This window comes from Empedobacter sp. UBA5036 (assembly GCF_002415215.1).
Lineage (GTDB): Bacteria > Bacteroidota > Bacteroidia > Flavobacteriales > Weeksellaceae > Empedobacter > Empedobacter falsenii_B.
The window spans coordinates 1-52209 of the sequence record NZ_DICC01000066.1 but is presented as its reverse complement, the minus strand read 5'-3'; the positions used below and the strand labels follow the sequence as shown (position 1 = coordinate 52209).

Annotated in this window: 43 protein-coding genes; 19 read left to right on the top strand and 24 right to left on the bottom strand. The window is 31.9% G+C overall.

Annotation, left to right across the window (positions count from 1 at the left end):
- The first annotated feature begins 352 nt into the window (after positions 1-352).
- The 3 genes from mef(C) (at position 353) to B4J88_RS12590 (ending at position 3571) form a co-directional block, all read left to right on the top strand.
- Positions 353-1576, top strand: coding sequence for a macrolide efflux MFS transporter Mef(C) (gene mef(C) / locus B4J88_RS12600; protein WP_085286200.1), 1224 nt, complete (start codon positions 353-355; stop codon positions 1574-1576).
- A 4-nt stretch (positions 1577-1580) separates the two neighbouring features.
- Positions 1581-2465 (top strand): Mph(E)/Mph(G) family macrolide 2'-phosphotransferase, encoded by an 885-nt coding sequence (gene mph / locus B4J88_RS12595; RefSeq protein ID WP_291067780.1) that lies wholly within the window; start codon positions 1581-1583, stop codon positions 2463-2465.
- Positions 2466-2731: 266 nt separating this feature from the next.
- Complete coding sequence (locus tag B4J88_RS12590) at positions 2732-3571, top strand: tyrosine-type recombinase/integrase (RefSeq protein ID WP_114999181.1); 840 nt, start codon at positions 2732-2734, stop codon at positions 3569-3571.
- A 21-nt stretch (positions 3572-3592) separates the two neighbouring features.
- Here the strand turns inward: B4J88_RS12590 and B4J88_RS12585 are convergent, their stop codons facing one another.
- Complete coding sequence (locus B4J88_RS12585; RefSeq protein WP_291064999.1) at positions 3593-3940, bottom strand: helix-turn-helix domain-containing protein; 348 nt, start codon at positions 3938-3940, stop codon at positions 3593-3595.
- 1992 nt (positions 3941-5932) lie between these two features.
- Here B4J88_RS12585 and B4J88_RS12580 point away from each other — a divergent pair.
- Together B4J88_RS12580 and B4J88_RS12575 are read left to right on the top strand one after the other, a co-directional pair.
- Positions 5933-6715, top strand: coding sequence for an RNA polymerase sigma factor (locus B4J88_RS12580; protein WP_291067779.1), 783 nt, complete (start codon positions 5933-5935; stop codon positions 6713-6715).
- 2 nt (positions 6716-6717) lie between these two features.
- On the top strand, positions 6718-7815 hold the full coding sequence (locus B4J88_RS12575) for a hypothetical protein (protein WP_125350260.1): 1098 nt from the start codon (positions 6718-6720) through the stop codon (positions 7813-7815).
- 1004 nt (positions 7816-8819) lie between these two features.
- On the opposite strand, the gene B4J88_RS12570 is transcribed toward B4J88_RS12575, so the two are convergent.
- The 7 genes from B4J88_RS12570 to B4J88_RS12540 form a co-directional block, all read right to left on the bottom strand.
- Complete coding sequence (locus tag B4J88_RS12570; protein WP_291067778.1) at positions 8820-9953, bottom strand: M28 family peptidase; 1134 nt, start codon at positions 9951-9953, stop codon at positions 8820-8822.
- Between the two features lie 39 nt (positions 9954-9992).
- Positions 9993-10673, bottom strand: coding sequence for an SIR2 family NAD-dependent protein deacylase (locus B4J88_RS12565; protein ID WP_291067777.1), 681 nt, complete (start codon positions 10671-10673; stop codon positions 9993-9995).
- A 498-nt stretch (positions 10674-11171) separates the two neighbouring features.
- Positions 11172-12974 (bottom strand): acyl-CoA dehydrogenase family protein, encoded by a 1803-nt coding sequence (locus B4J88_RS12560; RefSeq protein ID WP_291067776.1) that lies wholly within the window; start codon positions 12972-12974, stop codon positions 11172-11174.
- Between the two features lie 27 nt (positions 12975-13001).
- Complete coding sequence (locus tag B4J88_RS12555; RefSeq protein ID WP_125350257.1) at positions 13002-14183, bottom strand: acetyl-CoA C-acyltransferase; 1182 nt, start codon at positions 14181-14183, stop codon at positions 13002-13004.
- Between the two features lie 54 nt (positions 14184-14237).
- Positions 14238-14588: a four helix bundle protein gene (locus B4J88_RS12550; protein ID WP_114999168.1), complete on the bottom strand. Its 351-nt coding sequence runs from the start codon at positions 14586-14588 to the stop codon at positions 14238-14240.
- A 39-nt stretch (positions 14589-14627) separates the two neighbouring features.
- Complete coding sequence (locus B4J88_RS12545; RefSeq protein WP_291067775.1) at positions 14628-17027, bottom strand: 3-hydroxyacyl-CoA dehydrogenase/enoyl-CoA hydratase family protein; 2400 nt, start codon at positions 17025-17027, stop codon at positions 14628-14630.
- Positions 17011-17472 carry a MarR family winged helix-turn-helix transcriptional regulator gene (locus B4J88_RS12540; RefSeq protein ID WP_125350256.1) on the bottom strand — a complete coding sequence of 154 codons (462 nt, stop codon included), beginning with the start codon at positions 17470-17472 and terminating at the stop codon, positions 17011-17013. The genes B4J88_RS12545 and B4J88_RS12540 overlap by 17 nt, the downstream gene beginning before the upstream one ends.
- 325 nt (positions 17473-17797) lie before the next feature.
- Here B4J88_RS12540 and B4J88_RS12535 point away from each other — a divergent pair, with 325 nt between their 5' ends.
- Together B4J88_RS12535 and B4J88_RS12530 are read left to right on the top strand one after the other, a co-directional pair.
- Positions 17798-19747 carry a KUP/HAK/KT family potassium transporter gene (locus tag B4J88_RS12535; protein ID WP_114999165.1) on the top strand — a complete coding sequence of 650 codons (1950 nt, stop codon included), beginning with the start codon at positions 17798-17800 and terminating at the stop codon, positions 19745-19747.
- Positions 19748-19875: 128 nt separating this feature from the next.
- On the top strand, positions 19876-20202 hold the full coding sequence (locus B4J88_RS12530; protein ID WP_219035290.1) for a YegP family protein: 327 nt from the start codon (positions 19876-19878) through the stop codon (positions 20200-20202).
- 109 nt (positions 20203-20311) lie between these two features.
- On the opposite strand, the gene B4J88_RS12525 is transcribed toward B4J88_RS12530, so the two are convergent.
- Positions 20312-20776, bottom strand: coding sequence for a Dps family protein (locus tag B4J88_RS12525; RefSeq protein WP_038336951.1), 465 nt, complete (start codon positions 20774-20776; stop codon positions 20312-20314).
- Positions 20777-21028: 252 nt separating this feature from the next.
- Here B4J88_RS12525 and B4J88_RS12520 point away from each other — a divergent pair, with 252 nt between their 5' ends.
- Entirely contained in the window at positions 21029-21565 is a 537-nt protein-coding gene (locus tag B4J88_RS12520; protein WP_280037607.1) for a hypothetical protein, read from the top strand.
- Positions 21566-21613: 48 nt separating this feature from the next.
- Here the strand turns inward: B4J88_RS12520 and uvrA are convergent, their stop codons facing one another.
- Together uvrA and B4J88_RS12510 are read right to left on the bottom strand one after the other, a co-directional pair.
- Positions 21614-24439 carry an excinuclease ABC subunit UvrA gene (uvrA, locus tag B4J88_RS12515; RefSeq protein WP_291067774.1) on the bottom strand — a complete coding sequence of 942 codons (2826 nt, stop codon included), beginning with the start codon at positions 24437-24439 and terminating at the stop codon, positions 21614-21616.
- A gap of 86 nt (positions 24440-24525) precedes the next feature.
- On the bottom strand, positions 24526-25563 hold the full coding sequence (locus B4J88_RS12510) for a GyrI-like domain-containing protein (RefSeq protein WP_219034942.1): 1038 nt from the start codon (positions 25561-25563) through the stop codon (positions 24526-24528).
- A 104-nt stretch (positions 25564-25667) separates the two neighbouring features.
- Here B4J88_RS12510 and B4J88_RS12505 point away from each other — a divergent pair, with 104 nt between their 5' ends.
- Positions 25668-26258, top strand: coding sequence for a DUF937 domain-containing protein (locus B4J88_RS12505; protein WP_180905983.1), 591 nt, complete (start codon positions 25668-25670; stop codon positions 26256-26258).
- Positions 26259-26457: 199 nt separating this feature from the next.
- The gene (gene gdhA / locus B4J88_RS12500; RefSeq protein ID WP_221854634.1) at positions 26458-27807 is read left to right on the top strand and encodes an NADP-specific glutamate dehydrogenase; all 1350 of its coding nucleotides are present in this window, start codon (positions 26458-26460) and stop codon (positions 27805-27807) included.
- 89 nt (positions 27808-27896) lie between these two features.
- Here gdhA and B4J88_RS12495 read toward each other — a convergent pair whose 3' ends face one another.
- Together B4J88_RS12495 and B4J88_RS12490 are read right to left on the bottom strand one after the other, a co-directional pair.
- Positions 27897-28574 carry a response regulator transcription factor gene (locus B4J88_RS12495; protein WP_125350247.1) on the bottom strand — a complete coding sequence of 226 codons (678 nt, stop codon included), beginning with the start codon at positions 28572-28574 and terminating at the stop codon, positions 27897-27899.
- Positions 28564-29886 (bottom strand): sensor histidine kinase, encoded by a 1323-nt coding sequence (locus tag B4J88_RS12490; RefSeq protein ID WP_125350246.1) that lies wholly within the window; start codon positions 29884-29886, stop codon positions 28564-28566. The genes B4J88_RS12495 and B4J88_RS12490 overlap by 11 nt, the downstream gene beginning before the upstream one ends.
- A gap of 122 nt (positions 29887-30008) precedes the next feature.
- On the opposite strand from B4J88_RS12490, the gene B4J88_RS12485 reads away from it, so the two are divergent.
- Together B4J88_RS12485 and B4J88_RS12480 are read left to right on the top strand one after the other, a co-directional pair.
- Positions 30009-32375: an outer membrane beta-barrel family protein gene (locus tag B4J88_RS12485; protein ID WP_280051797.1), complete on the top strand. Its 2367-nt coding sequence runs from the start codon at positions 30009-30011 to the stop codon at positions 32373-32375.
- 49 nt (positions 32376-32424) lie between these two features.
- Positions 32425-32883, top strand: a complete 459-nt coding sequence (locus B4J88_RS12480) for a GNAT family N-acetyltransferase (protein WP_280051796.1) — start codon at positions 32425-32427, stop codon at positions 32881-32883.
- A 28-nt stretch (positions 32884-32911) separates the two neighbouring features.
- Here B4J88_RS12480 and B4J88_RS12475 read toward each other — a convergent pair whose 3' ends face one another.
- The 5 genes from B4J88_RS12475 to B4J88_RS12455 form a co-directional block, all read right to left on the bottom strand.
- Positions 32912-33088 carry a hypothetical protein gene (locus B4J88_RS12475; protein WP_280050146.1) on the bottom strand — a complete coding sequence of 59 codons (177 nt, stop codon included), beginning with the start codon at positions 33086-33088 and terminating at the stop codon, positions 32912-32914.
- 17 nt (positions 33089-33105) lie between these two features.
- Positions 33106-33855, bottom strand: coding sequence for an SDR family NAD(P)-dependent oxidoreductase (locus tag B4J88_RS12470; RefSeq protein WP_219034947.1), 750 nt, complete (start codon positions 33853-33855; stop codon positions 33106-33108).
- A gap of 4 nt (positions 33856-33859) precedes the next feature.
- Complete coding sequence (locus tag B4J88_RS12465) at positions 33860-36685, bottom strand: hypothetical protein (protein WP_291067773.1); 2826 nt, start codon at positions 36683-36685, stop codon at positions 33860-33862.
- 63 nt (positions 36686-36748) lie between these two features.
- Positions 36749-37375, bottom strand: coding sequence for a carbonic anhydrase (locus B4J88_RS12460; RefSeq protein ID WP_114999136.1), 627 nt, complete (start codon positions 37373-37375; stop codon positions 36749-36751).
- Between the two features lie 6 nt (positions 37376-37381).
- A complete protein-coding gene (locus B4J88_RS12455) occupies positions 37382-37660 on the bottom strand; it encodes a GNAT family N-acetyltransferase (protein WP_038337243.1) in 279 nt (92 codons plus the stop codon).
- Between the two features lie 268 nt (positions 37661-37928).
- On the opposite strand from B4J88_RS12455, the gene dnaN reads away from it, so the two are divergent.
- Genes dnaN through B4J88_RS12440 form a run of 3 tightly spaced genes read left to right on the top strand, consistent with a single transcriptional unit; the run spans position 37929 to position 41961 of the window.
- Positions 37929-39047: a DNA polymerase III subunit beta gene (dnaN, locus tag B4J88_RS12450; protein WP_038337242.1), complete on the top strand. Its 1119-nt coding sequence runs from the start codon at positions 37929-37931 to the stop codon at positions 39045-39047.
- 36 nt (positions 39048-39083) lie between these two features.
- Positions 39084-41513: a phenylalanine--tRNA ligase subunit beta gene (gene pheT, locus B4J88_RS12445; protein WP_291067772.1), complete on the top strand. Its 2430-nt coding sequence runs from the start codon at positions 39084-39086 to the stop codon at positions 41511-41513.
- Positions 41514-41526: 13 nt separating this feature from the next.
- The gene (locus B4J88_RS12440) at positions 41527-41961 is read left to right on the top strand and encodes an META domain-containing protein (protein ID WP_291067771.1); all 435 of its coding nucleotides are present in this window, start codon (positions 41527-41529) and stop codon (positions 41959-41961) included.
- Positions 41962-41998: 37 nt separating this feature from the next.
- Here B4J88_RS12440 and B4J88_RS12435 read toward each other — a convergent pair whose 3' ends face one another.
- The 5 genes from B4J88_RS12435 to B4J88_RS12415 all read right to left on the bottom strand — a co-directional run bounded on the left by B4J88_RS12435 (position 41999) and on the right by B4J88_RS12415 (position 47253).
- A complete protein-coding gene (locus B4J88_RS12435; protein WP_219034953.1) occupies positions 41999-43375 on the bottom strand; it encodes an AAA family ATPase in 1377 nt (458 codons plus the stop codon).
- Between the two features lie 139 nt (positions 43376-43514).
- Positions 43515-44813 (bottom strand): cation:proton antiporter, encoded by a 1299-nt coding sequence (locus tag B4J88_RS12430; protein ID WP_291067770.1) that lies wholly within the window; start codon positions 44811-44813, stop codon positions 43515-43517.
- 92 nt (positions 44814-44905) lie between these two features.
- The gene (locus B4J88_RS12425; RefSeq protein WP_181816279.1) at positions 44906-45748 is read right to left on the bottom strand and encodes an OmpA/MotB family protein; all 843 of its coding nucleotides are present in this window, start codon (positions 45746-45748) and stop codon (positions 44906-44908) included.
- A 149-nt stretch (positions 45749-45897) separates the two neighbouring features.
- The gene (gene lysM / locus B4J88_RS12420) at positions 45898-46353 is read right to left on the bottom strand and encodes a peptidoglycan-binding protein LysM (RefSeq protein WP_219034954.1); all 456 of its coding nucleotides are present in this window, start codon (positions 46351-46353) and stop codon (positions 45898-45900) included.
- Positions 46354-46416: 63 nt separating this feature from the next.
- A complete protein-coding gene (locus B4J88_RS12415; protein ID WP_219034955.1) occupies positions 46417-47253 on the bottom strand; it encodes a hypothetical protein in 837 nt (278 codons plus the stop codon).
- Positions 47254-47378: 125 nt separating this feature from the next.
- Here B4J88_RS12415 and B4J88_RS12410 point away from each other — a divergent pair, with 125 nt between their 5' ends.
- Entirely contained in the window at positions 47379-48419 is a 1041-nt protein-coding gene (locus B4J88_RS12410) for an asparaginase (protein WP_291067769.1), read from the top strand.
- Between the two features lie 62 nt (positions 48420-48481).
- Here B4J88_RS12410 and mdtD read toward each other — a convergent pair whose 3' ends face one another.
- Positions 48482-49885 carry a multidrug transporter subunit MdtD gene (mdtD, locus tag B4J88_RS12405; RefSeq protein WP_219034956.1) on the bottom strand — a complete coding sequence of 468 codons (1404 nt, stop codon included), beginning with the start codon at positions 49883-49885 and terminating at the stop codon, positions 48482-48484.
- 73 nt (positions 49886-49958) lie between these two features.
- Between mdtD and B4J88_RS12400 the strand changes: the two genes are divergently transcribed.
- From B4J88_RS12400 to B4J88_RS12390, 3 genes are read left to right on the top strand one after another with little or no spacing between them, the layout of a single operon-like run.
- Positions 49959-50615 (top strand): TatD family hydrolase, encoded by a 657-nt coding sequence (locus B4J88_RS12400; protein WP_221854622.1) that lies wholly within the window; start codon positions 49959-49961, stop codon positions 50613-50615.
- A 15-nt stretch (positions 50616-50630) separates the two neighbouring features.
- Positions 50631-51353: a tRNA threonylcarbamoyladenosine dehydratase gene (locus B4J88_RS12395; protein ID WP_038336843.1), complete on the top strand. Its 723-nt coding sequence runs from the start codon at positions 50631-50633 to the stop codon at positions 51351-51353.
- Positions 51354-51413: 60 nt separating this feature from the next.
- Positions 51414-52121, top strand: a complete 708-nt coding sequence (locus B4J88_RS12390; protein ID WP_038336844.1) for a hypothetical protein — start codon at positions 51414-51416, stop codon at positions 52119-52121.
- The last annotated feature ends 88 nt before the right edge of the window (positions 52122-52209 follow it).

Here is a 52209-nt window from a genome sequence, read left to right as displayed (position 1 = left end):
TGGAAAGGGTTGCAGGTAACGTTTTGGGGCTTTGCGATGGTGGGGCAATCGAAGCACAAATCTTCAATTTTGCACAAAAGTTGAACCGAAGAACAACAGTTGAACTTTGCAGTTTCGCCCCACTATTGCAAAACCCTTGTTAGCTGCTGGGCTTAATTTTGCTAAAATAGCTTATTTTTTGAGATAATAATTTGTACTTTTGTGGCTTCACTTCCAAAAAGTATACAACACGTGGCAAAGCCTTGGATTAAATAATTATTAGGGTAATTCTCTTCAAAACCCACTTTTATGGTATAGTACTCTATTAGTATTATGCTACAATTATTTTGTTGTATAATTTAATCAAGTTTTTATGGAAAACCGTAAATGGTTTAAGACCTATATGTTTATATGGGCTGGACAGTTTGCTTCAATGCTTACAAGTTATGCTGTTCAGTTTGCTATTGTTATATGGCTTAGTCTGGAGTACAAGTCAGCCGAAGTTTTAGCCTACGCAGGAATAGCAGCTATGTTGCCTCAAGCATTGATAGGCTTAATAGCAGGTGTATATGTTGACCGTCTCAATCGTAAATATGTAATGATTTTTTCGGATGCTTTTATAGCTCTCTGTGCCCTTTTGTTACTCGTCATTTTACAAAATGAAAATGTTAATCTTATATGGATATACATTTTATTGGGTTTACGCTCTGTTGGTAATGCTTTTCACGCTCCGGCACTACAGGCAATTGCTCCGCTGATTGTACCCCAAAATGAATTGATAAAGGTAGCAGGAATTAATCAGGTGTTACATTCGGTTTGCAGTATTGGTGGTCCTGCCATTGGCACATTAGCCATTGCTTATCTTCCTATTTCAAAAGTATTGTACTTGGATTTGATTGGAGCATTGCTGGCTATTCTTTCACTCGTGATGGTGAAAATTCCCAATGTGGTTGCGAAGTCAAAATCGTCTGCACATTCTATTGCTACAGAATTTTCGGAAGGGTTTCAGACTGTTTCAAAAAACAAAGGTTTGCGTTATCTTTTTCTTTATGCAATGGCGATAACCTTTGTTATAATGCCAGCTGCCATTATGTTTCCGTTGCTCACAACAGGGCATTTTGCAGGAGGAAAATGGGAGATAGGAATTGTAGAAGTGGTTTGGGGCGGAGGTATGCTTATTGGCGGTGTCATCCTGAGTATTTTCAAATTGAAAGGCTCAAAAGTAGTCGCAGTCAATGTTATGTATGTATTATTGGGACTTACATTTATTTTGAGTGGTGTATTACCTGCAAGTTGGTTTGTAGGATTTGTGATGGTAACAGCCATTGGCGGTATCAGCCTGTCTGTTTTCAATGGCTGTTTTACAGCAATTGTACAAACAGAGGTAAGTCCTGAAAAATTAGGACGTGTATTTTCACTTTATTATAGTTTGGCAGTTTTGCCAAGTGTAATCGGTTTATTATTCACAGGCCTGATTGCAGAAGTTATTGGTGTAAACATTACGTTTATCATAAGCGGTTGTTTGGCAATCCTTGTGGGTATTCTTTCGTTTAGCACTCGCAACTTAATGCAATTAGGTAAAATCAAAAATATTTAAAAAAATGAAAAATAGAGATATTCAAAAATTAGCGGAAAGAAATGGGTTAATTCTTTCGGATGAAATGAGTTTTAATGAAATGGGAATTGATTTTAAGGTTGGTTTCGCTACAGATAGGGATGGCACAAAGTGGTTGTTGCGTATTCCAAGAAGAACAACCTTAGGCGAACAGATTGCGAATGAGAAACGCATTCTTCAATTGGTGTCGAAATACCTTTCGGTTCAAGTTCCTGATTGGCGTATAGCTAATGAAAAACTGGTAGCCTATCCTTTGCTCGATGGAAAACCTGCACTTACTTATGATGCGGAGACTTATGAAGTAACCTGGAATATGTCTAAAGAAAACGACCTTTATATACCATCATTAGCGAAAGCACTTATAGAACTTCATTCAATTCCTACGGAAGAAGTACTTCGTAATAATCTAAAAGTTTTGACACCTGAACAGGTTAGAAATGAGATTTCTGAAAGATTGATTTTGGTGAAATCTGAATTAGGGATAAATGCCGAATTAGAACTTCGGTACCAAAAATGGCTGGATAATGATGCCTTATGGCCGAATTTTACAAAATTCATTCACGGTGATTTGTATGCAGGTCATACACTTACTCATCATAAAGGAGAAGTTTGTGGAATTATTGATTGGTCAACTGCACAAGTCAGCGATATAGCACAAGATTTTTCAGGTCACGTTACTGTTTTCGGTGAAGAAAGTCTGAAAAATTTAATTTCGGCATACGAAAAACAAGGTGGAGAAGTATGGGATAAACTGTTTGAACAAGCAGTTGAACGAGCTGCTGCCGCACCTCTAGCTTATGGATATTTTGCTTTAGAAACACAAGATGAAATTCATCTTAGTTCTGCAAAATTACAGTTAGGTGTTGAGTAGATTTTTTTTAGTAGGGGCTGACACCTTAATCGGGTCAGCTCCCTATTATTTCAAGGGATGTTTGTCTATTAGCGGTGTTGTGTAGCCTTGCAGCTAACATTGTTTTTTCACGAAACTGATCTAGCTTTTGTTTCGTAAAAAATCAACTATATCCGCATTTCGTAAAATTAAAAACAAATATAATTATTTTTTTGTAAATTAGACACTTACTAAAATAATATTCATGTATCACGAAGTAATTTGATGTAAAATGTAATAATGAATGTATGGATAGCGAAACGATTCTAAAAACGTTGCAAAATCGATTAAAATTACAACGATATGCAAACAATACCATAAAATCGTATTGTGGTTACACCCAAGTTTTCTTAGAACAGATGGAAAAATACAATAGATTAGATGAAATTCCTATTTCAGAAATCGAATTGTTTATCAATACAAAAGTAATTCAAGAAAATATCAGTGTTTCCTATCAACGTTCTTTGGTTGGAGCAATTAAAAAAGTATTTGAATTAGTTGAAAATCAGAAAATTGAATTAAATTATCTTTATCCGAAACGAAAAGTTAATAAATTACCAACTTTCTTTTCTCAAGAAGAAGTACGAAATTTATTAAATGCAACAGAAAATTTAAAACATAAAGCTATTCTTACCATAATCTATAGCTGTGGATTGCGACTAAGCGAATTGATAAATTTAAAAATTGCAGATATAAAATCAGAAAGTAATTTACTTCTTATTCGTCAAAGTAAAGGTAACAAAGATCGTATAGTTGCTTTGCCAGATAAACTTTTGCTATTATTGAGAGAATACTATAAGGTTTATCAACCTAAAGACTTTTTGTTTGAAGGCGCAAAAGGCGATCAATACAGCGAAAGAAGTGTCCAATTAATTTTAAAAAACGCTATGAGTAAAGCTGGTGTTTTATCAAAAGGCAGCGTACATACATTAAGACATTCCTATGCTACTCATCTTATAAAAAGTGGAATTGATGTACGTGTAGTTCAAGAATTATTAGGTCATAACGACATTAGAACTACCATGATTTATACGCACATTACAGATATTGATAAAAAATCTACACCAAGTCCTTTAGATTTTTTGTGATAATTTGTAAAATCTAACATATTATTTTATCTCAACAACCTTCACCACTTCACTTTTCAATATTTTATTGCCTGCCTCATTATAAGTCTGTTCTACCGTAACTTTAATTCTGTCGTATTGTGGAATTGGAAAGTTTAATAACTCACCAATATTTTTGTACCCGAATGCTTTTGCTAAAAGAGTGATGTGACGGGTGCTATATTTATGTTTTTCACGATAATTTTCAACATTACCAATGAAACTTTTCGCTAAACCCATTTTAAGACTAAGGGTTTCTTGTGAAAACTTTTCCTTTATTCTTAGTTTCTTAATATGTTGGATTAACTCAAAATCAAATTGAGTAGTTTCAAATTCAAAATATTTTATCATTTTATTAAAATATTTTACACCAATATATTGGTGTGTTAAAAAATATTGTTATATTTGTATTAGCGATTTGATAATTAGACTTTTGATAGTCATAATTAAACGATGTGACTCGATTCCAAAACGACCAATTTTCCATCGAGAACACCGTGAAATTGCTCCATGTCTCAAAAGTTTTGTACTTTCGTATATGGCATGTGAGCGGTTCTCACGTTAGCTTTAGGTGGAAACTTTATTATCCTCGGATTTTAAAGACGGGTTTGGTCGCCCATGGATCTAAGGTGTGAGACTGCTCCTTGCTTTTTTTGCAAGTATATCTTCATACACGAGAAACATCGTTCCATAAAACCCAACACAAAATGAGAACGAAACAATTTCCATTCATCCGTAAAAAACCACCAGACAAAGTCTGTTCGTTTTTTCCATTCTTTTAAAGAACAATTCTCCGTTTTATAACATTTAACGGAACGTAAAGAAAAGGTTCCCCTTTCTTTACTCGCTCTCTATCTGAGCCTCGGTAATGAGACTTTGACAGTTAGGTTATACTCTTTTTTTCGCAAATTAAAAGTAAACCCTTTCATATCATTTTCCAAATTTATTGGGGCTACTACCTGATTTAAGTTGTAAGTAATGAGTTATAAGTAATGAGTTAAATGTATGATGTACAGATTAGATGTTAGATATGAGAATTGAAATTTTAGAGTTGTTAAAAGTGATAACGAATTTGACTATTGAAAAAGGATGAAAAACCGGCATTAAAACTCTCACGTTAAGAAAATGTTTGAGTGCAACGTTAAAAAGATTTTAGCCCATAGTTTTTTTTAAATCTTTAGTGGAGTGAAAACATTTTTAGTAGAGAGGTTTACGGACAAGAGTTTTTTGATTACTTTTTTGCTCATTTCCCCGTAGGGCATATGAATACCGATAATTAAAATAGATATGCTATGAATAAAAAAGTGATAGAAAGTATTTTACATTCGTTTTTTCCTTGATGAAAAAACGAACAAAAAAAATCAAGACCGCGATTTTCGACGTTCAATTACCATTTCACGCACTAAAAAGATTAAATATTTCGCATACGCTCACTAATCTTTTTTACGCTTGTTTCAATGGATTGAAGCTCGTCTGCAAATCGTATGTCGACTCTAAAATCCGTTGTTAAAAGTGATAACGAATTTGAATATTAAAAAAGGATTAAGAAACTGGCATTAAAACTCTCACGTTAAGAAAATGTTTGAGTACAACGTTAAAAAGATTTTAGCCCATAGTTTTTTTTAAATCTTTAGTGGAGTGAAAACATTTTGAGTAGAGAGGTTTACGGCCAAGAGTTTTTTGATTACTTTTTTGCTCTCTTCCCCGAAGGGCATGTGAATACCTATAATTAAAATAGATATGCTATGAATAAAAAAGTGATAGAAAGTACTTTACGTTCATTTTTGTCTTAACACAAAAACGAACCAAAAAAGTCAAGACTGCGATTTTCGACGTTCAATCTTCATTTTACTCTCTAAAAAGATTAAATGACTCGCTATCGCTCACTAATCTTTTTTACGCTTGTTTCAATGGATTGAAACTCGTCTGCAAATCGTATGTCGACTCTAAAATCCGTTATTAAAAAAGGATTTGAGTATTGAAAAAAGAGTTAAAAATCCGACGATTTAGAATCGAAATGCAATTCAACTCTAAATTATTGGAATAAAAAAGTTGAGGTGTTTGAACGAAGTGAGTTATCAACTTTATGGAAATAATTTATTTAGTTGAATCATTGAGAGACTACTGTCGGCATCTTTTTTTGTTTCGTTTTTTGGATGAGCAAAAAAATGAAAGTAAAGAACAAATTTGAAATAAAAAACAAAAAACCCTTTCCCAAAAACAAAGTTGGCGCGATGTACAGGAAAAAGAGTGACTTTTAAAACTAATGTTGAATTTAAAAACTATGTAAAAACGTAGAACGTCATACGTATCACGTAAAACATAAATAAAACCACCTTTATTATGCTAGAAAAAGAATTTGAATTATTAAAAAAAGGTAATTCTACTGCCTTCGAACGTATTTATGTCAGGTACAATAAACGAATCTTTTGGTTTGGTAAACAAATAATTGAGGATGAATTTGTAGTAGAATGCTTGGTACAAGATGCATTTCTAAAATTATGGGAATATCGCGAAAAGATGGAATCTCCTGATCATATCTTTTTCTTTTTAAGGTTTGTAATGAAATACAGTTGCTATTCGCATTATGCTAAACCGAAGAATAAGTTTTTTAGAACTGTAAGTTCACTAGAAAGTTATGAGAATTATCAAAGTTATTTGTCTGGATATGATCCCGCAGATAACATTCAAAACCTAAACGAACAAGAAACACAACAGCACTATTTTGATCAAATTATAAAAGTATTACCCTTATTAAGTGCTGAAAGAAAGCATTTGATTGAACTCTGTTTAAAACATGGATTTCAATACAAAGCGATTGCTAAAGCAATGGGAAGAGGAATCACTGAAACGAGTAACGAAATTAAACATACTATTGATGATCTTAAGAAGATTTTAAGTCACCAAGATAAATTAATTATTAAAACCAAAACAGTCTCTACAGCAGAGAAGGAAAATCAAATATCTGAAACACAATCGTTGATTTTAAAACTTCGATGTAAGCATAAACAATCTTTTTCAACAATAGCTTCAGCATTACAATTGTCTCAAAAAGAGGTACACAATGAATTTATAGTCGCTTATAAATTCACTCAACAAAACAAAGTTCAATCCCTAAACTATTGATCATGGAAAAATCTACTTTAATACTCACTCGAAAAATACAAATACTTATCGATTTACCAACTCAAGAAGAACGCAAAGAGGCATTAGACAAGCTTTATAGATGGCAAAACAGATGTTTTAAAGCCGCTAATTTGATTGTTTCTCATTTGTATTTACAAGAAATGATGAAAGATTTTTTGTACCTCTCTGAAGGTGTTAAATATAAATTAATGGACGAGAAGAAAGATGCAGAGGGTATATTAAAAAATTCGCAAATGAGTACCACTTATCGTGTGCTATCAGACCGTTTTAAAGGTGAAATTCCAACCAATATATTATCTTGTTTAAATAATAGACTCCACAGTTCATACAACAAAGATTCTCAAAGATATTGGAAAGGAGAAGCTTCGTTAAAAAACTTCAAACGAGATATGGCATTTCCTTTTGGAGCAGAAAGTATACGTAGCTTCTCTTACAATCCTGAGAAAAAATGTTTTTGTTTTCGGTTGTTTCAACTTCCATTCAAAACCTATTTGGGAAAAGATTTTACAAGTAATAAAAGGTTATTGGAACAAGTGGTAAGCGGAGAAATTAAACTTTGTACATCACAAATAAAGTTAGAAAAAAGTAAAATATTTTGGTTAGCTGTTGTTGAGATCGAAAAAGAAAATCATCAATTACAACCCGAAATTATTGCAGAAGCTTCTCTCTCTTTAGAATATCCGTTGGTTGTAAAAATAGGAAAATCTCGGCTTACTATAGGAACCAAAGAAGAGTTTCTATACCGAAGGTTAGCGATACAAGCGTCCCGTAAACGAATACAAATTGGGGCAACTTATGCAAAATCGGGCAAAGGAAAAACGAGGAAACTAAAAGCGCTAGATAAAATGAGTCAAGTAGAAAAAAATTATGTGCATCATCGACTACATGTTTACAGCAGAAAGTTAATTGATTTTTGTGTAAATAATAAAGCAGGAACACTTATTTTAATGGATCAAGAAGAAAAGATAGAGCTGGCCAAAGAAGAAGATTTTGTACTGAGAAATTGGAGTTATTATAAACTGATGACCAAAATAAAATATAAGGCAGATAAAGCAGGAATTGAGCTTATAACAGCTTAAAAATATAATTTTTGAGGGTGATTGTACACCCGTAAGGTGAGGTTGATAATAAACACTCACTAAATATAAACAACATATATAACGCAAGGGCCAATTTTTTTTCATCTACAGATACTTGCTAGATACTCCCAACATAAAGGCAGGATAAAGGCAACATAGTGGCAGTAGAATGTATGTAAAAGATTTTTGTAGTTCAGATGTTGTAATAATTGCCAAGTTGTTTTTTATACAAAAAAATGTTTAGTGGAATACAAAAGGATATCATTTTTAAAGTTTCAATGGATTGAAACTCGTCTTTTGAGCAATGATAATCTTTAAATTTCATTTAAAAAAGTAGATTTTAGTGTTGTACTATGTAATATTTATAATGTATTAAGTAAAATCCATTATGTATTTGTGAGAGGCTGGAATTTTCAAGGCTTCGAAATAACACAAAATCACTTTTTGAATACAAATATAAAATGAAGTAGATTACCAAAATAACCTTTAAAAATCATTTAAGTTGTAAGAACACATGACCAAAAACAGTATTTTCACTTGATATTCAGCATAATGACCAAGGCGATTCAAACCTCTAAAATAAGTATCATTGGATGCGATTCTGAAATAAACTCAGAATGACAAAATCCGTAAAACGTTAAGCGTAAAACTTAATAAAACCTATGTTTCTATTGTGATTAGAATATTCATTTTTTATTCGGTATTCTTCTTGAAGGGGCACAACAACAATGTAAAATTACCCCTTAGATAAACAAATTAACTAGAAGTGACGAATGATGAACCTAATTGGTTACCCATTAACCTAAATGGAGGTTATATGTACTAAAATGCACTTTTTCTGTATCGGTTGTGTATCCACGCTATATGTATTCTGTATCCATTGTATATCCATTCCGTATGGTTTGTTCGGTGCTCGTGTATCGAAAGGTTGATTACCATTTAGACAAAAAAAGTAACTATTCAACTAAAAAAGTCAATTTATTACATAAATGAGACGCAACAATTTATTTCTTCAAAATCTTAAAACTATGTTGATTCGAATTTATTTTAACGAAATAAACGCCAGAAGTAAGATGTTCTAAATTTATCTGCGAAACAGCTGTTCGAAACTTCTTTTCATAGACCTGTATTCCTGTTTCGTTATATATAGAAATTGTAGGTTGCTTTAAAATCTGCGAAAAATGAAGGTTTCTCTTTACTGGATTTGGGTACACTTGCAAAGTTGAAATAGTATGATCTGTTGTAGTCAACTTCTCTTGTGCTTGAGAAAAATGTAATATAGTCGCCAAAGCTCCTTTCGCTACTTCTGTCAAATAATTCAAATCTAAATTAGCTATTATATCTTGAGCAGTATGTGCATAAGGCGTTTCATTTTTTTCGAAAAGTCCAGTTATTGGATAACCAACTGCCTGAAAAGGCATATAATCGGAACTATAAGCATTCGAAATTTCAGTTTTTAGAGTTGTATACAAGGGAAAAATATTCGACATTTGATTAGTCAAATCAGAAGAAGCTGCATTATTTGATGTTGGATTACTTTCATCTTGCTCACAAACAATTGTCGAATTTACTTTATTCGCCACTCCTCCTACCTCATCAATATTCAGAACAGCTTTAATGTTTAAATTCTGAGGAACTGCAATTTGATTGACATATGTCTGACTTCCTATTAAACCGCGTTCTTCTCCTGTAAAATGAATAAACTTGATCGAATAATCTGTTTCGATATCTTTGATTAATCGAGCAATTTCTAATAAAGTAACCGTTCCCGATCCATTATCATTCGCTCCAGGTCCATTTAATGTATCATAATGACCATCGATGATAATAAATTTATCAGGATATTTTTTTCCAATTTTAGTTATGATTAAATTATTTCCAACATTTCCAAAAACATTAACTGATTGTTGCTCTATAGTGGCATAACCATATGTTGTATAATAAGATTTCAACCATGTAAATGTATTTTCATGAGCTGACGAACCAACAGTTTTAATTCCGAAATCTTGAAATTTTTGCAATTTCTGATGCACAGAATCGTATTTCACTTGTTCGACAATCGATTGATAAAACGGATTTAACTCTTGTGCAGCCGCATTAATAGAAAAAACAAATAATGGTAGAAATATATACTTCATATTCTCTAAATTAATTAATCAACAGTAAAACGTAAAAGATTAAAAATTATTCAAAATAGTTTTTAATTCTTCGATACTTTCTGTTGCTTTTTTCTTGATATGCGTAATAGATGAATTGGCATAGGTATCTGATGGATCGATATAGATAATTGGGACATTTGTTTTTGCATAATCTTTGAGCGAAGCAGCTGGATACACTTGCATCGATGTTCCAATAATTACCAAAATATCTGCCTTTAAAACCTCATCAATCGCATTTTCTATTTCCGGAACCATTTCGCCAAACCACACAATATGCGGACGAAGTTGATTTCCATCTTCAGCCAAATCTCCAAGTTTGATATCTTTATTCCAATCAATAATTTGATTCTCATCTTTTTCGCTTCGCGCTTTTCTCAATTCGCCATGCAAATGTATTATTTTAGAAGAACCTGCTCTTTCATGCAAATCGTCTACATTTTGAGTGATAATTACAACTTCAAAATCATTTTCTAACTCTTTCAAGAAATGATGCGCAGTATTGGGTTCAACATCGAATAATTGTTTTCGACGTTGATTATAGAATTCTTGAACCAATTTTGGGTTTCTTTGATAACCTTCAATCGAAGCGACTTCCATAATATCATGATTTTCCCACAAACCATTCGCGTCACGAAAAGTAGAAATTCCACTTTCAGCACTAATTCCAGCTCCGGTTAAAACAACTAACTTCTTTTTCATTTCGAATGTATTAATTGAAGTAAATATAACTTTATAAAACAACAAAACTCCATTTATAGAAATGGAGTTTTGTTGTTTTATTTTATTTTTTTTAATTCATCTAATTTGACTAGACACATAATACTAAATGTTGCAAACATGGTCAACGTAAGAATTGCTGCATTAATTATCATAAGCTTTGTTTTTGGGTTATTAATTTGAATTAAAGTTACTTCAAATCATTTCTTTCGAAAAGTATTTCATTAAGAAATATCGACTTAACTCTCTTATTTTTAATGAATAAACTTTAACCTCAAGGCATAAAAAAACCTCAATTGGGAACAACTGAGGCCTTTCTCTACTAAAACTTAAGTACCATGAAAACTCAACTAACTTATATAAAGACTAGTACTTACTCTAGAATCATCAAATGATATACCAAATTATATTTCAACATATTAAAAATAAAAAAGCAGTCAATAAATTGACTGCTTTAAATAATTTGTATTTAAAATATACTTAGAAAGTGTATTTATTTTCTTTGATTAACAATTCTGCAATTTCAGTTTTTAAGTTAACTACGTTTGGATATTCGTTGTAACGTGTAAATCTTCTTAAACCAGATAACATCATGCGTTGCTCATCTCCTTCTGTGAAAGAAACGATACCGCGAGTAGCTTCTGTTTTGATAATTTCTACCGATTTGAATAATTGTAATTGAACTAATTTTTCTGCATTCTTCGCTGCATCAGCACCTTTTACATTTGCAATTTTTTCTGCACGTAACATCGCCGATTCTACCATATAAATTTCTTGCATAATACGAGAAGCCGCAATAATCAATTGTTGGTGTTGCTCTAATTCCGCACCAAATTTTTGCAAAGCAGAACCTGCAACCATAAAGAACGCTTTCTTAAGATTTGCAATAATTTCTTTTTCTTGCGCAAATAATTCTGAATAATCTGGAACATCAAAAGAAGGAATAGACATTAATTCGTTCGCCACATTCATTGCAGGAGACATTAAATCTAATTTTCCTTTGAATGCACGTTTTACTAACATCGAAACACATAATAAGGTATTGATTTCGTTTGTTCCTTCGTAAATTCTAGAAATACGTGCATCTCTCCAAGCTGCTTCCATTGGCATTTCTTTCGAATATCCCATTCCTCCGTAAATCTGAATTCCTTGATCCGCAGAAATTTGAGCAGCATCAGAAATCCAAACTTTTAAAATAGAAGCTTCGATTGCATACTCTTCGATACCTTTTAATTCCGCTTCATTATGAGGCATTCCTTTTGCCATGTTATCTTCGATTGCATCTTGTACATCTTTCGCTGCACGATACGCACCAGCTTCTGAAGTAAACGCAGAAACAGCCATATCAGCTAATTTCTCTTTAATCGCACCAAATGTATTGATTGATGTATTGAATTGTTTACGTTCTGAAGAATATTGTAACGAATAATCTAAAATACGACGTTGCGCATCTAAACATGCTGCTCCTAATTTGATACGACCAACATTCAAGGCATTCATCGCAATTTTGAATCCTCCGTTTCTTTCTCCTAATAGATTTTCTACTGGAACACGAACTTCATTAAAGAAAACTTGACGTGTTGATGAAGAAACAATTCCTAATTTATCTTCTTCTTCTCCTAATGAGAATCCAGCACCAGCTTTATCTTTTTCTACAATGAAACCTGTGATATTTTTATCATCATCAATACGTGCAAAAACAATGAATAAATCAGCAAAACCTGCATTTGTAATCCACATTTTTTGACCTGTGATGATATATTCTTTACCATCTTCTGATAAAACAGCTTTTGTTTTTCCTGAATTTGCATCAGAACCTGCTTCTGGCTCCGTTAAACAGTAAGATGCAAACCATTCTCCTGTTGCTAATTTTGGTAAATATTTTTGTTTTTGTTCTTCTGTTCCGTACAATAAAATTGGCATTGTTCCAATTCCAGTATGTGCTCCAAAAGCTGTTGCTAACGAACCTGTTGCTCCTGAAATATAGTCACACACTAACATTGTTGTAACGAATCCCATTCCCATTCCACCATATTCTTCTGGAACAGAAATTCCTAATAAACCTAATTCACCAATTTTACGCATTAATTCTTCAATCAACGCATAATCTTTTTTCTCAATTTGGTGTTTCTTAGGCACTACTTCTTTATCGATAAACTCTTTTGCAGATTGCAAAATCATTTGTTGTTCTTCTGATAAATCTTCGTAAGTGAAAATATCATTATAAGAGGCATCTTTAATTAAATATTGACCTCCGATTAATCTATTTGGATTTGTAGACATATTTTTTTGTTGTTTAGATATTAGATTTTATTTTAGATATTCGAAAATTGAAGCTGCTCCTTGTCCTGTACCAACACACATGGTTACCATTCCATATTTCGCTTTACGCGCTTCCATTTCATGTAACAATTGCACGGTTAATTTCGTACCCGAACATCCAAGTGGATGCCCTAAAGCAATTGCACCTCCGTTTACATTGACGATATCAGGATTAAGATTCAACTCGCGCATAATTGCAACTGATTGAGAAGCGAAGGCTTCATTCAATTCGATTAACTGAATATCTTCTAATTTCATTCCTGCTTGTTCTAATGCTTTTGGAATTGCAAATAAAGGTCCAATTCCCATAATACGAGGTGCTAAACCTACCGTAGAATATGCAACTAAGCGTGCAACTGGCTCAAGACCTAATTCTTTCACCATATCTTCTGACATTACCATAACGAAAGCTGCTCCGTCCGACATTTGAGAAGAGTTACCTGCTGTAACTGAACCTCCTTGCGCAAAAACAGGACGTAATTTTGCTAAACCTTCGATAGATGTATCCGCACGTGGACCTTCGTCTACTTTGAAATCAATTTTCTTTGTTTGAACTTTTTCTTTATCATCTAAGAAATTAAATTCAACATCAATCGGAACGATTTGAGATGCAAATTTTCCTTCAGCATTTGCTTTTAATGCTTTTTGATGCGAATTGAATGCAAATAAATCTTGATCCTCACGAGACACTTTAAATTCTTTTGCAACTTCTTCCGCTGTTAATCCCATTCCCCAATAATAATCTGGATGATCTTTCGCTAAATCTGTTTCTGGAATTGGTTTGTAACCTCCCATCGGGATATACGACATCGATTCTGCACCACCAGCAATGATACATTCTGCCATTCCTGTTCTAATTTTAGCAGCCGCCAAAGCAATTGCTTCTGATCCTGAAGCACAATAACGATTTACTGTAACACCTGGAACTTTGTCTGTGTCTAATCCCATTAATGAGATAAGACGTGCCATATTCAATCCTTGTTCTGCCTCTGGCATTGCACATCCAACGATTAGATCGTCGATACGTGTTGGATCTAAAGTTGGATAATCTTGCATTAAGCGCTTGATTACTGTAGCTGCCATTTCATCTGGACGTGTAAAACGCAATGTTCCTTTTGGCGCTTTTCCTACAGCTGTTCTATATCCTGTAACTATATATGCTTGTTTCATTTTTTTAAAGTATTATTAGATTGTACAATGTAAAATGTATGATGTACAAAGTATTTAATTATAGTTCTGAATTAATTTGACCAACATATTCTGTATATGTTTTAAATCTTTTAATAAATTATCCGAAATCTCTACTTGAATAAATTCTAAATCTCTTGCTAAAATAATTTGACATTCCAATTCGAAAGACGAACCTAAAGCTATATTGAGAAAATTAATAAATTGAGCATTCGAATTTCGACCAGCACCTTCTGCAATATTTGAAGCTATCGATACGCAAGCTCTTCTTGATTGAGAGGTCAAACCATAAATCTCACTTTTAGGATAATTTGAAGTAATCTCATAAAACCTTTTCGTAAAATTCATTGTTTTTTGCCAAACGATTAACTCTTTAAAATCATGCATAAATACTTTTTACATGTTACTTTTTACTTAATACAAATATTAATTACGCAACGGTTTACCTGTTTTTAACATATGCTGAATACGCTCTAATGTTTTTCTTTCTCCACAAAGAGATAAGAATGTTTCGCGCTCTAAGTCTAACAAGTATTGTTCTGAAACATAAGTTGATTCAGACAAATTACCACCTGTCATTACATATCCTAATTTATTCGCAATTAAACGATCATGATCCGAAGCAAAACGTCCAGCAACCATAGAATCTGTTCCAACATAGAACATTCCCATTGCTTCTTTTCCTAACACTTCTACTTTACGTTGAATTGGTTGTGTATAACCTGCTTCTGCCATAATAATTGCATGTTTCTTCGCTTCTGCAATTTGACGTTCGGCATTTACTACAACAATATCTTGCTCACGAATAATTCCCATATTCTTCGCTTCATAAGCTGAAGTTGCCACTTTCGCAGTTGCGATATTCATGAAATTATCACGTAAATGATTTACTTTTACATCATCTTTTAAAGCGAATTCAGTTGCACGGCGCGCAAATTCTTTCGAACCTCCACCACCTGGGATTAATCCAACTCCAACCTCAACCAAACCAATGTAAGTTTCGGCAGCAGCTACAATTTTATCCGCATGCATTGACATTTCGCAACCTCCACCAAGCGTCATTCCGTGAGGAGCAACAACAACTGGAATAGATGAATAACGAACACGCATCATTGTATCTTGGAACATTTTGATTGCCATATTCAATTCCCACCAATCTTGTTCTGCAGCCATCATCATAATCATGGCTAAATTAGCACCAACAGAGAAATTATCTCCTTGGTTACCAATTACAACTCCACGATAATCTTTTTCTGCTAACTCGATTCCTTTATTGATTCCTTGTAAAACTCCTCCTCCAAGAGAATTCATTTTAGAACGGAACTCAATATTGATGATTCCATCTCCTAAATCTTGAATAGATGTTTCTTGGTTTGACCAAATTTCATTTGTTTTTCTAATGTTATCTAAAATAATGAATGCATCTTGACCAGGAATTAATTCAAATTGTTTTGATGATTGATTAAAGAATAATTTCTTACCATTTTCGATTTTATAGAAAGAATCTGCACCAGTTGCTGCTAATTCTTTTACCCAATCCGAAACCTTGAAACCTTCTGACTCTACTAATTGAATTCCGTTTTGTAATCCAACTAAATCCCATGTTTCAAATGGACCATATTTCCAAGCGTAACCTGTTTTTAAAGCATCATCAATTGAATAAAGTACATCTGTAATTTCTGGAACACGTTGAGAAACATAAGCGAATAATGAAGCAAAATGTTTGCGGATTAATTCTCCAGCCTTACCAGAATCTTTCAATAAAACACCTAATTTATTACGCATAGATCCTGCATTTTTAGCAGTTTCTACAGCTGTAACTTTTGCACGTTCCATTGGACGATACTCTAACGTATCAAGATTTAAGGCAAAACGATTGGTATTCCCTTCTTTATCAATTTCTTTATAATAGAAACCTTTTTTCGCTTTATCTCCTAAGAATTTATTTTCGATTAAGAAATCCAAGAATTTTGAATCTTTCAAACCTTGGATCATTTCGTCATTTGGCGCATTTTGCTGTAAACCTTTTGTTACATTATATGCTGTATCCAAACCAACCAAATCACCCAATTTGAATGTTCCCGTTTTTGGACGACCCAAAATAGAACCTGTCAAAGTATCAACTTCTTCAATCGTTAATCCAATTTCTTGCGCCAATTCCATCACTTTCGCCATCGAGTAAACTCCTACTCTATTCCCGATAAAACCTGGCGTATCTTTACATAAAACTGGTGTTTTACCTAAAAATAAAGATGCATAGTTTTGGAAAAACTCAACAACAGATTTATCTGTTTGAGGAGTTGGGATAATTTCGAATAATTTTAAGTAACGTGGCGGATTGAAGAAATGCGTTCCGCAGAAATGTTTCTGAAAATCTTCTGAACGACCTTCAGCCATCAAATGAATTGGAATACCAGAAGTATTAGAAGTGACTAAAGTTCCTGGTTTACGGAAGTTATCTACACGCTCAAAAATAGATTGTTTAATATCCAATCTTTCGATCACAACCTCTATTACCCAATCCGAGTTTTTAATCTTCTCGAAATCATCATCAAAATTCCCTACAGTTATACGAGAAGCAAATGCTTTGTCATAAATTGGTGAAGGATTGCTTTTTAAAGCAGCATCTAAGTGAGTTTGAGCAGTTCTGTTACGAACTACTTTACTCTCTAAAGTAAGTCCTTTCGCTTGCTCTTGTGGTGTAAGCTCGCGAGGAACCATATCTAACATCAAGACTTCGACTCCGATATTTGCAAAATGACATGCAATACCAGAACCCATCACTCCTGATCCTAATACAGTTACGTGTTTAACGTGTCTTCTCATAATTGTTTTTAAATATTTTTTTGTCCGATATTAATTGGTTAATCTTATAAATCACTTCCAAGAAAATTTGCATTTTCTCTGGCTCGATGTGATTATTAATTGATTCATTAAATTGCAAAACAAAATGTTTTGAAATATCTCTCATTCTTAATCCTTCTTCAGTCAAAGTGATCAACACACTTCTCCCATCTTCTGGATTTGGTTTTCGAACGATAAAATTTCTTGCTTCTAAGTTTTTTAATGTTCTCGACAAGCTTGTTGGCTCTATTCCCATCTTTGGTCCTAGCGACGTACTTGGCGTACCTCCTTTCGGATCTATTGATAATAATGTAAAGGCATACACCATTGTAGAATCGTAAGCAACTGCTTGCTCATTATACATTTTCTGAACTGACAACCATGTTGAACGCAATAAATAATCTATCGTTAAATCTTCTCTTAACATATTTTAGTGTATGTCTAACAAATATAATCTTTTTTTATTATGCAAGCATAACAAAGTTTTAAAATTTAATTTTGTTTAACAAATAATGATTCAATTTACTATTTATCAATGAAATGTAACTTTAAATTATGATTAATAAAATAAATAGTATGATTAAATAATACTTAAATTTATTCCATCGCTAAAAAAGCGATTATAGTGGTGTAAAAATACGCTATAATTAATATCGAAAATAGATATAATGTTGGTTTTATATTATAAATAAATAAGATTGTTTAATCTCTTTTCAACGACATACATTCGTAGAAATTTTAAAATACTGCTTATGGAATCAAACCATACGATGAACAAAGTAACAGCGGCAACGCTATTAATCGCATTTGGAATCATTTACGGTGATATTGGAACAAGTCCTTTATATGTAATGAAAGCGATAATTGGCGAGACTCGCGTGATTGAAGAAAGCATTGTCTACGGAGGCGTATCATGTGTTTTTTGGACTTTGTGTTTTCAGACTTCTATCAAATATGTATGGTTGACACTAAAAGCGGATAATGATGGCGAAGGAGGAATTTTTTCTTTGTATTCATTAATCAAGAAAAAAGGTAAAAACCTAATTATTCCAACCATCATTGGAGCTTCTGCTTTGCTCGCCGATGGAATTATCACCCCCCCCGTTTCCGTCTCTTCTGCTGTTGAAGGACTACGAATGCTAAACGGACTCGAAAATCTACCTACTATACCTATTGTCATCTTTATCCTTTCGATGTTATTTTTCTTCCAACGATTTGGAACAAATAAAGTAGGAAAAATATTTGGACCATTTATGGTTTTATGGTTTACAATGCTTCTAGGCTTAGGAGTTTTACATATCGTACATCATCCAAGTATCATCAAAGCATTAAACCCTTATTACGCGTATAACTTGTTAATGAATTATCCTCACGGATTCTGGATTCTTGGCGCTGTATTCTTATGTACAACAGGTGCTGAGGCATTATACTCCGATTTAGGACATTGTGGACGAAAAAATATTAGAATTAGTTGGTTGTACGTTAAAATCTGTTTAGTAACAAACTATTTAGGACAAGCAGCTTGGTTAATGCATCAAGACAATCCTATGTTAGATGGTAGAAATCCTTTCTACGAAATGATGCCAGATTGGTTCTTAATTCCTGGAATTTGTATTGCCACAGGTGCAGCTATTATTGCGTCTCAAGCTTTGATTACAGGATCTTTTACATTAATCAATGAAGCTATCAACTTAGGTTTTTGGCCAAGAACATTAATTATTCAACCAAACGAGCACAAAAGCCAAGTTTACATTCCTACAATCAATTTTATGTTATGGGCTGGCTGTGTCTTTATTGTTTTATATTTCCGAGATTCGTCCCATATGGAAGCCGCCTACGGTCTTGCCATAACGGTTACCATGTTAATGACGACTTTCTTGCTATCCTATTATCTTAATTATTATACAAAATTCAACAAAGTATTTATTGTGGCAATTTTGTCGATTTTCGTAGCAATAGAATCTTCATTTTTCGTAGCAAATGTTGTCAAATTTGTTGATGGTGGCTATTTAGCATTATTAATGGGATGGCTGTTCTTTGTAATAATGTATTGTAGTTTTTACGGAAAAATTCTTAATTCACGAAACTTAGAATTCGTAAAAATAAAGCGCTACGCAAATGTATTAACAGAATTGAGCGAAGATAAAACAATCAATAAATACTCGACTTTCTTGTTTTACTTAACGAAATCTACGAATCCAAAAAATATCGAAAAATACAGTATTCAATCTATTTTATCAAAACGCCCAAAACGTGCAGATGTTTATTGGTTTGTAAACATTAACCGAGATAGTGAACCCTATACGTTGAGTTATAAAATATTGTCAATTGTCGATCAAAAAATATATCGAATTACATTTAATGTAGGATTTAGAGTTCAACCAAAAACAGAACAATATATCAAAAAAGTAATCAACGATATGTATGCAAATGGAGAATTAGAATTAAAATACCTGAGTACCTGTTTGAAAAAATACAATCAAGATCCTGACATGAAATTTGTTTTGATTGAGAAATTTCCTTCAATTGAAACCAAATTAAGTATGAAAGAATTTTTCACACTAAAAGTTTATTATTTATTAAAGAAAATAGAATTCAACATTCCGAAATCTTTTGGTCTAGAAAAGAACGACGTTGTTATAGAACACATTCCTCTTTATATGCACAAACATAATATTGACGATTTAAAAAGAATTCAATAAGAAATAGAAATCCTGAAATAATTTTTCAGGATTTTTTTTTGTCAATATTTTATAGATTGATAATTATCAAATAATTTTTATAAATTTATAACAATCAACAAGATAAAATATTTATAAAAAATTAAATTATGTTCGAAATTTATCAAGACAAAGCAGGAGAATATCGTTTTCGTTTGAAAGCTAAAAATGGACAAAATATTTTGGCAAGCGAAGGTTATAAACAAAAAGCAAGCTGCGAAAACGGAATTGAATCTGTTCGCAAAAATTCGCAAGATGATTCTAAATACGAATTAAAAGAAGGTGCTTCTGGTAAATGGCATTTCAATTTAAAGGCAACAAATGGACAAGTAATTGGGACAAGCCAATCGTACGAAACTGAATCTGGCGCTAAAAATGGAATTGCTTCTGTAAAAACAAATGCTGCTGATGCAGAAATAAAAGAAGTAGAAGGTTAATTACAAACCGTCATAAAAAGCTGAAGCCTTGGATAAATCCAAGGCTCAACCTAATTAACACTAATATGAATTAACACTAAAAACTTATGAAGTAAAATAATGTTCAACTTTATTTTAGATGCGATCCAAGCATCCAAGCAGTTTTTTGATGTTGTTCTAATAAACCAACTAAGAAATCCGAAGTTGAGATATCATGAAATTCATCAATTTCTACTACAGCCTGCGCCAAAAAGTCAATAATAACTTCGTGATCGTGTAGTAAATCAGCAATAAAACTTAAACTATCTTTGTTTTCAGTTTTTCTTGTTTCTGATAAGTGAGCTAACTGCAAATACTCTGCCATAGTTGCTGGTGCATAAACATCTTTTTGACGAATTTTTTCTGCAACATCATCTATAACAATTTGTAACTCGTTATATAACGATTCAAAATACACATGTATTGTCTGAAAATCAGGACCTTCTACATTCCAATGTGCATTTCTTGTTTTTAAGTATAAAATATGTTCATCAGCTAATAATTTAATTAAAATATCAGCGATTTTTTGTTTTTTTTCTGGCGATAATAATTTCATATGATTAAATTTTATATTGTCTATTTGATTAACTTTACTAATGCAAATATAGAACCAGAAAACGAATGAATTATAGATTTATCAAATCTTATTTCTATTCTTTTATAATTAAAAACTATGAACGACTCGAATTAACTTAAAATAAATAATAATGTTTACTTAAAAACAGAATTACTATTTTTGATAAGGCAAATTTATAGTGGTTTTTTCAATTAGAGCCATTTTTAAAAGTTAAAAATTAATTAAATTTCTATGAAAAAGTTTCTTTTATTTATCATTTCTTTAACCCTAAGCAATACTGCTTTTTCTCAAATTAATCAAAATCAAACGCTTAATAATAATTGGCGTTTTGGAGGTGGTTTGGGACTATCTTTTGGGAATAACAGTTATTTTGGGTTTAATATTTCTCCAAGTGTTGGATATATGGTTGCAAACAATTTAGAATTGGGTGCGACAGCAGGTTATCAGTATGCGAAAGATGACTATGTAAAGCAAAATTTGTTTAATGTTGGTCCTTACATTAACTTTTTTCCAATCGAAAACATTTTCTTGAGAGCCAATTATATGTACTACACAGGAAAACAAAAGTACAACGATCGTACGCCATATTACAACAGTATTTATGAAACTGACATGGACGAATCTGCGTTATGGTTGGGAGCTGGATATCAATCGAGTGGACCAGTAAGATTTCAAGCTGGTGTGATGTACAATGTTTTATATAAAGAAAACGAAAGTATATTTTCTTCAGGATTACAACCTTTTATGGGTGTTTCAATCGGATTATAAGTCATAAAAAAAAGTCCATCTAACAATTGTTAGATGGACTTTTTTTATTTATTTCAATTCGTCTTTTAAGAATTTTCCTGTTACACTTTTCGGATTCTTAATGATTTCTTCTGGCGTTCCTTCTGCCACAATTTTTCCACCTTTACTCCCTCCGTCTGGACCAATATCAATCACATAATCAGCTAATTTTATCACATCCAAATTATGTTCGATAATGATAACAGTATTTCCAAATTCTACAATTTTATTGATTACTTTCATCAACACATTTACATCTTCAAAATGCAAACCTGTTGTGGGTTCATCTAAAATATAAATTGTTTTTCCTGTTTGTTTTTTGGCTAATTCTGTTGCTAATTTCACACGTTGCGCCTCTCCTCCACTCAATGTTGTAGACTGCTGACCAAGCGTGATGTAACCCAAACCTACATCTTGCAACATTTTGACATAACGATATATTTTCGGAATTGCTTCAAAGAATTCTACCGCTTCATTTACCGTCATTTCTAACACATCCGAAATCGATTTTCCTTTGTAGCGAACCTCCAACGTTTCGCGGTTAAAACGTTTACCATTACATGTTTCACATTCGACATGAATATCTGGTAAAAAATTCATTTCAATCACACGCAAACCTGCTCCCTGACAAGTTTCACAACGTCCACCTTTTACATTAAATGAAAAACGTCCAGGCTTGTAACCTCTAATTTTGGCTTCAGGTAAATTTGTAAACAACGTACGAATATCAGAGAAAATTCCCGTATAAGTCGCGGGATTAGAACGAGGCGTACGACCAATTGGCGACTGATCCACTTCGATTACTTTATCCAAATGCTCTAAACCTTCGATTTTTTTATAAGGCATTGGATCTTTTTCTGCTCTAAAGAAATGTTGATTCAGAATTCTGTATAATGTTTCATTAATCAACGTTGATTTTCCAGAACCTGAAACACCCGAAACTACAACCAACTCTCCTAAAGGAATGGTAAGATTTACATTTTTCAGGTTGTTTCCAGATGCTCCAAAAAGTTTCAATTCTAATCCATTACCTTTTCTTCGTTCTTTTGGAACTTCGATTTGTAACTGATTGTTTAAGTATTTTGATGTTAATGTATTTGATTTTAACATTTGTTCTGGTTCACCTTCCCAAACAATTTGACCACCATTTTTTCCTGCTTTTGGTCCAACATCAACCACATAATCTGATTCCAAAATCATGTCTTTATCATGTTCTACAACCAAAACTGAATTTCCGATATCGCGTAATTTCTTTAACGAATCTATCAATCTGACATTATCGCGTTGATGCAAACCAATACTTGGCTCATCTAAAATATACAACACATTCACCAATTGAGAACCAATTTGCGTTGCCAAACGAATTCGCTGTGCCTCGCCTCCAGAAAGTGTTTTCGAAGAACGATTAAGACTCAAATAATCTAATCCGACATCTAATAAAAAAGATAAACGCGTATAAATTTCTTTCAGAATCTCGTGCGCAATTTGTTGTTGATTCGACGTCATCGAAACTGGCGCATTTTCAATCCATTTTTGCAACGATTGAAGATCCATTTCTGCAACTTCACCTATATTTTTATTGTCAATTCGGAAGAAAAGAGATTCTTTTTTAAGACGTTTTCCTTCGCAAGTTGGACAAATAACTTTCTTACCAAACTTTTTGCTAATCGAACTTGAAGACGGATTATTTTTATCTTCCATTATTTCAGAAAGAAATTCATTCAATCCTTCAAAATCGATTTTATATGTTTTTTTGACTGATGCAAATTTAAGATCGACATTCAAAGTTTCTTTCAAACCATTCATTACATCATCAATTAATGCTTGAGGAAGTTTTTTGAATGCTACTTTTTGGTCTACATTATGTTTGACAAAAATCGCTTCCAATTGTTTTTCTATTCGAGAAGATGATTTTAGCGCTTCAAATAATTCTTCCAAATTATCAAACAACGATTTTTCGCTATCTTGAAATAATTTTTCGTGATTAACCACTTTCAACTCGCCTAAACCTGTACAAGTTGGACAAGCTCCTTTTGGCGAATTGAACGAAAATGTATTCGGTTCTGGCAACGCATATGACATTCCTGTCGATGGACACATTAATGAACGAGAAAAGAATTTGGTTTCATTGGTTTCGTAATCCAAAATCATCGTAATTCCATTTCCTTGATGCATTGCATGATCGATACTTGAACGCAAACGTTGATCATTCACCTTATCATTCAGCAACATTTTATCCACCATCAATTCAATATCATGCGTTTTGTAACGATCTAACATCATTCCTGGTGCAATATCTTTCAACTCGCCATCAATACGCATTTCAAGAAAACCTTTTTTAGAATATGTCACAAAAACCTCTCGATAATGACCTTTTCTTGAACGTACAATTGGTGCTAAAATTGCAATTTTCTTTCCGCTGTATTGTGCACGGATCAACTCAATGATTTGCTCTTCTGTGTAAGCAATCATTTGTTCGTTTGTTTCAACAGAGAAAGCCGTAGAAGCACGCGCATACAACAAACGAAGAAAATCATAAATTTCTGTAATTGTACCAACAGTAGAACGCGGATTTTTATTGGTCGTTTTTTGCTCAATTGCAATAACAGGCGACAAACCATCAATTTTATCAACATCTGGACGTTCTAAACCTCCCAAAAATTGACGTGCATAAGCCGAAAAAGTTTCGATATAACGACGTTGTCCTTCTGCATAAATCGTATCAAAAGCCAACGAAGATTTCCCACTTCCACTTAAACCCGTAATTACCACAAGTTCATTTCTAGGAATCTTTACATCAATATTTTTTAGATTATGTTCACGTGCACCGTAAACTTCAATAAAATCTTTGTCCATGTTCGTTTGTAAGAAGTTGCAAAAATACAAAAAAAGCCACATTACTGTGGCTAAGTGTACTTTAAAAATTGTTAATTCTTAAGTATTTATTGTTTTTTAATTGGTATATAAATTCGAGAAATTAGTTTTAAACTATCTGTTTCCTTCGGATCATTTAACATAATTTCTAATTGTTTTGTATCCAATTGTAATTTTTTAGATTTTGCATAATTCTTCATTTTCTCGATTGTTTGCGCACGTTTAGAACGAGGTCCTAAATGCAATGTTAACAAATAATCTCCACCAGGAACAACCACTTTTTTCATCTCTTTTTGTAAAGGCAAATCTTCTATTAATTGTATTCCAGCAAAAAATGTTGTCTTATCTTTTTCTTTATCAAAATCAGTAAAATAGACATATGGGAAACCTAAATCGAAATCAAAACCACCTTCATCTTTATTCATTAACGATTTATAAATCACCTCAAAAGCACCATCTACTTTATCCATTATATCTTTTTCCGCTAAACTTGATTGTTTACGAATCGCTAATAAATTTGTTCGACCTAATTCTACAATTCGATATTCACCATAATTCAATCGTCCTTCTTTTTGATCCTTATCTAATCTAACTTTCACTTTTTGATTTAGGTTATCCAAAGATTTTTCAAATTTAGATTCAGGATTTTTGAAAAAAGCAAAATAGCGGTAGAAATAAGGAATTTCTTGACTTAAATAATTCAATTTTGCAGTTGTTTTCCCATTTTCTTGTTGTTCAAATTTGACATTCAAACTATCTAATTTTTCCCAACCATCATATTTTATCGTATAATTAACGAAACGATTAATCGAAAAATTTTCAATCGTTACTTTTCCTGAAGCAATTGAAGCATCTTCTGAATCCCATATCATATAATTTTCGTCCTCTTCTTTTGTATTCGAAAATTTCTTGATTGTCAAAGAATCCGAAGCTGTAAATTGTTGCCATTTCGAGAATTGACGAAGATTATAAAATTCGTCGTACACCAAACCAACAGGTGCATCAAATTCATATTGCATTTCTTCGTCGAAACGATTCGGTAAAACGATTGGTAATAAAGCCAAAACCGCAATAATGATTACTAAAAAAAGATTTATTTGTTTCATTTACAAAATTGATTGTACAAAAATAGAAATACTTTGTAGGACTCTTAATATTAATCTGAATTAATCTTTTAAAAATAGTATATTTGAGTAAATAATATAAACTTATGGACTTTACTAATTTAATTCAAGGAGCAATGGGACAACAAATTGTTGGTTCTGCTGCAAAACAATTAGGGATTAATGAATCTCAAGCTCAAACTGCTGTTGCAGCAGCTGTACCTTTTTTATTGTCTGCTTTAAATAAAAATGCACAAGGCGGAGGTGCTGAAGGAATTTCGAATGCTTTGAATCAACATGACGGGAGTATTTTGGATAATCTTTCTGGATTTTTAGGTCAAGGAGGAAACCAACAAGATGGATTAGGAATTTTAGGTCACGTTTTAGGAAATAAACAACAAAATGTAGAATCTGCAATTTCTCAACAATCTGGATTGAATACAGCACAAGTTACTCAAATTTTAGCGTTAGTTGCGCCAATTGTAATGGGCTACTTGGGTAAACAAAAACAATCTGCTGGATTAGATTCAAATGGGATTGCTGGTTTATTAGGCGGTTTAGTTGGTGGTTCTACAACTCAAACAAACCAAAGCGGAGTAAATTTAGGAGGTTTCGAAAAATTGTTAGATCAGGATGGTGATGGACAATTAGGAATTGGAGATGCCATGAGTTTATTGGGTGGATTTTTCAAAAAATAAGTCTTGTCTTAAACTGAATAAAAATACAAAATTTATTAAGCAGGAAATTTTCCTGCTTTTTTTGTTTCAAAAATTATCAACCTATATATTCTAAGTATTCGAAATTATCAAATTCATAAATATTAAAAGTTTGATTTAAAAAATATATTATTTTATTTGTTATTTATTATAATTTTATCAACAATAAAACACAAATAGCATGGATACTTTATTTTACTCAGAAAAATTCATTCAAAGAATTAAATCAAAAAACCCTAACGAAAAAGAATTTTTACAAGCAGTTGAAGAAGTTTCCGAAACCATTTTACCATTTGTAGAAGAAAACCCTAAATACAAAAAGTTCAAAATTCTTGAAAGAATTGCAGAACCAGAACGTATTATTCAATTTAGAGTAACTTGGGTTGATGATAAAGGCGAAATCCAAATCAACAAAGGTTATCGTGTACAAATGAATTCTGCGATTGGTCCTTATAAAGGTGGTTTGCGCTTTCATCCATCTGTTAATCTTTCTATTCTTAAATTCTTAGCTTTTGAACAAGTTTTCAAAAACAGCTTGACAACTTTACCTATGGGTGGCGGAAAAGGTGGTTCTGATTTTGATCCAAAAGGAAAATCCGACATGGAAATTATGCGCTTCTGCCAATCTTTTATGAGCGAATTATCTCGTCATATTGGTGCAGATGTCGATGTTCCTGCTGGTGATATTGGCGTTGGAGGACGAGAAATTGGTTATTTATTTGGTCAATACAAACGAATGCGAAACGAATTTACAGGTGTTTTAACTGGAAAAGGATTAGAATATGGTGGCTCTTTGATTCGCCCAGAAGCTACTGGTTATGGTTTATTATATTTTGTAGAATGTATGTTAGCCGAAAAAAAAGAAACCTTAAAAGGAAAAACAGTTTCTATTTCTGGTTCTGGAAATGTTGCACAATATGCTGCTGAAAAGTCTCTGGAATTAGGCGCAAAAGTGGTTACACTTTCTGATTCTTCTGGATATATTTATGATGAAGACGGTTTTGATACAGAAAAACTAAATGTCATTTTCAAAATTAAGAATGATGATTACGATAGAATTTCAAAGTATGTTGATTATTATCCAAACGCTAAATTTTTCTCCGACCAAAATCCTTGGAAAGTTCCTTGTGATATAGCTTTGCCATGTGCAACACAAAACGAATTGGATTTACAAGATGCGCAAACTTTACATCTCAATGGTTGCAAATTGGTTGCCGAAGGTGCTAATATGCCAACAACTCCCGAAGCGGTTCATTATTTTTTGGATCATCAAATTTTATACGGTCCTGGAAAAGCTGCGAATGCTGGTGGTGTTGCAACTTCTGGATTGGAAATGTCTCAAAATTCGATCCGTCAAAATTGGAACAGAGAAAAAGTAGATTATCGATTAAAAGAAATTATGATAAAAATTCATCACCAATGTAAAAAATATGGAAAAGGTGAATTTCAAGAAAATATAAATTATTACAAAGGCGCTAATATAGCTGGTTTCGTAAAAGTTGCCGATGCTATGATTGCTCAAGGAATATAAAAATCCATTTATAAAATTCGGTTCCCTTTACTGAATTTAGAATTCAATTGTTTGTTATTAAAGCTGGACTTCTGTTCAGCTTTATTTTTTTAGAGTGGAAAATTAATTTTAAAACCAATACCTCGAACAGATTCAAATTTTATCATTTCGTCGTTCTGAAAATATTTGCGCAAACGTGTCATAAAAACATCCAAACTTCTACCCATAAAATAATCGTTTTCACCCCAAATTTTTTCTAAAATCTCTTTACGACTCACTAATTTTTGATTATTCTGAATCAAGAAACTCAACAATTCTGCTTCTTTTTCTGTTAACTGAAATTTTTCTTCTTGATAAGATAATTGCAATTGATTTGGAAGAAAAACATAAGCTCCAATTTTAATCAATTCTTCTAAAACAGGTTGATTTCGCTTCAAAATATTTTTTATTCGCAAGACCAATTCTTCAGGATCGCAAGGTTTTGTGATATAATCATCTGCACCTAATTTCAAACCTAAAACACGATCAAAACTTTGCGCCTTAGCAGTCAAAAATAAATATGGAATTGTAATGGTTTCGGCTAATTTTTTCGCCAAAGAAAAACCATCAATTTCGGGTAACATGACATCAAAAATGATTAATTGAGCTGATTCCAACGATTCTATTTCCTTCAATAGTTTTTGTGGATGATCAAACCAAGTCACTTCAAAATCAGAAAATTCTAGATATTGTTTGAGAACAGTTCCCAAATCTTGATCATCTTCTACTAAAATTAATTTAGTTTTCATTCGGCAAAATGATTAAAAATTGAACACCTTTGTCTTTATTATTCTGAACGTTAATTGTTCCTAAATATCGTTCGATTGTATTCTTGACCAAAAATAATCCAACACCCAAACCGCTTACATTTTGGTTAATAGAACGATTCACACGATAATATTTATCAAAAATAAGAGGCAAATCATTGGTTGGAATTCCAATTCCATTATCCGAAAAATTCAATGTTATTTTTTTTTGAAATTTAAAATCTAATACAATTTCAGTAGCTCCATATTTGACTGAATTTTCAATTAAATTCTGAGCAATTTGTTTAAAATCGTTTGTTTTCAGTACATTATTTTTCTCGAAAATACTTTGATTAATAAGTTTAATTTCTGGATATTGAAGTTGAATCTTTTGGATAATTTCATTCAAAATAACCTCATCTAACAATTCAGAATTTTCGTCATTTTTTACAAAAATAGAATCAACAGTTTGCTCCAAACGATTAATTTGTCTGTTCATCATTTGTTGCGTTTCTGGATGTTGAACTTGATGCAAAGCAAATTTCATCGTCGTAATTGGCGTATTCAATTCATGCGCAATAGAGTCTATTGTCAAATGTAATTGATTGATTTTTTCTTCTTGTTTCGATAAATTTTTAAGACTTTTCCAATACAAAAAGACAATTAATCCAACAATCAACAAACTCACAATGATTAAAGGAATAATTTTCTTGAGAATTAAAAATTTCAAATTCAGCAATTCAAAATCTGTCTTTCCTCTAATTTTATATTTATGGCGTTCATTTTTATTAATTCCTAAATCAGAATCTGTTTGATTACTAATATCATCCGATGACCAAACACTTTGATTAATATTAGTTGGTTTCGCAATTTTATTTGTCGTTTCGTAAATCACATACTTTTTCTTTGGCAATAGTTCTTTATGATTCAATTCATCATAAACCGAATAAACATCTGTACGAAGTGCTATTTCAAAATTATTTTCCTTAGAATAAACGTCTAATAGAGAATCTACAATTGGCGTATAAATCTCATAATTATAATCTACTTTCGTTCGAATTATTTGTAATTCATCAAACTGTTTTTTTTCATCATGATTCAGTTTTTTGAAATAATCTAAAATCTTATCATCATTAGAATCTGTTTCATATTTTGACATAAAATTCATCACTTTAACTCCAATTTCACACGCCTCTTTATTCATATCTTTCTCAATCAATCGATACAAATTGTAGATATAATACCCTTGCAATGCAACCAAAACGATCAATGCAAAAGAGAAAATAAATGTATAATGTTTTTTAGATAATTTCATAAGCTTTCCATCAATTCAAAAATACATTGTTTTCGCACATAAATTACACATTAACTCATCGTTAACCGTTCATTAACCAAGTAAAATCGAAACTTGAAAGAGATTTGTTAAAAATCTGAACCATGAAAATAGTAATAACATTTTTTCTGCTACTTCCAAATTTAATTTTTGCACAAATTATTTCTGGAAAAATTATCGATGAGCAAAATCAACCAATCAAAAATAGTTCAATTGAAGTTGAAATTCCTTCACAAGATCCAATTGTAGCTGAATCGAATGAAAATGGCGAATTTAATTTTGAGCTTCATCAAGCACAATCATTTACAATTTACATTAAAGAATTTGGTTACCAAGAATTTGAAAAGACATATCAAGCCAACTCAGAAAATTCTTTGATTATTACGCTTCAAAAAGATGAAACAATTAACTTAAAAGACGTTGTTTTTTCTAGTCAAAAACCTTTGTTGAAACGAAAAATTGATCGAATAGAATTTAATGTCGAAAATACGCCTTTGCAAAATTTAAGTGCTTGGGATATCGTGAAAAACACGCCAAATGTTCTTCTAAAAAATGAACAGTTAAGTGTGAGAGGAAATACGCAAATTTTAGTCACAATTAATGATAAAAAAACATTAATGTCCCAAGATGATTTGAAACAATTGTTGGAAAATACTGATGGTGCAACAGTTTCTTCGGTTGAAGTCATTACCAATCCGCCTGCAAAATATGAAGCTTCTGGAAGCGCGATTATAAATATTAAAATGAAGAAAAATGTGCTTTCTGGTTACAAAGGACAAATTGCGACACGTTATCATCAATCTATTTATAGCAAAGGAATGCTGGGTACTACCCAATCTTACAATACAGAAAAATGGCAATTGACAGGAAGTTATTATTTTGTGAATGGAAAATATGTTCGCAAGAATTTTGATGTAACAACTTATGAAAAAGATCAGACACGCTGGGAAAGTGACATGATTCGTCGAACAGTTGCGAAACAACAACATATTTACAACTTTGCTTCTCAATATTCAATTGATAGTTTACAGAATTTTCAGTTTGGAATAAATGGTTCTAGAAATCCTGCTTCAATTGGGAATTATAACGTTCCAACAAATATTTACAATACAACAAATAATCAACTTGAATCATTTTACAAAACACAAAATCATCGTCGCGAAGCTTCGAATAATTTTAATACGTATTTGGTTTATGATAAAAAATTCGGGCAACATAATTTGACATGGAGCAACAATTTTAGTCATCGTTATTACAAAGAAAATCAAGATGTTTTAACAAAATTGAATTTCAAGGATAAACCTTATGAAGAAAATCGTTTTTTGAGCGCGGCACTTCAAAAATTGAATCTATTTTCTACACAAATTGATTATAGTTTGATCGAAGAAAATTATGGTTTGGAAGCTGGAGCGAAATATAGTTTTGTGAAGAATGATAATGATTTAGATTTCTTTGAGTCGATTCAAAATCAAATCGAATATCAACCCGAAAAAAGTAATATTTTTGATTACAAAGAACAGATTTTTGCGTTGTATATTTCTGGAAATTACAAATGGAAAAAATGGGAAGCAAAAGCTGGTTTGAGATCTGAAACAGCTCTTATAAATACGATTTCTGATAATCCAATTAGCCAAAATAAACGAACAAACACCGATCTTTTTCCAACTTTATACGTTATGTATAATTTTGAAAATGCTGGACAAATTGGTTTGAATTATGGAAAAAGAATTGATAGACCTAATTATAATTTCTTGAATCCTTCGAAATCATATTACAATCTATTTTCTTATTTTCAGGGCGATGCCAATGCGATTTCTACTATTATCCACAATTTGAGTTTATCCTACACCTTGAAAGATTGGAATTTCGAAGCCTATTATCGATACGAGAAAAATCCAGCGATGGAAATTTCTATTCAAAATCCTGAAACTTTTGAAACGGTTTATCATTTTACTAACATCAAAAATGGAGAAGCTTTTGGAGCTAATCTTTCGAAAAATTTCAATCTAAAATCGTGGTGGAAACTGAATTTATTTGCGATGGGAGAATATAATCAAAACTATTATTTTGGTCCAGATAATCTGCAATACAAAAACGATGTCTTTTTTTATCACCTTTCATTGAGCACGCAATTGGATTTAGACAAAGCAAAAACATTTAATATTTCGACAGGATATCATTATAATTCCCCAGCTATTCAAGCTTCATTTGATATTAGTTCTTCTCAAAATACATATTTGATTTTAAACAAAAAAATATGGGATAAACGTTTTGAAATTGGTTTGGTTTTCAATGATATTTTTAAAACTGATCGCAATACGATTTCTACGAAATACGCAAACCAAAATCAATATTTCAAAGATTATCGCGATACACAATATTTTATGTTGAATTTGAAATACAATTTCGGAAACCAGAAAGTAAAAGAAGCGAAACAAGCGGAAAAAACTGCAGAACAAAATAGAATTTAGCGTTACAAAAAAAACTTAAGTTTTATTAAATTTGAGGAAAAGCAATAAAATGAATTCAGTAAAAATCATTCGAACAAATTCTTCTAACAAAGATTTTCAAGAATTGGTAACAGAATTAGATAAAGATTTAGCGATAAGAAATGGCGAATTTCATTCTTTCTTTTCGCAATACAATAAAGTTGACAAAATAAATCACGTTGCTATCGCCTATTTAAACGAAAATCCTGTTGGTTGTGGCGCTATAAAACATTATTCTGATACAACGATGGAAGTGAAAAGAATGTATGTAAATCCTGATTTTAGAGGAAATAGAATTGCAGCTAAAGTTCTGAATGAGTTAGAAAATTGGGCAATCGAATTAAATTATGAACGATGTATTTTGGAAACCGGATTGAAACAACCCGAAGCAATCGCGTTGTATGAACGATGTGATTACACAAGAATCGAAAATTACGATCAATACAAAGACATCGAAGAAAGTGTTTGTTATGAAAAAATATTGAAATAGAAAAGCTGAGCGATGCTCAGCTTTTTTATTATTTATTAGATTCTTTTACCATTTTGTTCATTTCGGATGCCGTAATTTCACCATCCATAATCATGTACATTTGTTGATCATCGCTGTTAATACTCATCAACACATTTTTAAAAACTTTCGCATTTGCATTTTCCGTTAAAAAGCGAATTTTACTTCCGTCCTTATTTATCAACATCAATTTTTCGAAATAGATTATTTTTTCAAGAAAACAGTTCCTCCAGCTTGCGCTTTTGGAAAAATTGTAACATCAGCAATTTGTACATGTTCTGGTTGTTGCAACAAATACTCTATTGCATTTGCAATATCCTCTCCAGCCAATGGTTCAAAACCTTTGTATACATTATCCGAAAGTTCTTGATTTCCTTTGAAACGAACCAAAGAAAATTCTGTTTCTACCGCTCCTGGCGCAATATTGGAAACTTTGATTCCGTAAGGTAACAAATCATAACGCATTCCTTTGCTCAACGATTCTACCGCCGCTTTCGACGCACAATATGTTCCTCCATTTGGATAAACTTCTTTTCCCGCAATCGAAGAAAGGTTGATGATATGCGCATTTGATGATTGTTTAAGAATTGGAATAATTGCTTTCGAAACGTAAATTAATCCTTTTACATTGATATCAATCATTGCTTCCAAATCCTCCAAATCAGCTGTATCAAAAGGTGCTAATCCGTGCGCATTTCCCGCATTATTGATTAAAACATCAATATTTTTCCACTCATTTTCTAAACTTTCTACTGCATTAAAAACAGCTTCCTTGTCTCGAACATCAAATTGAATGGTTTTAACTTCCGTAATTTGACTCAATTCTGCCTGAATTTCATCTAATCGTTCTTGACGACGCCCACACAAAATTAAACGATAATTTGGTGCTAATTTCTTTGCTGTCGCCATTCCTATGCCAGATGTTGCTCCGGTTATGAAGACTGTTCTTTTCATTTTCTTAAATAATTAAAAGTGCTTTTTTAAGACCGTCTAAGATACAAGCTAAAAAGAAATTAAAAAATGATTTATCCTGTTTTCGTTCGATATTTTCTACTTTTTCTTCTTTCATTTTTCCACGAGAATCATTCTTTACCGCTGCATTTCCAACTGCTGATAATAATTTCCTTTTCGAACCATCATCACGCAAAACATTCACTTTCAAATTTTGATAATCTATTCCAAAATTTCCTCCAGCAACTTTATCATTTCCATCAAAATTAAATTTTATTTGATTGAAAAATCCGTCTACAGAAACCTTAAGATATGGTTTCACAAAAGGATCAAGGTTTTTTGCAGGAAGTTTTGAAATAGAACCATTGATATTAAATTTCTCTGAACGATTCATTGGATTAAACGTCCAATTTGCGCGCAAATCTCCATTCATAAATTCTGAACGCCAATCAACATTTACATCTGGTAACGATTTTTTACGATAACCCGAATTGACATTTTTAACCCTTGCATTTATCGACGAAAACGTCAATTTTCCTGTTCCAATACTTTTAGCCGTTTCCTCTTCATATTCTAATTTAGAGTTGACCAATTGCAACTGTTTCACCCCTAAATCGAATTTCATTTCACGTAATTTTTGTGAAAACATTGTTTTACGTTTTGTGTCATCAGGTGGAACCAAACTTCTATAAATATTTGCATAAAGCTGGTTCAATTTTATTTGATTCGCTTTCAAGAAAAAATCTTTTGAAGGCGAAATTCCCCATTGTATACCGTTTCCTTGCAATTGTTTCACAGAAACAGTATACAAATCAGCTTGTTTTTGCAAAGATGCAGTATATGCTTTTCGAGTAAGTTTTGGTGTCAATTTTAATTGATTTAACGTCAAATTTCCATTCTGAAACTGCAAAGCTCCAGTAGTCATCTTATATATTTTTCCTAAATCAAAATCGATTCCCGAAGATTTCAGTAATACAGATTTATAAGAAAAAGGAATCGCTTCTTGAATTGTTTTTGGATCAACATTAATTTGATTAAACGCTAACTGAATTTGCTTCAATGTTAAATTCGGCGTTTTTTGTTGATAAGGAATCACATCTAAATGTCCATTTACCAACGAAATTTTATCGACTTTTATAACATCGTTAAATTCTTTTGACGTTTTTCCTTCGCGTTGCGCCACTCGTCTTGGCTGTCCATAAATTGTAAATTTTGGATTTTTGAAAATAACCTGATTGATTCGAAGTTCTTTCCCATAATCATTTTTCAATCCTAAAACCGTCAAATTAACATTATTGAAATCAAATTTTTGAGAAGCTATAAAACGCGATTGCTTGATTTGAATTGTATCAATTCCAAGGTTAAAATTAATCAAGAACTTTTCTGTTGCTTTTTCAACTTTCTTCGCAATAACTTTTTCATTCTTTTGATCGATGATTTTCACATTTACCTCATCCAATTTGATTGAATTGGTATGAAAATAAAAATCACCATTTTTGATTCCCCAACTGTTATTATTCAACGTCAAAATTGGCGCTTCGACATCTAATAATGTGTTTGATTTTGTATAATTTCGATTAAATTGATTTTTTGAAATTAATGGTTTCATTTTGAAATTTTTCAGAATCAATTTCTTTTCAGTTAAATCAAAATTAGATGCTGTTAACGTGTGCATTTCATTCAATCGATAATACATCGAATCCAACTTAATACGGAAAGTTTTATAATCAATCGGAATATCATTTGTGCGTGTCAACGCATTCATTTTTATTCCTTCGATATTTAACGCCACATTATTTATTGCATATTTTACCGTTTTTGCATTCGAGAAGAGTGAACGAATTTTACCATTTTCTATTTGTAATTTTTTGATATTAATTAACTCCGCATCTTCCGTTTTTATGCTTACTTTTTTAGTTGATTGTTTCTCAACTTTATTCTCAGGTTTGGCAGAAATAATGGCAATTTTTGGATTTTTGAATTTGATTAAATCTGTTTTAAAATATAATTTATCTTCTGAAGTAAATCCCCAATCCATCTTAGAAAGCGAAAGAAGTGGTGATTCAATATCCAATAAATCATTTTCAGAATCGTTTGGAACGTACATTTTTCCGTTCATTTTAAGCGGTTTCATCAAGAAATTATCCAACTCAAAATCAGTTTCATTAAAACGAACTTTTCGTGCTCTAATCAATTGTTGATCTTTTACCACAAAAAACATCGAATCTAATTTGATATCAAAAGCAGAATATCTGAACGGAATTTTTTTGTCCGCTGTTCGCTCATTGAAACGAACGCCATCAAAATCGATCGAAAAATTAGAAACATTTGCTATATGTTTCTTTCCTGATTGAGAATACAAATTAAACTCGCCATTGTTGATATTCACATTGGAAACATCTATACTTTGCCCAACTTTGGATTGTGCTGTATCTTTTTTGATCGAATCTTTTTTCTCTTTGAGATAATAATTTACAGAAGGATTATTGATGTTGATTGAATATGCTGCAACTTCTTTTTTGGTAATTAATTTTATAAAATTGATACCGACAACATTTATTTCTTTCACTTTTCCTGTTGCGTCAATCGAATCCTTTATTAACAACGAATCTTTTGGAGAAACTTCAACATTTTTTAGTGATAAAGACGAATTAAAAATAGAAAAGCTCAAATCTTCGTAAGTCAGATTATAAGCGGTATCGTTTTTTTCTGCAATGATTTTTGGAAGTCGATCATTCAGAAAATAGGAGATGTAAAAACTTAAAATAAAAAGTACCGCAATAATTGAAATTAATGCGATACCTATTTTTTTTATCCAACGGTTGTTAATCATTGATATAGTTTGGTTAACAGTCTTAAGAACAATTATTATACCAGATATAACAAAATGTTAAATTTATTCGTTGATATCGTAAATTTCTTTGATATTTTCTAAGATTGTATCGAAGTTTAAATTCAAATCAATTAATTTTCCTGTAAACAAATCAAACACCCAACCGTGCACTTCTAATCCATTTTCCATTGCACGTTGCACGAAAGGATTTTTTACCACATTGACACATTGTTCTTGTACATTTAACTCTACCAAACGGTTGTAACGCATTCCTTCGTTTTCGATTGCATTCAATTCTTCTGAATGTAAACGATAAACATCACGAATATTACGTAACCAAGGATTCATAATTCCTAAATCTTTCGGAAGCATAGCAGATTTAATCCCACCACAATTATAATGTCCACAAACTACAATATGTTTCACTTTTAGGTGTTCTACCGCATAGTCTAAAACAGAAGTGGTATTCATATCCAAACTAATTACCATATTCGCTATATTGCGGTGTACAAAAACCTCTCCTGGCTCTGCTCCCAACAACTCTTCTGCCGTCACACGACTATCCGAACAGCCAATATAAAGCACTTCTGGATTTTGACCAGCCGAAAGCTTATCAAAATATTGCTCGTCTTGCTCTAAACGTTTATTTACCCACTCTTGGTTGTGTTCAAAAACTTTTTCTAAATTCATAATTTTCTAAATTACATCTTGTACTTCTGGATGTTTACCAACATAAACGCTCACATAACTACAAAATGGAATGATTTTCAACTGATTTTTTCTTGCGTAATCTACAGCTTCTAACACTAACTTTTCGGCCAAACCTTGTCCTCTCAATTCGGGATTAACACCTGTATGATTAATCAACATTTGTTCTTCTTTCAGCATAAAAGTTAATTCACCAACTTCTTTATTATTCTCATCAAGAAGTATAAAAACTCCATTTTTTCCTTCTAAATTCAATTCAATTTTCATAGAATAGTATTTTAAATTCAAATTAATCTTTTTGGATGAGATTTGGTCAAAAAGATTTGTTAAAAGTCTCGATATACAAGACAAATTTACGGGTGAAAAGTTTTTAATTCAAAGAAAATTTAAACAAATAATAACAATCAATTTACAATCATCTTTCTATTTGATAATCAACAACAAGCTATTCTATATAATATTTAATGTATAGGTTTGAGTTTTTTACTTGATTATTTATTACATTTGTTAGATATTTTAAGGAAATATTCTTCATATGAAATTTATTGTATCGAGCAACACGTTATTAAAAAATGTTAACTTAATCGGAGGGGTTATTAACTCTAATAATACTTTACCAATCCTTGATAATTTTTTATTCGAATTGGATGGTAGCCAATTAACTATCACTGGTTCTGATTTAGAAACAACAATTTCAACAACTTTAGAAGTTGAGTCTAATGATAATGGAAAAATTGCAATTCCATCAAAAATCTTAACTGACACGTTGAAAACTTTCCCTGCGCAACCGCTTACTTTTATCCAAAAAGAAGGAAATACGTTGGAAATTGTTTCAGAACAAGGAAATTATCAGTTAGCATTCGAAGACGCAAACGAATATCCTCAAACGCCAGATATCGAAGACGCAAGCTCTACAACACTTAGTGCAAGCATTTTATCAGAAGCAATTATCAAAACTATTTTTGCGACAGGAAACGACGAATTACGTCCAATTATGACAGGAGTCTTCTTCCAAGCAAATGCAGATATTTTCCGTTTTGTTGCTACAGATGCGCATCGTTTGGTAAAATATACTCGCAATGGCTTAGACAATTTACAAGCTGCTGAATATATTATGCCGAAAAAACCACTTAACTTATTGAAAAATATTTTAGGAGGAAATAATGACGATGTAACAATCGAATATAACAATACAAATACACGTTTTTCATTCCAAAACATCGTGTTAACTTGTCGTTTGATTGATGGTAAATATCCTAATTATGAAGCGGTAATTCCAAAAGAAAATCCAAATGTATTAACGATTAACAGAAACTTATTCTTGACATCTTTGAAACGTGTGGCAATTTTCTCTAACAAAACAACAAACCAAGTTCGATTAAAATTAGTTGGAAATTCATTGACAATTTCTGCTGAAGATATCGATTTTGCAAACAAAGCAGAAGAAAGACTTCCTTGTGATTACAACGGAACTGATTTACAAATCGGTTTCAATTCTCGTTTCTTAATCGAAATGTTGAACAATTTACAATCAGAAGAAATAACATTAGAAATGTCTGAACCGAATCGTGCAGGAATCATCAAACCAGTTGATGGACTAGAAGATGGCGAAGAAATCTTAATGCTAGTTATGCCAGTTATGTTAAACGCATAATCAAAAAGAATACATAAAATTCATTTATACAATACAATGAAAATTTCATACAATTGGCTAAAAACCTACATTGATACAGATATCACACTTGATGAAGTGTCTTCAACACTTACAAGTACGGGTCTAGAAGTTGAAGGTGTAGAACAAGTAGGTGGAGCTAAAAATTATTTGGAAACCGTATTAGTTGGTAAAGTTTTATCAGCTGTGCCACATCCAAACGCAGATAAATTAAGAGTTACTAAAATAGATTTAGGAGACGGAAAAGAAACGCAAATTGTTTGTGGAGCTCCTAATGTTGCAGAAGGTCAAAATGTTCCTGTTGCAACTGTCGGAACGGTTTTACCTTCACCAGATGGTGAATTTAAAATCAAGAAGGCAAAAATTCGTGGTGAAGAATCTTTCGGAATGATTTGTTCTGAAGTAGAATTAGGAATTGGTACAGATCATTCTGGTATTTTGGTTTTACCAGAAGATTTAAAACCTGGAACTTCTACGTTCGACCTTTTCGGAAAAAATGATGAAGTTGACCACGAAATCGAAATTGGTTTAACGCCAAATCGTGCGGATGCAATGTCACATTTCGGTGTAGCGCGTGATTTACATGCTGCTCTTAAAACTCGTGATATTGCGTCAACATTCAAAACATTTGATGTCTCAAATTATCCTACGACAGATTTTGGAAAAAGTCCTATTTCTATCGAGGTTAAAGATACAGAAGCAGCGCCTCGTTATGCAGGTGTTTATTTAAAAAATGTAAAAGTTGCTGAGTCGCCAGATTGGTTAAAAAATCGTTTGCAAGTTATAGGATTATCGCCAATTAATAATGTGGTTGATATTACCAATTATATTTTACACGATTTAGGTCAGCCTTTACATGCTTTTGATGCAGCTAAAATTGAAGGAAATAAAGTAATCGTTCAGAAATTAGCAGAAGGAACAAAATTCACAACTTTAGATGGCGTTGAACGTACATTAAAAGGACATGAATTGATGATTTGCAACGAGAATAATCCAATGTGTATTGCTGGAGTTTTCGGAGGAAAAGATTCTGGAGTTTCGGATGCAACGACAACTATTTTCTTAGAATCAGCATATTTCGAGCCAGTAACAATTCGTAAAGGAGCGAAAGCACATGCATTAAATACGGATGCTTCTTTCCGCTTTGAACGTGGAATTGATCCTAACATAACTATCGACGCGTTGAAGAAAGCTGCGATGATGTTAGTTGAAATTGCTGGTGCTGAAATTGCATCTAATATTGATGATATTTATGCAAATCCTATTCAAAACTTTAATGTAAAATTACGTTTACATAAAGTGGTTGAATTATTAGGAGTTGAAATTCCAGAACATAAAATCAAATCGATTTTAGAGAATTTAGAAATTAAAATTTTGTCAGAAAATGATGGAATTTTAGATTTAGAAGTTCCTGCTTATCGTGTAGATGTACAACGTGATGTGGATTTGATTGAAGATATTTTAAGAATTTATGGATACGATAATATCGAAATTCCTTCAAAATTCTCGTTTTCTTATGTTCCAAATCAAAAAGTTAGTCCAGATAAAATCGAAGATTTTATTGCGCGTCAATTGATTTCTTTCGGATTCAATGAAGCGATGAATAACTCGTTAACGAAAAAAGAATACGAACAAGTTTTCTTTTATCCAGAAGGAGAAAGTGTTGCCATGTTAAATCCTCTTTCGGCTGATTTAGCTGTTATGCGCCGCACTTTGTTGAATGGTTTATTAGAAAATGTTGCGTTTAATATCAATCGTCGTATTTCGGATGTTAAATTGTTCGAATTTGGGAAAATTTACCGCAAAATTGATGGGATTTACGAAGAAAATAAATGTTTAGGAATCGTTCTTTCAGGAAACTTTAATAGCGAATCATGGACAGGAAATTTACGTAAAGCTTCATTTGCTGATTTGAAAGGTTTGATTAAACAAATTTTTGTTCGATTAGATATTCAAATTACAGATGAGTTACCTGCAAAAGATGATAATTTCTTAGATGGAATTGAGTTTGTTTCTGGTCAAAAATCATTAGGAAAACTTGGAATCATCAGCAAAAAATTAGCGAAAAAATTAGGCGTTAATCAAGAGGTTTTCTTTGCTCAATTAAATTGGGATGCAATGGTTGCTTTAGCAAACAAACACGACTTGAAATACAAAGAAATCTCTAAATTCCCAGGTTCTCGTAGAGATTTAGCTTTATTGCTTGACTCTTCTGTGAAATATGAAGAGTTGTACAAAGCTACAAAAGAAGTGAAAACGAATTTATTGAAAGCTGTGAATTTATTTGACGTTTACGAAGGAGATAAATTGCCAGCTGGTAAAAAATCGTATGCTTTAAGTTTTATGATTCAAGACGAAAATAAAACATTAAGTGATCAAGAAATTGATGGTTTAATGAATAAATTAATCAAATTGTATCAAGAAAAATTCAACGCTGAGTTGAGATAAAATATTCCGAAAAATGAAAAAGATTGTAACTTTATTTTCAGCAACTATTTTGATGAGTTTTATAGCAACTTCTTGTTCTACAAGTGCAACTACTGCTAAAATTAAACCTAAATCGGAAGTTTCGATTTCAAATCAAAATTGGTATTTGATCAACGATAACAATGTAGTAAAAGGTTTGTACGATAAGGACGTAATGTTGGTTATTGACGAAGCGAATTCGACTGTAAGTGGTTTTGCGGGTTGCAACAATTTCAATGCTACTTTTACAAAAGTTAGCGGCGTTACAAGCTTTGTTAATTTTTCTGAAACTAAAATGGCTTGTCCTAATTTGCAAGAAGAAAAAGCATTTTTATCGATGTTGAAAAGTGTAAATCGTTACGAAGTTTCAGGAAAAGAATTACATCTTTACAAAAGCAATATTTTATTATTAAAATTCAAAACAATTTAGTTTTTATAATAAAAAAGCTCCTTACAAGGAGCTTTTTTTATGTTTCTTTATTTTCTTCTACCGATTTTATCTCAACAGTATCATCACTTTGCTTGAAACCAATTTTAGTAATCGGAATTTCTTTTGATGATAAATAAAACTCTAAATCAGCATTTAATTCGATCAGACGATGCGGAAAATCTTGACCAACATTTTGCTTGGCTTCTGTTAAGAAAATTGCGCAATGTTTTAAATAATCAGGCGTTAATTTCGATTTTGCTTCTTGAAATGCAGAAAACAATACCTTTTCTGTCATCACAATATTTTTCGTTTCATCTTTTCTGTATAATGCATATAAACGTTTTTTAAGCGATTGTGTAAAATCAATCATCATTGTATTTGAGAAAATTTTCATTTCAGCCGCATAAGGCGTCCAGAAATCTTTGTTCAACGCATTTTGATTTTTCAAAATTGATAATAACGGAGAATCTTGCGCCAAATTCGTAGTCATGTGATGTAGAAGTAATTGTTTGCGCTCGTCAAAAGTTGGAGGAAAAATCGGAATATGTAAATCAAAACGACCAGGTGCAACGATTTCATCATTCAAATTTGCTAAAGATTCAACAGCTCCAACAATCAAAAGTTCTTTCGTATCATTTTTCTGAATATGTCTAAGAACGGAATAAAACAAATCGACCATTTCGGGATAAATGGTATTTACAGAAGTAGAATGTAATATTTCGTCGAACGAATCAATAAACAATAATGTTTTAGGTTGATTCATCTTTTTTGAAAGAAAATCGGAGAATTTATTCTTTTTGTTATCAAAATTCCCAACTAAATAATCATTGAAAATATGTACAAATTCGTAACCAATCATATCCGCTATTTTCTTTGCCCAATATATTTTCCCACTACCTGGAGGTCCATACAAAATCAAGCCAGCAGGTTTTGAGATTCCCCAACTTTCTCCTTGATCTTTGCTGATAAATGGATCTAACATATCAGTCATATAAAAATACAAATCAGTATAACCAACTAAACTTTTACCAGAAAAATCTTCGCATTGCGGAAATGCTTTTTCTATAAACGGATATTTTCCCCCAATGTAAGAATGAATCAAATAACTTGACACTCCCGTTTTCATCTGCTTTGCAACCTCGGCAGGAATTCCATTTGTCACAAAAAAATGAAGTACTTCTTCTTCTTTCGCTCCAATTGTTTTAGCGATTTCTTCTATTGTTTTTTCTTTGGAATAATCTTCGGCATATCTTTTTAAGAAATCTTTATTCTCTTCCGAAAATGTTATAAATTGTTGTGTTACATTAAAATTTTCGTCAATACAAAAACTCAAATCAATATTAAAATCATTGATAAAATTCTGTAAACTTCCTAAAGATATTTCGAGTTGATTAGATAAATCCTTTAATTTCATTCTGTTGGCTTGTTCTAATTTCTATTAAAAATAAAGATTAATTCGTGAACTAAACCATTTTAAGTTCTAAACTTCTGTTAAAGGAGCAAGCGCATCTATAGATGCGCTTGCTCCTTTTAATTGTATATTTTAAAATTATTTACAATTTAGATGAATTAAGATAATCTTCCATTTCTTCTTTATTTGCTTCATCAGATTCGTCTTTTAGAACACGATGAGCCACTTTACCTACAGTTAAACCTTGAATAACGATTGAAAATAAAACAACGATGTATGTAATCTCTAATAACAAATCTTTCCATTCCGAATTTGGCATCGAAAGAACTAATGCAATTGAAACTCCTCCACGAATTCCTCCCCAAACCAAGACAATAAGTGAACCTTTAGAAAAAGTGTTTTTTCTTAAAATAGTACGAGCTGGAATAACAATTGATAATGTTCGAGATAATAGGACTATAAAAATTGTGGCAATTCCTAATAGAATTTGATCCATTAAATCTTCTATTAACAACAATTCGAAACCTATAAAAAGGAATAAAATGGCGTTCATTATTTCATCAATAAGCTCCCAAAATTTGTTTAAATAATCTTGAGTTGTTTTACTCATTGCGAATTTCTTTCCATAATTTCCGATTATTAAACCTGCGATAACCATAGCTAAAGGACTAGAAATATGAAGTTCTTTTGCAATCAAAAATCCTCCCATTACAATCGACAATGTAATTAAAGCTGAAACTTTATAATCATCAATTTTTTTCATCGAATTAGACGCTGTAAATCCAAGTAATAATCCAAGTAAGATTCCGCCACCAGCTTCCATCAAGAATAATTTTGAAACACTTGCAAAATCAGCATCAAAGCTTGGATTAGTTGCTATTTGTAAAACTACTGCGAACATTACAACGGCCACACCATCATTAAACAGTGACTCTCCTGTAATTTTTGTCTCAATAATTTTAGGAACTTTTGCTTGTTTCAAAATTCCTAATACAACGATTGGATCAGTTGGAGAAATTAATGTTCCGAACAATAAACAATAGATATACGGAATTTGAATACCAAAATATGGCGCAATGTAATATAAAATTACTGATATAATAAATGCTGATAATACTACTGATATTGTAGCATAAGTAGCAATTGTCCATCTCAAGTTTTTCAAATCGAGAATATTAACGTGCATTGCGCCTGCAAAAAGCAGAAAATTAAGCATTGCGCCCATCAATATTTCATTGAAGTCTAAACTATTAAAGAGTTGAAACATGTCTTTTGTAGCATCAGGAAAATAGCTATCTCCCAATAAACGGATAGCGATAGATACTAACATGGCGATAATCATAATTCCAATTGTTCCAGGTAATTTTAGGAATCGAAGGTTTGCATAAGAAAATAATGCAGCAAGAACAATTAGAACCGAAAAAGAATAATATAGTTCCATTGGTATTGATTGATTAAAATTTGGAAAAAGTTACAAAAAAAGAGCCACTATAAAGTGGCTCTTTCTATATTAATTTGATTTTTTTATCAAAATTAGTTTTTTGGAGCTTGCCCAATTAAATCCATAAATTGATCTAACTTAGGTAAGATAATAATTTGTGTACGACGGTTTTTAGATTTTCCTTCCGCAGTAGCATTTGTAGTTAATGGGTTATATTCTCCACGTCCACCAGCTGTTAAACGTTTACCATCAACACCGTATTGGTTTTGTAATGCTTGTACAACAGAAGATGCACGTAAAGCAGATAAATCCCAGTTGTTACGGATGTTTGGTTTAGAAATTGGCACATTATCTGTGTTACCTTCAATCAATACATCGTAATCTTTATAATCGTTGATGATTTTCGCAATTTTACTTAAAGTTTCTCCTGCAGCAGGTGAAATTTCGTAGCTACCAGATTTGTACAACATGTTATCAGCTAACGAGATGTAAACAACACCTTTTAATACTTTAACATCAACATCTTTTGCTTCATTGCTAGATAAAGAACGCGTTAAGTTGTTTGTTAAAACCATATTCAAACTATCCGATTTGCTTTTCGCATCGATCAAATGTTTGATGTATTTGTTAGACTGATTGATTTCGTTCACTAATTCAGAAACGTTTTTAGAACCACCATTAATACAATTTTTCAATTGTTCTTGTAATTGTTTAATTTGATTTCTTTCACTCTGAACTGTGTTTTCATACTGACCTTGGTTAGATTCAAAATTAGCTAATTTAGCTTTCGCTACAGCCAATTCTGTTTGACATCCTTGGTTCTCAGAATAAGCAGAATTGAATTTATTTTGTAATTCATCATACTTTTTCTGACTAACACAACTAAATAAAGTTGAAGCAGCGATAACCGCTACTGGCAAAATTGAAACTTTCATAATTATTTTTTTTATTTCAGTTATACGAATATATGTTATTATTTTTTATTGCGAGTATATATTCTGCAAAAACCATGCTGTAAAAATATAAAACTCCTACAATCATTTGGTTGTAGGAGTTTTAACCTTAATATTTTATTTCTATTGTATTAATCCTGAGGAATATATAAAACCTGACCTGGATAAATCTTATCTTCGTGTTTTAACATTGGTTTGTTTGCTTCGAAAATTTTTGGATACTGCATTGGATCTCCATAAACTTCTTTTGCAATTTTAGATAAAGAATCTCCACTTTTTACAGTATACATTGTCTTAGATAAATCTGGAATCTCAATTCTCAAAGGTGTTTTCAATGTTAATTGATCTTCTACTCCTTCCACTCCATCAATGTTACCTGCTGTTGCTAAAATTTTTTGTTTCTCGTTGATGTCCAACGCTTGTCCAGCTACTACAATTTTATCTCCATCAGTAGAAAAAGTTACTCCTGACAAATCAAATCCTTGCTTTGCAACTTGTTCTTGTACTTTACCTGCTTTTTCTTCTGGTGTTTCTGCACCTCCGAAGACTTTCTCTCCGGCATTTTTGATAAATGAAAATAATCCCATAACGAGTTGATTTTAATAATATTTATTTGTTGATATTTAGTAAATATATAATTTCTCTAACAATTATCGTGCAATTGATGAATATTTCTTTTTTAAATTTTCGGTAATCGAGAGTTGTTGTTGAATTTGACTTGTTAATTGATTAATTTTTGCATCCAAAACTTTATCGTTCTCTTCGGCAATTTGTATTTTTCCGCTCAATGTTACTACTTGATCTTCTATCGATCGCAAAGAATTTTCTGTTTTTATCTTTTTCTTCATCAAACCATCAGTTACTTTATCATTCGATTCTCTTTCCAATTGATTCACCACCAAATCTAACTTATCGCCCAAAGCTTGCTTTTTACTTTCTAATTTCAATAAGGTGTTATTATCTTTTAGATATGATTTGATCGAGTTTCCTTTTTTCAATTGTGCATCAGCGTTTTCTTTTGTCAATCGAATCATATTTTCGTTCGCTAACCTCAACTCATTTCGTACACAACCTTGCTTCGTTTTTGTTGCTAAATCTTGCAATTGAGCATAAATTTTATCAAACTCTGCCGAATTACTATTAAATGTCATTCCATTTTGATCCGTTAATGTATTAATCACAGTCGTTTTTCCATTTTCTTCATCAACCAAACTAATCACAGATTTATACACATCTTGCGAATTTTTGAACTTGATATTACTCGCTTCATGTCTTTTCAAAAAAGCAGAAGAACCTTCTTTGTTCGTTACCCAATTTTCCCACGATTTCACAATCAAATTCTGCGCACAATTATCCGTAGAAAAAGCAAAAGATTTCAGTTCTTGTCCGTTCATTTCGTACTCAACTTCAAACAATCCTTCATCAGATTGTGCATTAACATAAGCTGATGTTAACAAAGTTGTAATGGCTAAAAGTAATAGTTTCATCAAGTTGATAGTTTAAATTTATGTTCACAATTATTTATCCAATTTACAAAATATCGGAGTTTAAGAAAAGATGTTGTACAGATTTTTTATAATGGTTAATTTTAACCAGAAATTAATCAAACCGCATGCAAACAAAAATTTTATTAATTTACACAGGAGGAACAATTGGAATGGCGAAAGATTATGGTGACCAATCCTTGAAACCTTTCAATTTTGATAATTTGTTGAAACAAATTCCGGAATTGGGTCTGTTAGATTGTTCTTTCGATTATCATAGTTTCGATACGCCTATAGATTCGTCTGATATGAAACCTAAATATTGGATAGAAATTGCCGAAACCATTCAACAAAACTACGAAAACTATGATGGTTTTGTTGTTTTGCACGGAACAGATACAATGGCGTATACAGCTTCTGCAATGAGTTTTATGATTGATAACCTCGAGAAACCTGTCATTTTCACTGGTTCGCAATTACCAATTGGAGATTTGCGCACAGATGCGAAAGAAAACTTAATTACTTCGATTCAATTGGCTTCGTTACGTAAAAATGACAAACCAATTATCAAGGAAGTTTGTGTGTATTTTGAATATAAATTGTTTCGTGCGAATAGAACAACTAAGATTAATGCAGAAAACTTTGATGCTTTCGAGTCGCCGAATTATCCAGTAATTGGAGTTTCCGGTGTTCATCTGGAAGTGAAAGAAGATTTATTGTTAAAAAATGTTGTTACGGATAAACTTTCGATCAACAAAAATCTAAATGCTGATGTTGGTGTCTTGAAGATTTTCCCTGGAATGAATCGTTCTTTTATCGAAAGTGTTTTAAACGCTCCGAACATGAAAGCTTTTATTATTGAGGCTTTCGGAACAGGAAATATTTTTACCGATAGTTGGTTTATTGAATTGCTGGAAGAAGTAACGAATAAAGGAGTTCATCTTATCATCAACACGCAATGTTCTGGCGGAATGGTAGAACTTGGACGTTATGCTACAAGTGATGCGTTACTAAATATGGGCGCAATTTCGAGTTATGATTTGACAATGGAAGCTGCAATTACCAAAGCCATTTATTTATTAGGTCAAAACCTTTCGAAAGAAGAATTCAAAACGCAATACGAAGCAAACTTGAAAGGTGAACTTCGCCATCATTTTTACAATGATTAAATCAAAATAATATAAAACGAAAAAAATCTCTACTTGGTAGAGATTTTTTTATGTTCTAAATTTTATTTCTTCCCCGACATTGAAGCGCCATCAGATTCTCTTAATTTGAAAAAGATGTAAGTTGATAAAATTGTCATCACGCCCATCGTCAAAAATGAATAACGAAAAGCTTGTACTTCCACTCCATTTACAAATCCTGCTTGTCTAAAAACACCTAAAATTAATGCAGCTACAGAAATTCCAAATGTTAGTGATAATTGTTGTGTAACCGATAATAAACTATTCCCTTCGCTGGATGTATTTTCGTCCAAATCTGCTAAAGACAAGGTATTCATCGCCGTAAATTGAATTGAACTAAAAAATCCATTCAAAACCATTAACGGAATGATATAATAAATTGGTGATTTCGATTCTAAAAAGAAAAACATACAAATGATTAATCCTAAAGTTATTGTATTGGAAATCAACATATTTCGATAACCAAATTTATTCACAATTGGCACAACAAACGATTTTGCAATAATGTTACTTGTTGCAGATGGAATCATAATTAATCCCGCTACAGTAGCCGAATATCCATAACCAACTTGCAATAAAAGCGGAATAAGAAAAGGTATTCCTCCAATTCCTAATCGTGTAATAAGATTTCCTATAATACCAATTCGCAAAGTTCTAATGTTAAACAAATTCAAATCGATTAAAGGATGTTGTTTATGTTTTGCATGATAAATATACAAACCAATCAAAAAGGCAGAAACTACAGTCAATGCCAATACAGTTTGCAGGCCAATCACACGAGAAGATGTCAATTCCATAATCAATGTTAAGACAGTAACTCCTCCACTAAAAAGAATCAAACCTCTGATATCAAATTTAAAAACTGGATGTTTAAAATCGGGGATCGCAAAAGTTGTCATCCAAAGTGCAATAATTCCGAATGGAATATTCACGATGAAAATCCAATGCCATGATAAAGTTTCAACCAAAATACCTCCAATTGTTGGTCCTAAAAGTGGTCCTATTAACCCTGGTATGGTGATAAAATTAATTACTTTTAATAATTCACTTTTTGGATAAGCATATAAAATTGCTAAACGTACAACAGGAACCATCATCGATCCTCCAATCGCTTGTATAACGCGTGAAATGACTAAAAAAGGTAAAGTTGTGGCAAATGCGCAAAGTGTGGATCCAAGTGTAAAAATCAGTATAGCAGATTGAAAAACTTTTTTCGTTCCGTATTTATCCGAAAGCCAACCACTCAAAGGAATTAACAAAGCGATTGTTAACGTATACGCAACAATAATCGACTGAATTTCTAAAGGCGATTTTCCTAATTCTTTTGCAATTGTAGGTAAAGATGTATTTAAAATTGTAGCGTCCAAAGCTTGCATAAAAATTGCCATCGCACCAAGCCATGGCAAAAACTTCAACATTTTTGGACTTAAAATATGATCTGAATTCATTCAAATTCCTATAGCAAATTCTATTCCTATTTTAACATTTCGAAAAATCATTGAAAAAGATTAAATTTGAACTATGTTTCTCAACGCGCATACACATCATTTATCCGATCAAACAGATGTTTTGGAACTGTATAATCAGTTTCCAAATGAGTTGAATAATGAAGCTAAATTATTTTCAATTGGGATTCATCCAGCTTACATCAAAACCTCATCAATAAAGGAAGAAATCGAAATTATTAATCAAACTATTTCGAATAAAAACTGTTTAGCAATCGGTGAAATTGGATTAGATAAATTGTGCGAAACAGATTTTGAATTACAAATCAACGTTTTTAAAAAACAGTTAGAAATTGCGATGCAATATCAACTTCCAGTCATTATACATTCGGTTCGTGCTTATCAAGAAATTTTACAGATTCGAAAACAAATGAAATTGACGATTCCGTTTATTTTTCATGGTTTCAATAAGAATGAACAGTTACTCAATCAAATTATTGCGCAAAATTGTTTTGCATCTTTTGGTAAAAATCTTCTATCAAACAAAAACTTACAAATTATATTTGCAAATCTTTCTGCGAATCAATTCTTTTTGGAGAATGATGCAAGCGAAATTTCTATTGAAGAAATTTATACTTTTGCAGCGGATTTGAGAAAAATTACAATCGAGGAATTACAACTTCAACAAGCGAAAAATTGGAAAGCAGTTTTCGGTTACGAAGTTCAATCATAATTAAAATACATTTCAATGGCAGTTTGGCAAGAAAGAGCTGAATTATTATTCAAAGAAGAAGGTTTAGAAATCCTAAAAAATTCGAACATTTTAGTTGTTGGTTTAGGTGGAGTTGGCTCTTTTGCCGCAGAATTTATCGCACGCGCAGGAGTTGGAAAAATGACAATTGTTGATGGTGATACTGTTGATATTACAAATATTAATCGACAATTACCTGCTTTACACTCAACTGTTGGAATGAACAAAGTAGACATCGTTGGCGATCGTTTAATGGACATTAATCCTGAATTAGAATTAACGCGTATCAACGAATTTTTGAGTCCAGAACGTACACACGAAATCGTCACACCAGATTTTGATTATGTGTTAGATTGCATCGATTCTGTTACACCAAAAATTAATTTGATTTTAGCTGCAAAACGCAAAAAAATTAAAGTAATCAGCAATATGGGCGCTGGAGGAAAATATTTGGCAAGCAAAGTACAAGTGCGTGATATTAGCAAAACAGATGTTTGTCCTTTGGCAAAAAATGTTAGAAAACGATTAAAAAAAGAAGGAATTAATAAAGGTGTAAAAGCTGTTTTTTCGACAGAAGTTCCTGATGAATCTTCGGTTAAATTAACGGATGGAAAAAATTATAAAAAATCGTTTTACGGAACTAATTCGTGGATGCCTGGTTTATTCGGGTTGCATGCGGCAGAAACGGTGATTCGACATTTATTAAAAAAAGATAAATAATTAAGTACTTTCTTAAAGATTTAATTAATTTAGTTGCGAATTAACAAAGAGACGAAAAAAATGAAAATCAATTACGATTATATCACATACGAGGATGTTTTGAGAGCGCGTCAATTTATGTACGAGCAAGCGTTGGAACAGAATGCGACTAATTCGTTGTTGAACACTGCGAGAGATTTATTTGGAAACAGCAATTTCGAGATGTGTATCAAAATTTGTGAAGGTTTATTGGATGCAAAAGACCCAAAACAAATGTACGATGCTAAGAAATTAATTGCTTTATCATATTATAGTTTACAAGATTTTGAGAATGCGGATAATGCATTTTTCGATATCGCTCAAAACTCTGATAATTCAGACGATTGGTTTAATGTTGTCATTTCTGCAGCTTTAAATAAAAATATCGAACGTAGTAAAGAATCTTTTGGAATTGCATTAGAAAAATACACGAAATTTGGTCATCAACGTAATATGCCTTCAGTACAATTGATGTTGCATTACATGATTACGTTAGAAACTGTAAAAGAATACGTTTTGGCTTTGGAACAATGTAGAATGTTGGTACAAGTTTACGCTAAATTGAAAAAAACAGACGAAAAATTCTTAAGTTCTCGTGGTTTAGAACAAATCGAAAACTTTTTGGAAACTGCAAAACCAGTTTTGAAAAAAGCGAAAAAGAAAGAATTAACTGAAATCAAAAAAGAATTGGTTGAAGCTTTAGATGCAAACGGCGTAGAAAAAGTAGAAGCTTTTTTCGCTGAGTTTTAAGCTAACTATTTTTACAAGAAATAAAAAAATCCACTTCGAGAGAAGTGGATTTTTTGTTTTAATTATTTTGTCCCGTCCTGAAATAGCG

What these genes read in the sequence shown, in the direction of transcription:
- B4J88_RS12460 (WP_114999136.1), bottom strand. Translation starts at nt 37,375, where the DNA reads ATGAATTTAGAAAAAGTTTTTGAACACAACCAAGAGTGGGTAAATAAA.
- B4J88_RS12505 (WP_180905983.1), top strand. Translation starts at nt 25,668, where the DNA reads ATGGACTTTACTAATTTAATTCAAGGAGCAATGGGACAACAAATTGTT.
- mph (WP_291067780.1), top strand. Translation starts at nt 1,581, where the DNA reads ATGAAAAATAGAGATATTCAAAAATTAGCGGAAAGAAATGGGTTAATT.
- B4J88_RS12520 (WP_280037607.1), top strand. Translation starts at nt 21,029, where the DNA reads ATGAAAAAGTTTCTTTTATTTATCATTTCTTTAACCCTAAGCAATACT.
- B4J88_RS12475 (WP_280050146.1), bottom strand. Translation starts at nt 33,088, where the DNA reads ATGTTGATAAATAAGGACGGAAGTAAAATTCGCTTTTTAACGGAAAAT.
- B4J88_RS12550 (WP_114999168.1), bottom strand. Translation starts at nt 14,588, where the DNA reads ATGCATGATTTTAAAGAGTTAATCGTTTGGCAAAAAACAATGAATTTT.
- uvrA (WP_291067774.1), bottom strand. Translation starts at nt 24,439, where the DNA reads ATGGACAAAGATTTTATTGAAGTTTACGGTGCACGTGAACATAATCTA.
- B4J88_RS12415 (WP_219034955.1), bottom strand. Translation starts at nt 47,253, where the DNA reads ATGAAACTATTACTTTTAGCCATTACAACTTTGTTAACATCAGCTTAT.
- B4J88_RS12395 (WP_038336843.1), top strand. Translation starts at nt 50,631, where the DNA reads ATGGCAGTTTGGCAAGAAAGAGCTGAATTATTATTCAAAGAAGAAGGT.
- B4J88_RS12435 (WP_219034953.1), bottom strand. Translation starts at nt 43,375, where the DNA reads ATGAAATTAAAGGATTTATCTAATCAACTCGAAATATCTTTAGGAAGT.
- B4J88_RS12540 (WP_125350256.1), bottom strand. Translation starts at nt 17,472, where the DNA reads ATGTTAAGAGAAGATTTAACGATAGATTATTTATTGCGTTCAACATGG.
- B4J88_RS12530 (WP_219035290.1), top strand. Translation starts at nt 19,876, where the DNA reads ATGTTCGAAATTTATCAAGACAAAGCAGGAGAATATCGTTTTCGTTTG.
- pheT (WP_291067772.1), top strand. Translation starts at nt 39,084, where the DNA reads ATGAAAATTTCATACAATTGGCTAAAAACCTACATTGATACAGATATC.
- B4J88_RS12480 (WP_280051796.1), top strand. Translation starts at nt 32,425, where the DNA reads ATGAATTCAGTAAAAATCATTCGAACAAATTCTTCTAACAAAGATTTT.
- B4J88_RS12585 (WP_291064999.1), bottom strand. Translation starts at nt 3,940, where the DNA reads ATGATAAAATATTTTGAATTTGAAACTACTCAATTTGATTTTGAGTTA.
- B4J88_RS12490 (WP_125350246.1), bottom strand. Translation starts at nt 29,886, where the DNA reads ATGAAATTATCTAAAAAACATTATACATTTATTTTCTCTTTTGCATTG.
- B4J88_RS12525 (WP_038336951.1), bottom strand. Translation starts at nt 20,776, where the DNA reads ATGAAATTATTATCGCCAGAAAAAAAACAAAAAATCGCTGATATTTTA.
- B4J88_RS12575 (WP_125350260.1), top strand. Translation starts at nt 6,718, where the DNA reads ATGGAAAAATCTACTTTAATACTCACTCGAAAAATACAAATACTTATC.
- B4J88_RS12470 (WP_219034947.1), bottom strand. Translation starts at nt 33,855, where the DNA reads ATGAAAAGAACAGTCTTCATAACCGGAGCAACATCTGGCATAGGAATG.
- gdhA (WP_221854634.1), top strand. Translation starts at nt 26,458, where the DNA reads ATGGATACTTTATTTTACTCAGAAAAATTCATTCAAAGAATTAAATCA.
- B4J88_RS12410 (WP_291067769.1), top strand. Translation starts at nt 47,379, where the DNA reads ATGCAAACAAAAATTTTATTAATTTACACAGGAGGAACAATTGGAATG.
- B4J88_RS12455 (WP_038337243.1), bottom strand. Translation starts at nt 37,660, where the DNA reads ATGAAAATTGAATTGAATTTAGAAGGAAAAAATGGAGTTTTTATACTT.
- B4J88_RS12430 (WP_291067770.1), bottom strand. Translation starts at nt 44,813, where the DNA reads ATGGAACTATATTATTCTTTTTCGGTTCTAATTGTTCTTGCTGCATTA.
- lysM (WP_219034954.1), bottom strand. Translation starts at nt 46,353, where the DNA reads ATGGGATTATTTTCATTTATCAAAAATGCCGGAGAGAAAGTCTTCGGA.
- B4J88_RS12510 (WP_219034942.1), bottom strand. Translation starts at nt 25,563, where the DNA reads ATGAAACAAATAAATCTTTTTTTAGTAATCATTATTGCGGTTTTGGCT.
- B4J88_RS12560 (WP_291067776.1), bottom strand. Translation starts at nt 12,974, where the DNA reads ATGTCTACAAATCCAAATAGATTAATCGGAGGTCAATATTTAATTAAA.
- B4J88_RS12555 (WP_125350257.1), bottom strand. Translation starts at nt 14,183, where the DNA reads ATGAAACAAGCATATATAGTTACAGGATATAGAACAGCTGTAGGAAAA.
- B4J88_RS12590 (WP_114999181.1), top strand. Translation starts at nt 2,732, where the DNA reads ATGGATAGCGAAACGATTCTAAAAACGTTGCAAAATCGATTAAAATTA.
- B4J88_RS12545 (WP_291067775.1), bottom strand. Translation starts at nt 17,027, where the DNA reads ATGAGAAGACACGTTAAACACGTAACTGTATTAGGATCAGGAGTGATG.
- B4J88_RS12390 (WP_038336844.1), top strand. Translation starts at nt 51,414, where the DNA reads ATGAAAATCAATTACGATTATATCACATACGAGGATGTTTTGAGAGCG.
- B4J88_RS12440 (WP_291067771.1), top strand. Translation starts at nt 41,527, where the DNA reads ATGAAAAAGATTGTAACTTTATTTTCAGCAACTATTTTGATGAGTTTT.
- B4J88_RS12535 (WP_114999165.1), top strand. Translation starts at nt 17,798, where the DNA reads ATGGAATCAAACCATACGATGAACAAAGTAACAGCGGCAACGCTATTA.
- B4J88_RS12495 (WP_125350247.1), bottom strand. Translation starts at nt 28,574, where the DNA reads ATGAAAACTAAATTAATTTTAGTAGAAGATGATCAAGATTTGGGAACT.
- B4J88_RS12565 (WP_291067777.1), bottom strand. Translation starts at nt 10,673, where the DNA reads ATGAAAAAGAAGTTAGTTGTTTTAACCGGAGCTGGAATTAGTGCTGAA.
- B4J88_RS12425 (WP_181816279.1), bottom strand. Translation starts at nt 45,748, where the DNA reads ATGAAAGTTTCAATTTTGCCAGTAGCGGTTATCGCTGCTTCAACTTTA.
- B4J88_RS12485 (WP_280051797.1), top strand. Translation starts at nt 30,009, where the DNA reads ATGAAAATAGTAATAACATTTTTTCTGCTACTTCCAAATTTAATTTTT.
- B4J88_RS12465 (WP_291067773.1), bottom strand. Translation starts at nt 36,685, where the DNA reads ATGATTAACAACCGTTGGATAAAAAAAATAGGTATCGCATTAATTTCA.
- B4J88_RS12400 (WP_221854622.1), top strand. Translation starts at nt 49,959, where the DNA reads ATGTTTCTCAACGCGCATACACATCATTTATCCGATCAAACAGATGTT.
- mdtD (WP_219034956.1), bottom strand. Translation starts at nt 49,885, where the DNA reads ATGAATTCAGATCATATTTTAAGTCCAAAAATGTTGAAGTTTTTGCCA.
- B4J88_RS12580 (WP_291067779.1), top strand. Translation starts at nt 5,933, where the DNA reads ATGCTAGAAAAAGAATTTGAATTATTAAAAAAAGGTAATTCTACTGCC.
- B4J88_RS12570 (WP_291067778.1), bottom strand. Translation starts at nt 9,953, where the DNA reads ATGAAGTATATATTTCTACCATTATTTGTTTTTTCTATTAATGCGGCT.
- dnaN (WP_038337242.1), top strand. Translation starts at nt 37,929, where the DNA reads ATGAAATTTATTGTATCGAGCAACACGTTATTAAAAAATGTTAACTTA.